The 57,671-nt window shown below is 72.8% G+C and carries 37 protein-coding genes and 1 pseudogene (2 of these 38 only partly in view); 12 read left to right on the top strand and 26 right to left on the bottom strand.

What is annotated here, in order from left to right:
- From OG349_RS03080 to OG349_RS03055, 6 genes are all read right to left on the bottom strand, one after another.
- Nucleotides 1-1,189: the 5' portion of a non-ribosomal peptide synthetase gene (locus OG349_RS03080; protein ID WP_327233094.1), read on the bottom strand. Its footprint begins 5,912 nt before the window's first position; the window shows 1,189 of its 7,101 coding nt (coding positions 1-1,189); the start codon lies at nt 1,187-1,189; its stop codon lies off the left edge, out of view.
- Nucleotides 1,186-12,540 carry a non-ribosomal peptide synthetase gene (locus tag OG349_RS03075; RefSeq protein ID WP_327233093.1) on the bottom strand — a complete coding sequence of 3,785 codons (11,355 nt, stop codon included), beginning with the start codon at nt 12,538-12,540 and terminating at the stop codon, nt 1,186-1,188. The genes OG349_RS03080 and OG349_RS03075 overlap by 4 nt, the downstream gene beginning before the upstream one ends.
- 137 nt (nt 12,541-12,677) lie before the next feature.
- Entirely contained in the window at nt 12,678-13,946 is a 1,269-nt protein-coding gene (locus OG349_RS03070; protein WP_327233092.1) for a glutamate synthase-related protein, read from the bottom strand.
- A complete protein-coding gene (locus tag OG349_RS03065) occupies nt 13,943-14,959 on the bottom strand; it encodes an asparagine synthetase A (RefSeq protein WP_327233091.1) in 1,017 nt (338 codons plus the stop codon). The genes OG349_RS03070 and OG349_RS03065 overlap by 4 nt, the downstream gene beginning before the upstream one ends.
- Nucleotides 14,956-16,455 carry a methylaspartate mutase gene (locus OG349_RS03060; protein WP_327233090.1) on the bottom strand — a complete coding sequence of 500 codons (1,500 nt, stop codon included), beginning with the start codon at nt 16,453-16,455 and terminating at the stop codon, nt 14,956-14,958. The genes OG349_RS03065 and OG349_RS03060 overlap by 4 nt, the downstream gene beginning before the upstream one ends.
- Entirely contained in the window at nt 16,452-16,799 is a 348-nt protein-coding gene (locus OG349_RS03055) for a cobalamin B12-binding domain-containing protein (RefSeq protein WP_442806188.1), read from the bottom strand. Before OG349_RS03055 ends, OG349_RS03060 begins: the two co-directional genes overlap by 4 nt.
- A 365-nt stretch (nt 16,800-17,164) precedes the next feature.
- On the opposite strand from OG349_RS03055, the gene OG349_RS03050 reads away from it, so the two are divergent.
- Both OG349_RS03050 and OG349_RS03045 read left to right on the top strand, forming a co-directional pair.
- Nucleotides 17,165-17,446, top strand: coding sequence for a hypothetical protein (locus tag OG349_RS03050; RefSeq protein WP_327233088.1), 282 nt, complete (start codon nt 17,165-17,167; stop codon nt 17,444-17,446).
- 140 nt (nt 17,447-17,586) lie between these two features.
- Nucleotides 17,587-17,799, top strand: coding sequence for an MbtH family protein (locus tag OG349_RS03045; protein ID WP_161311378.1), 213 nt, complete (start codon nt 17,587-17,589; stop codon nt 17,797-17,799).
- A 168-nt stretch (nt 17,800-17,967) separates the two neighbouring features.
- On the opposite strand, the gene OG349_RS03040 is transcribed toward OG349_RS03045, so the two are convergent.
- Entirely contained in the window at nt 17,968-18,894 is a 927-nt protein-coding gene (locus tag OG349_RS03040; RefSeq protein ID WP_327233087.1) for an ornithine carbamoyltransferase, read from the bottom strand.
- A gap of 105 nt (nt 18,895-18,999) precedes the next feature.
- The gene (locus OG349_RS03035; RefSeq protein WP_327233086.1) at nt 19,000-20,355 is read right to left on the bottom strand and encodes a helix-turn-helix domain-containing protein; all 1,356 of its coding nucleotides are present in this window, start codon (nt 20,353-20,355) and stop codon (nt 19,000-19,002) included.
- A gap of 274 nt (nt 20,356-20,629) precedes the next feature.
- Between OG349_RS03035 and OG349_RS03030 the strand changes: the two genes are divergently transcribed.
- The gene (locus tag OG349_RS03030; protein WP_327233085.1) at nt 20,630-23,641 is read left to right on the top strand and encodes an AfsR/SARP family transcriptional regulator; all 3,012 of its coding nucleotides are present in this window, start codon (nt 20,630-20,632) and stop codon (nt 23,639-23,641) included.
- Between the two features lie 89 nt (nt 23,642-23,730).
- On the opposite strand, the gene OG349_RS03025 is transcribed toward OG349_RS03030, so the two are convergent.
- Nucleotides 23,731-24,021: a hypothetical protein gene (locus tag OG349_RS03025; RefSeq protein ID WP_327233084.1), complete on the bottom strand. Its 291-nt coding sequence runs from the start codon at nt 24,019-24,021 to the stop codon at nt 23,731-23,733.
- A 99-nt stretch (nt 24,022-24,120) separates the two neighbouring features.
- Complete coding sequence (locus tag OG349_RS03020; RefSeq protein ID WP_327233083.1) at nt 24,121-24,549, bottom strand: hypothetical protein; 429 nt, start codon at nt 24,547-24,549, stop codon at nt 24,121-24,123.
- Nucleotides 24,550-24,885: 336 nt separating this feature from the next.
- On the opposite strand from OG349_RS03020, the gene OG349_RS03015 reads away from it, so the two are divergent.
- The 7 genes from OG349_RS03015 to OG349_RS02985 are packed head-to-tail and all read left to right on the top strand — an operon-like array spanning nt 24,886 to nt 45,031.
- Entirely contained in the window at nt 24,886-26,289 is a 1,404-nt protein-coding gene (locus OG349_RS03015; protein WP_327233082.1) for an MFS transporter, read from the top strand.
- Nucleotides 26,273-29,851 (top strand): amino acid adenylation domain-containing protein, encoded by a 3,579-nt coding sequence (locus tag OG349_RS03010; RefSeq protein ID WP_327233081.1) that lies wholly within the window; start codon nt 26,273-26,275, stop codon nt 29,849-29,851. Before OG349_RS03015 ends, OG349_RS03010 begins: the two co-directional genes overlap by 17 nt.
- On the top strand, nt 29,836-30,888 hold the full coding sequence (locus tag OG349_RS03005) for a MupA/Atu3671 family FMN-dependent luciferase-like monooxygenase (RefSeq protein WP_327233080.1): 1,053 nt from the start codon (nt 29,836-29,838) through the stop codon (nt 30,886-30,888). The genes OG349_RS03010 and OG349_RS03005 overlap by 16 nt, the downstream gene beginning before the upstream one ends.
- Nucleotides 30,888-35,684, top strand: coding sequence for a non-ribosomal peptide synthetase (locus OG349_RS03000; protein ID WP_327233079.1), 4,797 nt, complete (start codon nt 30,888-30,890; stop codon nt 35,682-35,684). Before OG349_RS03005 ends, OG349_RS03000 begins: the two co-directional genes overlap by 1 nt.
- Entirely contained in the window at nt 35,681-39,688 is a 4,008-nt protein-coding gene (locus OG349_RS02995; protein ID WP_327233078.1) for a non-ribosomal peptide synthetase, read from the top strand. The genes OG349_RS03000 and OG349_RS02995 overlap by 4 nt, the downstream gene beginning before the upstream one ends.
- A 4-nt stretch (nt 39,689-39,692) precedes the next feature.
- Nucleotides 39,693-42,986: a non-ribosomal peptide synthetase gene (locus OG349_RS02990; RefSeq protein WP_327233077.1), complete on the top strand. Its 3,294-nt coding sequence runs from the start codon at nt 39,693-39,695 to the stop codon at nt 42,984-42,986.
- Nucleotides 42,983-45,031 (top strand): beta-ketoacyl synthase N-terminal-like domain-containing protein, encoded by a 2,049-nt coding sequence (locus OG349_RS02985; protein WP_327233076.1) that lies wholly within the window; start codon nt 42,983-42,985, stop codon nt 45,029-45,031. Before OG349_RS02990 ends, OG349_RS02985 begins: the two co-directional genes overlap by 4 nt.
- A gap of 76 nt (nt 45,032-45,107) precedes the next feature.
- Here OG349_RS02985 and OG349_RS02980 read toward each other — a convergent pair whose 3' ends face one another.
- The 5 genes from OG349_RS02980 to OG349_RS02960 form a co-directional block, all read right to left on the bottom strand.
- Nucleotides 45,108-45,899 (bottom strand): thioesterase II family protein, encoded by a 792-nt coding sequence (locus OG349_RS02980; protein WP_327233075.1) that lies wholly within the window; start codon nt 45,897-45,899, stop codon nt 45,108-45,110.
- A gap of 56 nt (nt 45,900-45,955) precedes the next feature.
- The gene (locus tag OG349_RS02975; RefSeq protein WP_237530623.1) at nt 45,956-46,444 is read right to left on the bottom strand and encodes a hypothetical protein; all 489 of its coding nucleotides are present in this window, start codon (nt 46,442-46,444) and stop codon (nt 45,956-45,958) included.
- 19 nt (nt 46,445-46,463) lie between these two features.
- Entirely contained in the window at nt 46,464-46,706 is a 243-nt protein-coding gene (locus tag OG349_RS02970; protein ID WP_327233074.1) for a hypothetical protein, read from the bottom strand.
- Nucleotides 46,707-46,826: 120 nt separating this feature from the next.
- Nucleotides 46,827-47,162 (bottom strand): hypothetical protein, encoded by a 336-nt coding sequence (locus tag OG349_RS02965; RefSeq protein WP_327233073.1) that lies wholly within the window; start codon nt 47,160-47,162, stop codon nt 46,827-46,829.
- Nucleotides 47,153-47,434: a hypothetical protein gene (locus OG349_RS02960; RefSeq protein ID WP_327233072.1), complete on the bottom strand. Its 282-nt coding sequence runs from the start codon at nt 47,432-47,434 to the stop codon at nt 47,153-47,155. Before OG349_RS02960 ends, OG349_RS02965 begins: the two co-directional genes overlap by 10 nt.
- 209 nt (nt 47,435-47,643) lie before the next feature.
- On the opposite strand from OG349_RS02960, the gene OG349_RS02955 reads away from it, so the two are divergent.
- Nucleotides 47,644-48,132 (top strand): beta-class carbonic anhydrase, encoded by a 489-nt coding sequence (locus OG349_RS02955; protein ID WP_327233071.1) that lies wholly within the window; start codon nt 47,644-47,646, stop codon nt 48,130-48,132.
- On the opposite strand, the pseudogene OG349_RS02950 reads toward OG349_RS02955, so the two are convergent.
- From OG349_RS02950 to OG349_RS02940, 3 genes and pseudogenes are all read right to left on the bottom strand, one after another.
- Nucleotides 48,116-48,999 (bottom strand): annotated as a pseudogene (locus tag OG349_RS02950) (HoxN/HupN/NixA family nickel/cobalt transporter). The gene OG349_RS02955 and the pseudogene OG349_RS02950 overlap by 17 nt on opposite strands.
- Before the next feature lie 101 nt (nt 49,000-49,100).
- A complete protein-coding gene (locus OG349_RS02945) occupies nt 49,101-49,310 on the bottom strand; it encodes a CDGSH iron-sulfur domain-containing protein (protein ID WP_327233070.1) in 210 nt (69 codons plus the stop codon).
- 2 nt (nt 49,311-49,312) lie between these two features.
- Nucleotides 49,313-50,320, bottom strand: a complete 1,008-nt coding sequence (locus OG349_RS02940; RefSeq protein WP_327233069.1) for an iron-containing redox enzyme family protein — start codon at nt 50,318-50,320, stop codon at nt 49,313-49,315.
- Between the two features lie 174 nt (nt 50,321-50,494).
- Between OG349_RS02940 and nhaA the strand changes: the two genes are divergently transcribed.
- Entirely contained in the window at nt 50,495-52,384 is a 1,890-nt protein-coding gene (gene nhaA / locus OG349_RS02935) for a Na+/H+ antiporter NhaA (protein ID WP_442806187.1), read from the top strand.
- 27 nt (nt 52,385-52,411) lie between these two features.
- On the opposite strand, the gene OG349_RS02930 is transcribed toward nhaA, so the two are convergent.
- The 8 genes from OG349_RS02930 to OG349_RS02895 form a co-directional block, all read right to left on the bottom strand.
- The gene (locus OG349_RS02930) at nt 52,412-52,918 is read right to left on the bottom strand and encodes a hypothetical protein (RefSeq protein WP_327233068.1); all 507 of its coding nucleotides are present in this window, start codon (nt 52,916-52,918) and stop codon (nt 52,412-52,414) included.
- A 67-nt stretch (nt 52,919-52,985) separates the two neighbouring features.
- The gene (locus tag OG349_RS02925) at nt 52,986-53,447 is read right to left on the bottom strand and encodes a cupredoxin domain-containing protein (RefSeq protein ID WP_327233067.1); all 462 of its coding nucleotides are present in this window, start codon (nt 53,445-53,447) and stop codon (nt 52,986-52,988) included.
- 53 nt (nt 53,448-53,500) lie between these two features.
- Nucleotides 53,501-54,082, bottom strand: coding sequence for a COG4315 family predicted lipoprotein (locus OG349_RS02920; RefSeq protein ID WP_327233066.1), 582 nt, complete (start codon nt 54,080-54,082; stop codon nt 53,501-53,503).
- 149 nt (nt 54,083-54,231) lie between these two features.
- A complete protein-coding gene (locus OG349_RS02915) occupies nt 54,232-55,410 on the bottom strand; it encodes a serine hydrolase domain-containing protein (protein WP_327233065.1) in 1,179 nt (392 codons plus the stop codon).
- Nucleotides 55,407-56,327: a DUF6895 family protein gene (locus OG349_RS02910; protein WP_327233064.1), complete on the bottom strand. Its 921-nt coding sequence runs from the start codon at nt 56,325-56,327 to the stop codon at nt 55,407-55,409. The genes OG349_RS02915 and OG349_RS02910 overlap by 4 nt, the downstream gene beginning before the upstream one ends.
- Nucleotides 56,328-56,378: 51 nt before the next feature.
- Nucleotides 56,379-57,041 carry a hypothetical protein gene (locus OG349_RS02905; RefSeq protein ID WP_327233063.1) on the bottom strand — a complete coding sequence of 221 codons (663 nt, stop codon included), beginning with the start codon at nt 57,039-57,041 and terminating at the stop codon, nt 56,379-56,381.
- Nucleotides 57,042-57,133: 92 nt separating this feature from the next.
- Complete coding sequence (locus tag OG349_RS02900) at nt 57,134-57,316, bottom strand: hypothetical protein (RefSeq protein ID WP_202534746.1); 183 nt, start codon at nt 57,314-57,316, stop codon at nt 57,134-57,136.
- Between the two features lie 165 nt (nt 57,317-57,481).
- On the bottom strand, nt 57,482-57,671 hold the end of the coding sequence (locus OG349_RS02895) for an APC family permease (RefSeq protein WP_327238419.1). It continues 2,066 nt past the right edge of the window; the window shows 190 of its 2,256 coding nt (coding positions 2,067-2,256); its start codon lies beyond the right edge, outside the window; it ends in the stop codon at nt 57,482-57,484.

The following is a 57,671-nucleotide window of genomic DNA, read 5'->3' as shown; positions in this document are numbered from 1 at the left end:
GCCGGCCGTCGCGCGTCCGGTGCTCGGCGAAGCCGAAGGTCAGGTCGAACTTGGCGATCTGGAGGGCGCTGTACTCGGTCCTCGCGTCGAGCCCGGGGAACCCGACGGCGTCGGAACCGGCCTCGCCCATCGTCAGCATGACCTGGAAGAGCGGGTGCCGGGAGGCGGAGCGCTCCGGGTTGAGCACCTCGACCAGCCGGTCGAAGGGCAGATCCTGGTTGTCCCAGGCCGCCAGGTCCGTTCTGCGGACCCGCTTGAGCAGCTCACGGAAGCTCGGGTCGCCCGACAGATCCGTACGCAGGATCAGGGTGTTGACGAAGAATCCGACCAGATCGTCCAGGGCCTCGTCGACGCGCCCGGAGACCGGGGAGCCGACCGGGATGTCGAGACCCGCGCCCGAGCGGGACAGGGCCGTCGCGACCGCGGCCTGGGCCGCCATGAACACCGTGGCCCCCGACTCCCGCGCCAGGTGCGTCAGTCCGGTGTGGAGGTCGGCGGACAGGTGGGCGTCGCAGGTGGCGCCCACGTACGAGGCGGCGGCCGGGCGCGGCCGGTCGGCCGGCAAGGTGGCCTCCTCCGGCAGATCCGCCAACGCCTCCCGCCAGAAGTCCAGTTGGCGCGCACCGGTGCTCGCCGGGTCGTCGCCCTCACCGAGCAACTCCTGCTGCCACAGCGTGTAGTCGGCGTACTGCACCGGCAGCGGCTCCCAGTCCGGCGCCCGCCCCTCGGCGGCGCGGGCGCCGTAGGCGGCGGCCAGGTCCCTGAGCAGCGGCCCGGTCGAGCCGCCGTCCGAGACGATGTGGTGCATCACGACGAGCAGCACGTGCTCCCGCTCACCGAGCGCGATCAGCCGCGCCCGGACCGGCAGGTCCACCGCCAGGTGGAACACCTGCGCGGACTCCTCGGCGAGGACCGCCGCCAGACTCAGCTCGTCGGCGGGGACCACCGGCAGCGCGAGGTCCACCTCCTCCTCGGCGAGGATGTGCTGGTACGGCGTGCCGTCCTGGTCGGGGAAGAGCGTGCGCAGGCTCTCGTGCCTGCCGACCACGTCCAGGAGTGCCGACCGGAGGGCCTCGCGGTCGAGTTCGCCGTGCAGGCGCACGGTCAGGGGGATGTTGTAGGTGCTCGAAGGCCCTTCCATCTGGGCGATGAACCACAGCCGCTGCTGGGCGAAGGACAACGGAATCACTTGGTCGCTCCCATCCGGCGCATCGGCCGCAGTGTGGGCCTTGCGGCCTCGGCGCTGTCGAGCTTCTCGACGAGCGTTGCCACGATCGGGTGTTCGAAGAGCGTCGCCACGGAGAGCCCGACCCCCAGGACGGAGCGGATCCGGCCGACGAGGCGGGTGGCGAGGAGGGAGTGGCCGCCCAGGTGGAAGAAGTGGTCGTCGATGGTGACCGACGGCAGCCCGAGGACCTCCGCGAACAGGCCGCACAGGACTTCTTCCTTGACCGTGCGCGGGGCGCGCCCGGTGGTGGGGGCGATCTCCGGTACGGGCAGGGCGCGCCGGTCCACCTTGCCGTTGACGGTCAGGGGGATCTCGTCCAGGACCATGAAGGCGGACGGGATCATGTACTCGGGCAGCAGCCCGGACATCCGCCGCCGCACGTCCTCGGTGTCGATCCGCGCGCCGTCCTCCGCCGTGAGGTAGGCGACCAGGCGCTTGTCGCCGGGCTGGTCCTCGCGGACGGCCACGACGGCCTGCGCGACCCCGGGCCGGCCGGTGAGCACGGTCTCGACCTCGCCGAGTTCGATGCGGAAGCCGCGGAGTTTGACTTGCTGGTCCGCGCGGCCGAGGTATTCGAGGGCTCCTTCGTGGTTCCAGCGGGTGAGGTCGCCGGTGCGGTACATCCGGGTGCCCGGAGCGCCGTACGGGTCGGCGACGAAGCGGTCGGCGGTGAGCGCGGGCCGGTCGAGGTAGCCCTGGGCGAGGCCCGTGCCCGCGATGTACAACTCGCCGGGCGCGCCCGGCGGGACGAGGCGGAGGCGGTGGTCGAGGACGTAGAGGCGGTGGTTGTCGAGGGGCCCGCCGATGGGCAGAGCGCCGGCGGCGGGGCCGAGGGGGCGGTGGATGCGGTGGGTGGTGGCGAAGGTGGTGGTCTCGGTGGGGCCGTAGCCGTTGACGACGGTGATGCCCGGGCAGCGGTCCATGACCCGGCGTACGGCTTCCGGCGGGACGACGTCGCCGCCGGCCCACACCTCCCGTACCCCCGCGAAGGCTTCGGGTGCTTCTTCGGCGATGAGGCGGAAGAGGCCCGCGGTGAGCCAGAGGGCGGTGATGGAGTGCTGGGTGAGGAGGCGCTGGTAGGCGGCGGTGTCGAGGTGGCCGGCCGGTGCGACGACGAGAGTGCCGCCGTTGAGCCAGGGGACCCACATCTCGTACGTGGAGGCGTCGAAGGCCATCGCAGAGTGGAAGAGGACACGTTGGTGGTTGCCGTTGGCGTACATGCTCTGGGCGGCAAGGTCGGCGACGTTGCGGTGGGTCACCGCCACGCCCTTCGGTACGCCCGTCGAGCCCGAGGTGAACATGGCGTAGACGGGCTGGTCGGGGTGGACCGGTACGGCCGGGTCGGTGGTGTCGGCGGAGTGGGTCCCGGTGGTGAGGGGGGTGACGCCCGGCGGAAGGGTGAGCCGGCCGGGGTCGCGGTCGGTGAGGAGGTGGGTGATCGCGGACTGTTCGGTGATGAGCTGGATGCGGTCGGCGGGGTAGCGGGTGTCGAGCGGGATGTAGGTGGCGCCCGCCTTGACGACGGCGAGGGTGGTGACCACGGCGGTGAGGGAGCGCTCCTGGAGGAGGGCCACGCGGCTGCCGGGGCGTACCCCTTCCGCGATGAGGTGGTGGGCGGTCCGGTTGGCGAGTGAGTCGAGTTCCCGGTAGGTCAGTTCACGGTCGTCGGCGACGACGGCGAGCGCGTCCGGGGTGCGGTGGGTCTGTGCGGCGAACAGCTCCGCGAGGTTCCTGTCGGGTGTGCCGGTGGCGGGACCGTTCCACTCCTCCAGGAGAAGCCCGCGCTCGCTTGCTGAGAGCAACTCCAGCTCGCCGACGGGCAGATCGGGGGTGGCGACGGCTCCGGTGAGGAGCCGGACCAGGCGGTCCGCGGTGGCTTCGACGGTACGGGGGTCGTAGAGGTCGGTGGCGTACTCGACGGTGATGTCCAGACCGGCGGGCAGGCCGTCGTCCGTACGGTGCTCCTCGAAGCCGAACGTCAGGTCGAACTTGGCGATCTGCACGGCCGAGTACTCGTACGCCGTGTCCAGCCCGGGGAGCCCGGGGACCTCGGTGGTGGTGTCGCCGACGGTGAGCATGACCTGGAAGAGCGGGTGCCGTGCGGTGGTGCGCTCGGGGTTGAGGGCTTCGACCAGCCGGTCGAAGGGGAGGTCCTGGTGCGCCCAGGCGGCGAGGTCGGTCTCCCGGACGCGGGACAGCAGGTCGCGGAAGCTCGGCTCACCCGTCAGATCCGTACGCAGGACAAGGGTGTTGACGAAGAACCCGATCAGACGGTCGAGCTTCTGGTCGGTGCGGCCCGCGACGGGGGAGCCGAGCGGGATGTCGTGTCCGGCCCCCGAACGGGAGAGGAGGGTGGCGACGGCGGCCTGGGCCACCATGAACAGGGTGCTGCCCGTGTCCTGCGCCAGGGAGATGAGCGAGTCGTGCAGTCCGGCGGGGCAGTGCACGGTGTGTGTGGTGCCCCGGTTGGACGCGGTGGCGGGCCGGGCGTGGTCGGTGGGAAGGGTCACCTCTTCCGGGAGGTCGGCCAACGTCTGCCGCCAGTAGTCGAGTTGGCGCTCCTCGTCGCTCTCCAGCAGCCGCTGCTGCCAGAGGCTGTAGTCGGCGTACTGGACGGGGAGCGGTTCCCACTCCGGTGCCAGGCCCTCGACGCGGGCCGCGTAGGACGTGGCCAGATCCTGGAAGAGCGGTCCGTTGGACCAACCGTCGGACGCGATGTGGTGGATCACGACGAGCAGGACGTGTTCGCGCTCGCCGAGGGCGAGGAGGTGGGAGCGGACAGGAGGCTGGGTGGCGAGGTCGAAGGTGAGGGCGGACAGCTCGGCGAGAAGCGCGGGCAACGCCTCTTCCGTGGTGGCGGTCAGAGGGAGGCCGACCGGGGCCGGCGGAAGGATGTGCTGGTGGGTGCGGCCCTCATGGGTGGGGAAGACCGTGCGCAGCGACTCGTGGCGGGTGGTGAGGTCGGTGAGGGCGAGTCGCAGGGCCTCGGGGTCGAGCCGGCCGGTGAGGCGCAGCGCGAGCGGGATGTTGTAGGTGGGGGAGGGGCCCTCCATCTGGTCCAGGAACCACAGCCGTTGCTGGGCGGAGGAGAGCGGGATCAGCTCCGGGCGCTCCTCGCCGGTCAGCGCCGGACGCGGCAGCTCGCCGTTGCCCGCCGTGACCCGCTCCGAGAGGGCGGACACCGTGGGGTGCTGGAAGAGGTCCTTGACGCCGAGCTGGACGCCGAACGCCTGCCGGATGCGGCTGATGAGCCGGGTGCCCAGCAGGGAGTGGCCGCCGCTGCGGAAGAAGTGGTCGTCGATGGTGACCGACGGCAGTCCGAGGACGGCCGCGAACAGACCGCACAGCACCTCTTCCTGCGGAGAACGGGGCGCTCTTCCCTGGGTGACGTGGGAGACCTGGGGGGCGGGCAGGGCGCGCCGGTCCACCTTGCCGTTGGTGTTGAGAGGGATCCTGTCCAGGACCATGAAGGCGGACGGGACCATGTACTCGGGTACGGCGTCCGCGATATCGCGGCGCAGTGCGGCGAGATCGACGGTGGCGTTCTCGGCGGGGACGAGATAGGCGACGAGGCGCTTGTCGCCGGGGCGGTCCTCACGGACACTGACGTGGGCCTGGCCCACGGTCCGATGGCTGATCAGGGCACTCTCGATCTCACCGAGTTCGATGCGGAAGCCGCGCAGTTTGACCTGCTGGTCGGTGCGGCCGAGATATTCGATCTCCCCGTGCCGGTTCCAGCGGACCAGGTCGCCCGTGCGGTACATGCGGGTGCCGGCGGGACCGTACGGGTCGGCCGTGAAGCGCTCCGCCGTCAGGCCGGGCCGGCCGAGATAGCCGCGCGCGACGCCGGTGCCCGCGATGTACAGCTCACCGGGGGTGCCCGGCGGGACGAGGCGCAGCCCGGGGTCGAGGACGTAGAGGCGGTGGTTGTCGAAGGGCCCGCCGATGGGGAGCGCGCCGGGACGGAGGGGACGCCGGACGGGGTGAGTGGTGGCGAAGGTGGTGGTCTCGGTGGGTCCGTACACGTTGAAGACGGTGGTGCCCGGGCAGCGGTCCATGACCCGCCGTACGGCCTCCGGCGGGACGACTTCCCCGCCGGTCCAGACCTCCCGCAGTCCCGCGAACGCCTCGGGTGCCTCGTCGGCCACGACCCGGAACAGGCCCACCGTCAGCCACAGTCCGGTCAGACCGGCGTCCTTGAGCAGCGCGCCCAGCGTCGCCGGATCCAGGTGGCCCGGGGGTGCGACCACGATGGTGCCGCCGTTCAGCCACGGCACCCACATCTCGTACGTCGACGCGTCGAAGGTGTGGGGCGAGTGGAACAGCACCCGCCGGTGATTCTCGTTGGCGAACACCCTCTGGCCGGCGAGGTCGGCGACGTTGCGGTGGGTCACGGCGACGCCCTTCGGCACCCCGGTCGAGCCCGAGGTGTACATGACGTACAGCCACTGGTCGGGATGGGCCGGGTACGCCGGCGGGGTCGCCGGTAGGTGGTCGAACGCGGCGGTCCCGTCGAGCACGACGACGTGCGCGGTGGTCCTGGCCACGATCGGGTGGTCGGACAGGGCCGTGTCGGTGATCAGGACCGGGGCCCTGGTCTCCGCGACGATCTGGTCGAGCCGCCCGTCGGGGTCGGCGTGGTTGAGCGGGGCGTAGACCCCGCCGGCCTTGACCACGGAGAGCAGAGCGGTGAGCAGGTCGCCCGTGCGCTCCATCAGGACGGCGACGACGCTCTCCTGGCGGACCCCGAGGCTGATGAGGTGATGGGCCAGCCGGTTGGTGACCGCGTCCAGCTCCGCGTACGTCAGGTCCCGGTCGCCGTCGGTGAGGGCGACCGCGTCGGGGGTACGGGCGGCCTGTGCGGCGAACAGCTCGGCGAGGTTCGTCCCGGAGGAACCGGTGACCGTGCCGTGCCACTCCTCCAGGAGCCGGTGGCGATCGTCGGGGCTCATGAACGCCAGCTCGCCGACGGGCAGTTCGGGGTTCTCGACGGCGGCGCCGAGCAGCCGGACCAGCCGGTCGGTGACCGCCTCGACGGTTCCGGCGTCGTACAGGTCGGTGGCGTACTCGACCCTGATGTCCAGTCCGCCGGGCCGGCCGTCCGCCGTGCGGTGCTCGTGGAAGGAGAACGTCAGGTCGAACTTGGAGATCTCCAGCGGCGCGAAGCCCGACTCGCCGGTGAGGCCCGGCAGTCCGAGCGTCGGGGTGACCGCTTCCTGGAGGGTGAGGACCACCTGGAAGAGCGGGTGCCGGGCGGTGCTGCGCTCGGGGTTCAGGGCCTCGACCAACTGGTCGAAGGGGAGGTCCTGATGGGCCCAGGCGGCCAGGTCGGTGTCCCGGACGCGGGACAGCAGCTCACGGAAGCTCGGGTCGCCCGACAGGTCCGTACGCAGCACGAGGGTGTTGACGAAGAAGCCGACCAGGTCGTCTAGGGACTGCTCGGAACGGCCCGCGATCGGGGCGCCGAGGGGGATGTCCTCGCCCGCGCCGGAGCGGGACAGGGCGGTGGCGACGGCGGCCTGGGCCACCATGAACAGCGTGCTCCCGGTCTCCCCGGCCAGCCGGGTCAGCGCCCGGTGCAACTCCGCCGGGACGTGCGCGCTGTGGGTCGTGCCCCGGCAGCTGGCGACCGCCGGGCGGGGCCGGTCGGTCGGCAGGGTGGCCTCGTCCGGCAGTCCGCCCAGCGTGTGGCGCCAGAACTCCGCCTGGCGCTCGCCGTCCGCCGCCAGCACCTCCCGCTGCCACAGCGTGTAGTCGGCGTACTGCACCGGCAGCGGCTCCCAGCCGGGCGCCTGTCCCTGTGTACGGGCCGTGTAGGCGGCGGTCAGGTCACGCAGGAGCGGGGTGGTGGACCAGCCGTCCGAGGCGATGTGGTGCATCACGATCAGCAGCGCCGCGTCGTCGCCGCCCAGGTCGAACAGGCAGGCACGGAAGGGCAGTTCGGTTGAGAGGTCGAAGCTCCTGGCGGCCTGCGCGCCGAGGGCCGCCTCCAGGGTCTCCTCGCTCACGGCGGTGACGGGCAGCTCCACCCGGATCTCGTCCGCCGGCAGCTGCCACTGGTAGGCGGTGTCGTCCGCCGTCCCGAACAGCGTGCGCAGGCTCTCGTGCCGTACCACCACGTCCGTCAGGGCGAGTTGCAGCGCCTCCCGGTCGAGCGCGCCCTTGAGGCGCAGGGCGAGCGGGATGTTGTACGTCGCCGAAGGACCCTCCAAGTGGTGCAGGAACCAGAGGCGTTGCTGGGCGGAGGAGAGCGGGACCCGCCGCGGACGGACCGACTCCCGCAGGGCGGGGCGCCGCACCGCGTCACCGCCCGCCTCGACGAACGCGGCGAGTCCGGCGACGGTCGGGCCCTGGAAGAGGTCCTTGACGGTGATCTGGACCCCGAAGGTCTCCCGGATGCGGCTGATGAGGCGGGTGGCGAGGAGCGAGTGGCCGCCCAGGTGGAAGAAGTGGTCGTCGATGGTGACGGACGGCAGTCCGAGGACGGCCGCGAAGTGACCGCAGAGGACTTCCTCGGCGGGGGTACGGGGCGCGCGCCCGTCGGTGTCGCCCTGGTGCTGGGGGGCGGGCAGGGCGCGGCGGTCGATCTTGCCGTTGGTGGTGAGGGGGATCTCGTCCAGGATCAGGAAGGCGGAGGGGACCATGTAGTCCGGCAGGGCGCCGGAGATCTCGCGGCGGACTTCGGTGAGGTCGACGGTGGTGCCGTCGGCGGCGACGAGGTAGGCGACGAGGCGCTTGTCGCCGGGGCGGTCCTCACGGACGCTGACGGTCGCCTGGCCCACTGCCTGAAGAGTCGTCAGGGCGCCCTCGATCTCACCCAGTTCGATGCGGAAGCCCCGCAGCTTGACCTGCTGGTCGGCGCGGCCCAGGTATTCGAGGGAGCCCCCGTCGTTCCAGCGGGTGAGGTCCCCCGTGCGGTACATCCGGGTGCCCGCCGGACCGTACGGGTCGGCGACGAAGCGGTCCGCGGTGAGGGCCGGGCGGTCGAGGTAGCCCTGCGCCAGGCCCGCGCCGGCGATGTACAGCTCACCGGGGGTGCCGGGCGGGACGAGCCGCAGACGATCGTCCAGGACGTAGAGGCGGTGGTTGTCGAGAGGTTCGCCGACGGGAAGGGCGCCGGGGTAGTCGAGGGGCCGGTGGATACGGTGGGTGGCGGCGAACGTGGTGGTCTCCGTCGGCCCGTAGCCGTTGACGACGGTGGTGGCGGGGCAGTGCTCGTGGATCCGGCGTACGGCCTCCGGCGGCACGACGTCGCCGCCCGCCCAGACCTCCCGTACTCCGGCGAAGGCCTCGGGAGCCTCCTCCGCCATGACCCGGAACAAACCCGCCGTCATCCAGAGGGCGGTGATGGAGTGCTCGGTGAGGAGGCGCTGGTACGTGGCGGTGTCGAGGTGTCCCGCCGGCGCGACGACGAGGGTCCCGCCGTTGAGCCAGGGGACCCACATCTCGTACGTCGAGGCGTCGAAGGCCATCGCTGAGTGGAACAACACCCGAGTGTGGTCGCCGTTGGCGTACATGGTCTGGGCGGCGAGGTCCGCGACGTTGCGGTGGGTGACCGCCACGCCCTTCGGCACACCGGTCGAGCCCGAGGTGAACATGGCGTAGACCGGCTGATCCGGGTGGACCGGCACGGCGGGGTCGGTGGTGTCGGCGCTGTGGGCCCCGGTGGTCAGTGTGGTGAGGCCGGACGGCAGGGTGAGATGCCCCGGGTCGCGGTCGGTGAGGAGGTGGGTGAGAGCGGACTGCTCGGTGATCAGCTGGATGCGGTCGCTCGGGTAGCGCGTGTCGAGGGGGACGTACGTGGCACCCGCCTTGACGACGGCGAGCGTGGCGACCATGGCGGTCAGCGAGCGCTCTTGCAGGAGCGCGACCCGGCTGCCGGGCCGTACCCCTTCCGCGATCAGATGGTGGGCGGTCCGGTTGGCGAGAGCGTCGAGTTCGCGGTACGTCAGCTCGCGGTCGTCGGCGACGACGGCGAGCGCGTCCGGGGTGCGGGCGGCCTGCGCGGCGAAGAGTTCCGCGAGGCTCTGGTCCGGGACACCGGTCGCCGCGCCGCTCCACTCCTCCAGGAGGAGCCCGCGCTCGCTCGCGGACAGCAACTCCACCTCGCCGACCGGCAGATCGGGCGCGGCCACCGCTCCGGCCAGCAGCCGGACCAGCCGGTCGCCGGTGGCCTCGATGGTGGGCGCGTCGTAGAGGTCGGTGGCGTACTCGATGGTGATGTCGAGCCCGCCGGGCCGGCCGTCCTCCGAGCGGTGCTCGGCGAACGAGAACGTCAGGTCGAACTTGGCGAACCGCAGCCAGGCGAACTCCGACTCCGTGTCCAGGCCGTCCGCGACGAGCGTCGGTGTGGCCGCGTCCGTCAGCGTCAGCATCACCTGGAACAGCGGGTGCCTGGCCGCCGACCGGTCCGGGTTCAGGGCCTCGACCAGCCGGTCGAAGGGAAGGTCCTGGTGCGCCCAGGCCGCGAGGTCGGTCTCCCTGACCCGCGTGAGCAGTTCCCGGAAGCTCGGGTCGCCCGACAGGTCCGTACGCAGCACGAGGGTGTTGACGAAGAAGCCGACGAGGTCGTCGAGCGCCTGGTCGGTGCGGCCGGCGATCGGGGAGCCGAGCGGGATGTCGTGCCCGGCGCCGGACCGCGACAGCAGGGTCGACACCGCCGCTTGGGCCACCATGAACACCGAGGCACCCGACTCGCGCGCCAGGTCGGCCAGCGCGGAGTGGACGTCCGGGGGGCAGTGCACGGTGTGGGTGGCGCCCCGGTACGAGGCGGCGGCCGGCCGCTGCCGTACGGCGGGCAGGGTGACCTCCTCCGGGAGGTCCGCCAACGTCCGCTTCCAGAAGTCCAGTTGACGGACGCCGGCACTCTCGTCGTCCGCCGGGTCGCCGAGCAGGCCCCGGTGCCACAGCGCGTAGTCCGCGTACTGGGCGGTCAGCGGCTCCCAACTCGGGCGCTCGCCGCGCGAGCGGGTGGTGTAGGCGGTGCTCAGGTCGCGCATGAGCGGCTGGTACGACCAGCCGTCGGAGACGATGTGGTGCATCACCACCAGCAGGACGTGCTCCCGCTCGCCGAGGGCGAACAGCCGGGCCCGGAACGGCAGATCGGACGTCAGGTCGAAGATCCGCTCGGACTCGGCGGTGAGCAGCGCGCCCACGGTCTCCTCGGTCGCCCGGGTGAGCGACAGCCCGGCCCGGACCCCGTCGGCCGGCAGCACCCGCTGGTAGGCCTGCCCCCCGTCCTGCCCGCCGGCCTGCCCGAACACCGTACGCAGGCTCTCGTGCCGGCCCACCACATCGGTGAACGCCGACTCCAGGGCGGCCAGGTCCAGTTCACCCCGTACGCGCACGGCGAGCGGGATGTTGTACGTCGCCGACGGGCCCTCCAGCTGGTCGAGGAACCACAGCCGCTGCTGCGCCGCCGAGAGCGGGAGCGGCTCGGGACGCTCCTGGGCCGTCAGGGCGGGGCGGGCCGGCTCGCCACCGTTCGTGGCCGCGTACTCCGCGAGGAGTGCCACGGTCGGGTAGAGGAAGAACTCCCGCAGGGTCAGCTGTACTCCGAGGGCCGCGCGCACCCGGCTCACCAGCCGCGTCGCCAGCAGCGAGTGGCCGCCGACCCCGAAGAAGTCGTCGTCGATGCCGATCGACGGCAGACCGAGGGTGTGCGCGAACAGACCGCACAGCACCTCCTCGACGGGGTTGCGCGGCGCCCGGCCGTTGGGGGCCGCGCCGACCCGGGGGGCGGGCAGGGCGCGCCGGTCCAGCTTGCCGTTGGCCGTCAGCGGCAGCGCCCCCATGGGCACGACCGCCGAGGGCACCATGTACTCGACCAGTTCCCCGCCCACGTGCCGCAGCAGCTCGGCGGCGTCCAGGACGCCCTCCACCGCGGGCACGGCGTACGCCACCAGGCGCTTGTCGCCCGGGCGGTCCTCGCGGACGATGACCGCGGCCTGCGCGACGGACGGGTGGCGGGTCAACACGGTCTCGATCTCGCCGAGTTCGATGCGGTTGCCGCGCAGTTTGACCTGCTGGTCGGCGCGGCCCAGGAAGACGATCTCGCCGTGCTCGTTCCAGGCGGCCAGGTCGCCGGTGCGGTACATCCGGGTGCCCGCCGGGCCGTACGGGTCGGCGGTGAACCGCTCGGCGGTCATGGCCGGCAGCCGGCCGTACCCCTGCGCCAGGTGCGGCCCGGCGACGTAGAGTTCACCGGTCTCGCCGGGGGCGGTGTGGCGCAGCCCGGCGTCCAGCACGTACATGGAGGTGTTGGCCATCGGGATGCCCAGGTGCAGCCGGTCGAGGGTGCGGACCTCGGGCGTGAAGGACTGATAGCTGCAAAAGACCGTCGCCTCGGTGGGTCCGTACACATGCACGACCGTGGTGTCGGGGCAGTGGTCCAGGACCCGCTGGAGGGCGGTGGCGGACAGGACGTCGCCGCCGGTCCAGATCTCCCGCAGCAGCGCGAGGCCGTCGATCGCCTCGCCCGCCATGGCGTCGAACAGCGCGGTCGTGAAGTAGGCGGCGGTCACCCCGTGGCGGGCGATGGCCTCGCCCAGCTCACCGATGTCGATCTTCGGCGCCGACAGGACGACGGCCAGCCCGCCGCGCAGCAGCGGGACCCACAGCTCGTACGTCGAGGAGTCGAAGGGCAGCGGCGAGTAGGCGAGGACCCGCTCGTGCGCCGTGGCCCCGAAGCCCGGGTCGAGGGCCAACTCCACCACGTTGCGGTGGGTGTTGACGACTCCCTTGGGGGTGCCGCTGGAGCCGGAGGTGAACATCACGTACAGCGGGTGGTCGGGGTGGACCGTGAGCGCGGGCGCGGTGGCAGTGGTGTCGGCGGTGGCGCTCGCGCCGGTGAGCCGCAGGGCGGTCAGGTCGCCCGCGAAGCCCGTCTCCTCCTCGGGGCGGTCCGTCACCAGCAGGACGGCCCCGGTGTCGCCGAGGATCCAGGAGAGCCGTTCCGCGGGCTGGCGGGGGTCGAGCGGGACGTACACACCGCCGCTCTTCATCACGGCGAGGACGGTGATCACATAGGCGAAGGAGCGGTCGAAGAGGAGGCCGACCGCGTCACCCGGCCGCACACCGGCGCCGATGAGCCGGTGCGCGAGGGCGTTGGCCGCGTGGTCCAGCTCCCGGTAGGTGAGCCGGTGGTCCTCCTGGACGAGGGCGACGGCATCCGGGGTGCGGGCGGCCTGCGCGGCGAAAAGATCGTGCAGCGTGCCCTCGGGGAGTGCCAGCGCCGTGGTGTTGTACGCGGCGACGCGCGCGGGCACGCCGGCGCCGGGGGAGAGAGCGGGATCTTCTTGCGGTCGGGACATCTCGACACCTTCTTGGTAGCTCGGATCTCGTGGTCTCGCGGCGTGCCGGGAGACCGACGGAGCCACGGTGGATGACGTGCGGATGGTGCGAAGTCGTGTGCGGAGTCGCCTGCGAGGTCGGTGAAGAGCGCGGGGAGTCAGCCGGTACGGGACACCGACACGGCCTCGGGAGGCAGCAGTACGTCGTCCGCTTCCAGGGCGTTCACGCGGTACTTGCCCAAGGAGCTGATCAGCAGGCGGAGTTCCAGGGCGATGCTCTCGGCCAGCCGTACGAGACCGGCGTCGGCGTCCTCGTCCACCGCGAGCAGCGCGGCCCGGCCGAGTCCGACGGCGCGCGCGCCGAGCGCCAGCGCCTTGGTGGCCCTGCCGCCCTCCCAGATCCGCCCGCTGGCGAGCAGGCAGTGGCTGGTGGGTCCGATACGGGCCAGGCACTCGCCGAGGGGCAGGCCCACCTGGCCGAGGAAGGCGTTCGGCGCCCAGCCGGTGCCGCCCTCCGCGCCGTCCACCGTGACGGAGTCCGCGCCGGCCGCCCAGGCGGTGGCCGCCGCGAGCGCCACGTCACGGCCGGGGTGCAGCTTCACCCACACCTTCACGCGGGGGAAGTTGTTGCGCATCAGCCGGATCTGCTGGCGCAGGATCTCCTCGGTGAAGGTGCCGGGGCTGCTGATCCGCAGGACCGCGTCGGTGTCCGCGCCGAACACCGCGTCCGTGGCGTACTGTCCGGCCACCCGGCCCGCCGCCTCGCGGCCCAGGACCGTGAGACCGCCGAGACCCGGCTTGGCGCCCTGGCCGACCTTCAGCTCGAAGGCCAGCCTGCCGGTGGCGAGCAGCGGCTCGGTGACCGGGTCGCTGTAGACCAGGTTCCACACCTCGGCGTCCGCGTCCTCGGTGGACTGCTGGACCACCACCCCGCCGTACTCCTCGTCCGCGGCGGCCGTGTAGGCGGCGATCCGGCCGAGCAGCGGGGAGGCGTCCGCGTCGGACGAGGCGCGGTAGCCGTTGACCGGCACCACGTTCTCGCCGATGACCATCGGGATGCCGAGCCGCCCGGCCTGCCGGCCCGCCGCCTCGCCCAGGTCGTGGCTGGCGACCTGCGTCGAGCCGAACGCCGATACGTACAGCGGCAGCCGCGAGGTGAACCCGCCGATCACCGTGTCGAGTTCGACATCCGTGTACAGCGGCTCCCTCGCCAGGTCGATGAGCTTCTTCAGCCGCTCCGGCATGAACACCGGGGGCACGATCCTGGCCCTCTCCAGCAGGTCGTACGGATCGTGGCCGGCCGGAGGCGCGCCCAGCAGGCCGGAGCCGTACGACTCCGGCGCGGGGAACACGGCCGCCGCCCCGTTCCTGGCCCGGTGCCGCACCTGTTCCTCGGGGAAACCGGCGGCGCTCAGTACGGTGCTCATGCCGACACCACTCCGGGGAGCTTCGGGTAGGCGCTGGCCTCCCAGGCGGCCGTGCGGCCGGTGACGTACCGGGTGAACCGCTCCAGGCCGATGCCGAACCCGGAGCTGGCGGGGATGCCGCGGCGGGCCAGGTCCAGGTACCAGCCGTACTTCGCCGGGTTCTCGCCGGTCTCCCGCATCCGCGTGACCAGCGCCGCGTAGACGTGCTCGCGCTCGCTGCCGCTGGCCAGCTCGCCGTACCCCTCGGGCGCGATCAGGTCGAAGTTCCGCAGCACGCCCGGGCGTTCGGCGTCCTCCTGGTCGTAGAAGCCGCGCGACCCCTTGGGGTAGTCCACGACGAAGAACGGACGGCTGGACTTGGCGGAGAGGATCTCCTCGCCCTCCCAGTCGATCTCGGCGCCCGGGTCCTGCGGATGGCCCAGCGCGACCAGGTCGGCGGTCGCCGCCGCGTGGGTGGTCCTGCCGAACGCGCCCTGGACGACCTCCCGGAACGCGTCCTTGTCCCGGCCGAGGAGTTCCAGCTCGCCCGGCATCTCCCGGACGACCTCGCCGACGACGTACGCCACCAGCCGCTCCGCCAGCTCCATCGCGTCCTCGCGGCGGGCGTCCCTGATCTCCACGTCGATCTGGTGGAACTCCGCGAGATGGCGGTGCGTGACCGCCGTCTCCAGCGGCTCCAGGCGCACGTTGGGCGCGATGTAGAAGATCTTGTCGAAGGCCATCAGCGACGCCTGCTTGTAGAGGATCGCGCTGGTCATCAGCTTGTACTTGTGGCCGTAGAAATCGATGTCGACCTGTTTGGAGCCCCGGATGCCCGGATCGGTGACCGGCCCGATCACCGGCGGTAGCAGCTCCTGGAAGCCCTGGCCGGTCAGGAAGGCCCGGGTCGCCGCGAGCATGCGGCTCTGCACCCGCAGCGTGGCACGCGTCGGCTCCGCCATCAGGTGCTGGTCGGGAGAGGTCGGGAACGAGGGCGTGGTGCGGCCGTCGCGCTCAGCGATCGAGCTGGTCATGGTGCTACCTCCTGGGTGTGCTGACGGTGGGCTGCCGGGCGACGGGCCGCCGCGGGAAGCGGGGGCCGGGAAGAGGACGGGAGCGGGGGCCTGGAAGACGAAGGCGAAGGCGTATACGCGTACGAAGACACCGGCGAAGACGGAGAGGAAGGGGCCGGGCGAACGACCCGGTCGTGCCGGCGCTGGACGAACGACAGCGCCTCGAACAGCCCGGCGGCCGTGAGCCGCCGGCCCCGGTCGGTGACATGCCCGATGGGCATCGCCCCGATCTCGGACCAGGTCAGCCGCCCCGACGCGTCGATGTGGCTCCGGCTGCGGCCCGCGTTGTCCGGGTGCAGGCAGAACGGCACGTCCAGATAGCCGCGGGCGAAGGCCCTCAACAGGGCCTGGCCCAGGTCACCGTCGAGGTCGAGCACGGCGTCCACCAGGGCGCGGGCCTCCGCGTACACGGCGTTGTCCGCCGCCTCCGGGGGCGGGACCGGCGCGGACCCGTCACGGGCGCCGGGCCGGTTCCGGTGCCGGGCCGCGGCCCGCGCGGCGACCCGCAGGGCCTCCACGTTCTCCGTGACCTTCGGGATGCGGTGCGCCTCGGCGGTCGTCTTCACGATCAGCCGGGCCGCCCCCGTCTCGACGGCCAGCTCGGCCGACCGCTCCAGGAGGTCCAGGGAACCGCTCCGGGTCTGCGGGTACAGCCCCATGTACGTGTAGAGGACGATGTGCCAGTCGGTGTCCGGCAGCAGTTCGGCGGCCAGCCGCCGCAGCGCGTGCACCGCGTCCCGGTCCTGCTCCTGGCTGGTCTGCTGGGCGTAGCTGAGCGAGATGCTGCGCAGCCCCGCCCGGTGGAAGAACAGCGCCTCCAGGGCGCTGATCGCCACGAGCAGCCCCGGCGGGCACAGCTGGCCGAGCATGCAGCCGCCGAAGGTCTCCAGGTGCGGTTCCGCCCCGGTGCCGCGCAGACCGGCCAGGAAGTCGCAGGTCTCCTGCCAGTTCCGTACGGAGTCCAGGAGCGGGGTACGTCCGTACGGCAGGCAGTACGAGACGGGCCCGCCCTCCGTCGCGTCCAGGCCGAGCCGCGCCAGGGCGGCGACGATGCGCTGGGGGCGTGCGGAGCCGTGCCGGATCTGTACGGGGAAGTCCGCGTCGCGGACGCCGTCCAGGACCCAGTGCGAGGTGTGCGGACTGTACGAGGTGAGGGGGAAGCCGTTGAGGGGGACTCCGCCGTTCAGGGCCTTCACCGCTGACGGTTCGTCATTGACCCGCGTGTAGCTGTCGATCGTCATCGTGCCGACGACGCCGTCCGCCGCGGCCTTGGTGGCCAGCAGGCCGGCCCGCATCAGCGCGGGGTCGGAGAACCCCATGCGGGGCTGGACCACGAGGGTGCCGCGGGCCTGCGACTCGGCGACGAAGCGGCCGAAGGAGCGCGGGCGCCGGTGAGTGGCGATCCGGCCGGCCGGGGCGGCGGGGGGCGGGACGTCCGTACGGACCGGTGCGGTCATCGTTCCACCTCTCGGGACAGTGAGCCGACGTACGACTCGAAGGCGGCGATGTTCACGCCGTCCTGGAAGACCGCGTCGAAACCGGCGCTCATCAGCTCGTCGGTCTGGTCCTGCTGACCACCGGAGACCCCGAGCTTCCCGCCGATGACGGCGGGCAGCCCGGCCAGTTCCCAGCGGGACCGGATCGCGCCGATCAGCGGCCTGGCGTCGTTGAAGCCGTGCCCGTTGACGCTGCTGACCACCAGCAGGTCGGGCTGGAACTTGCAGCAGGACTCGACGATCTCGTCCTCGGGCACACAGGAACCGAGATTGACCACCGTGTGCCCGAGGTCTTCGAGCAGCAATTGGATGTAAATGAGATTCCAGGTGTGCGCATCGGAGGGGAGTCCGGTGACAACAACATCCAGCGGCCCGGATCGATGACGAGCCGCCCATTCCGCAGGCTTCATTGTTCGCTTCGTCCACATCATTGGATGACAAGGGGAAAAGGAGGCCCTGGTGTGCCGGAACTTCCTTTCGGAGACCACCGTAGATTCGCCGGGGACCGGATTCCGGCGCCCCGTGCGGCAACCGCCCGGCAGGAAAGGAGCAGTTGCGTGACAGGACCGTGCCGGACGGCCCCGGGGGCGCGAGACTGATCGCACTGCGCTCGCAGAATTCAGCCTCCGGCTCCGTACCGACCGCCGGCGAACGACCGAGGAGTGATGACATGGCAGAGACCGGCCACAGTGTCCTGGTGGCGGACGTACTCGCGGACGTCCTGGAGGAGGTGCGGGAGCGGGTCGACCGGCGGGAGGCGCTGGGAGAGGCCCAGATCGCCGTGCTCGAAGCCGCGCTGAACATCGTCCGTGCCGGTCAGGCCGGGTTCGAGGGCCTGCCGCTGGAGCGCTCCGAGCTGGTGCGCGAGGCGCTCGGGGCGGTGCGCGCGGCGACCGTGGCGACCGGGGTCGCGTTCACGTACGCGCACCAGCGGGCCCGGATGCTCGCCTGACGGGGCGGCCGTGGTGCCGCCGATCTGCCTGGGCTTCTGCCCGGTGGAGCGGCGCCCGGCTCCTAGTCTTTGACTCAGCCGAACAACTCAGGCGCACCCCACGACCGAACGCTTACCTTCGTCCAACCGAGGTGGAGAACATGGCAACCAATCCGTTCGAGGACTCCAACGGCCGCTATGTGGTGCTGGCCAACGAAGAAGGCCAGTACTCGCTGTGGCCGGCCCGGATCCAGCAGCCCGCCGGCTGGGAGCTGATGAGGGACGAGGGCAGCAAGGAGGAGTGCGGGGAATTCATCGAGGCGAACTGGACCGATATGCGGCCGCGTTCGGTGGTCGCGGCGATGGGTGGCTGATCCCACCGGTTCCTCCCGTTTCCGAAGGGGCGGGTACGAGGCGCTAAAAGCCTCGTACCCGCCCTTTCCGCTACGGCGGGCTTTTCCCCGGCGGGGAGTCGCGGGAGCGGCACGCGCGGCGCCCCCGGCCTCAACGGCCGGGGGCGGAAGGCGCGGGAAGAGGCGCGGTCAGTCCTGGGCGCCCACCACACACCACTCCAGGACCGAGGCCGCCGCCGTCATCTTGTGGTGCGCCTGCCGCCACGCCAGGCTCGAAGGGCCGTCAAGGACCTCGTCGGTGACCTCCTCGCCCCGGACCGCGGGCAGGTCGTGCAGGAAGACGGTCCGCGGGCCGCCGAAGCGGTCCAGGAACGCGCGGTTGATCTGGAAGCCGTCGAAGTCGCTCAGCCAGTCGGGGTTCTCCTTCGTCACGCCCATGGTCTGCCACCGGCTGGTGTACACCGCGTCCACCGGGCCCTCGACCTCGTCGGCCGTCACGACCTGGCTCACCAGGGCCTGGCCGTCGCTGAGTTCGGCCACCAGGTCCAGGGTGTCCTTGGGCACCTCGTACCCGCGCGGGCACAGCAGGGTGAGGCGCAGGCCGGGGGTGAGCGCGGCGGCCAGCGCGAGGGCGGCCCCGGAGCTGTTGCCCTCGCCGACGGCCAGCAGGTGAACGCCGTCGAGAGAGCCGAACTCCTCGGTGAGCGTGGCGAGATCGGCGATCGCCTGGGTCGGGTGCTCGTCCAGGCTCAGGGCGTTGACGACGGCCAGGTCCGGGCTGCTGCCGAGCCGGCGGATCTCCTCCACGTCCCCGTTGGTGCGGACGACGAGGGCGTCGAGGTACTGCCCGAGGACCCGGGCGGTGTCCTCCACCGTCTCCCCGGTGCTGAGCTGGAGTTCGTTCGGGCCGAACGTGATCACGTCGGCGCCGAGGCGGGTCGCGCCGCTCCAGAAGGACGTACGGGTACGGGTCGAGGATTTGCGGAAGTAGACGCCGACCTGGCGCCCGGCGAGCGACGTCGCGTGGATGCCGTCACGGCCGAACTCGACGGCCCGGCCGACGAGGTGGTGCAGCTCGGCGGGTGTGAGGTCGGCGAGGGAGATCAGGTTGCGCATGGGGGCGAGGCCTTTCACGAGAGGGGGGAGGCGAGGGAAGGAGAGGAGGGAAGCAGAGGAGGGAAGGAGGGGAAGAGGAACGGGGAGTGGGCGGGCGGGCCTGACCTAGTCCACGAGCGCCTCGACCAGGGAGCCGCGCTCCCTCTCCTGCTCTGCCACGAGCGCCGCGCGGACCAGGTTGAGCACCGTGAAGCCCACCGGACCGCCGGGAGTTGTGGGGAGCTGGCGGATCAGCCCCCGTACCAGCAGGGCGTGCGCGTCGCGGGCGGTCTCCGCCAGCGACGTGCCGTTCGCGCGTGCCGCGTCGTCCACCGTCCACGGGTCGACCGGGGTACGGAGCAGGGCCGTGGCGCGCGGGCCGAGCCCGGTCACCGCCGCGGCGAGACGGTCGCTGAGGGTGGGACCGGCGGCGGGATCGGTGGGGGTGACCCCGTCCACCAGGACCAGCGGCACGGTGCGGGCGATGTCGAGGAGTTGCTCGGGGGAGTACAGCAGCAGCCAGGAGGCCGCGGCCTCCAGCGCCTGCGGAATGCCGTCCAGTGCCCGGCAGATGTGGGCCGCGGTGGTGGTGACGGTGTCCGTGGGGAGGAAGTCGGGCCGCATGTGGCTGACATGCGACAGCATCAGTTCCACGGCGGGCCGGTCCGTGACGAGGGAGTCGCCCGGCAGGGAAACGGCCAGGTCGGAGGGGGCGGGCACGGGCAGCGGAGCCAGCGGCAGCAGCCGGCCGCCGGGCAGCTGGACCGGCCGGCAGGTGGTCGTGAGGATTTTCACGCGCTCGCAGACGCGCAGCAGGTTGAGCAGCGGCCTGATCGCGGAGGGTGACGAATCGTAACCGTCCAGTATGATCAGGGTGGGCTTGTGCCCTATGACCGTGGCAAGTTCGTCCAGTTTCTCGCCGTCACGGACCAGCGACCGCACCCACCCCGTCATGGTCGACAGCGGGCTGTTCGCCGCCGCGCCGGTGGTCTCGGCCGCGCCGTCCATGGCGACCCAGAGCACCGGGACGCGGTCGCGGGAGTGGAGCACCGAAGCGGCCTCCTGGGCCAGCCGGGTCTTGCCCACCCCCGGCAGCCCCACCAGTGTCAGCAGACGCTCGTGTTCCGTGGACAACCGGGCTGTCAGCGCCTCCAGTTCGGGGCGCCGCCCCACCAGGGGGCGCAGGGGCGTGGGCGGCACGGCGAGGTCTGCTCCGTATATGTCCTGGAATACCCGCCCCACCGCCTGGGCGTCGACGGCGAGTTCGAGCTCGATCCGCCGTGCGTCGGTCAGGCGCATGGCGTTGGCGAGGAGTCTCAGAGTTTCTTTACGGGGATGTTGCACGCGGCCCAGCTCCAGGTCCCGAATGGCCCGTACGCTCACGGTGGAAAGCCCCGCGAGCTGTTCCTGAGTGAGCCCCGCCCGCCTGCGCGCATTCTGGAGCAGTATGTCAAGACCGGGCGCCGTCTGGGAATTCATCATTCTCTCCTTGGTCCCCAAAATCTCGGTAATGCGATGGCCGGTGACGCGATCTCCCAGGACGGTCCGAACGCGCCGGCCCGGACCGGTCTTTCCCCGGTCTGCTCACGCTCTGTATCCTCCGCGGCGGCGAAGGCCCGCCGTCGATGAACAGCTTGCAACGCGCCATTCCCGAACTCTTCCCGGCGCAGTACCGCGCTTTTCCTGGTAGGGGCTACGATCGCTTCGCGCTGGGGAGGGTCGGCGTGTGTGCAGAGCTGAGGGGGAGGGAGGCCGCATGACAACAGCGGCAGGTGATCGGCTGCGATTCAACATTCTTGGCCCGATCGAGGGCTGGTCGAACGGGACGCGACTGCGGCTCGGAGGAGTGATTCAGGAGCGAGTTCTGGCCACTCTGCTCCTGGACCCGGGAAAGGTGCTTCCCGTTTCCCGACTGGTCGAGGCGGCCTGGGACGAGGAGCCGCCGACCACGGCCTCCCACCAAGTACGCAAGGCCATAGCCGATCTGAGACGGCGGATACCGGGCGGTGCCGACGTCCTTCTCACCGACGGCCCCGGTTATCGCGTCGCCCTCGAACAGTGTGAAATCGACCTGGCCGAATTTGGACTGCTCACGCGCAAAGCGAAGATCGCGGCCGCCGAGAGCCGGCCCGCCGAAGCGGCCGAGATTCTGCGCGGAGCGCTCGCCCTCTGGCGCGGCCCTGTCCTGTCGGGCAGCGGCGGACCGGTGATCCAGGCGGCCTCCACCTCCATCGAGGAACGCCGGCTGACCGCCGCGGAACAGCTCTTCGAGCTCCATCTCGCGCTCGGAGAGGCCGCCGAACTGGTCGTGGACTTAAAAGATTTGGTCAATCAACATCCCCTGCGGGAGACCCTGCGCGGCCAGTTGATGGTCGCGCTCTACCGCTCCGGCCGCCAGGCGGAAGCGCTGGAGGAGTACGGCAAGGTCCGCGAGCTGCTCGTCGAGGAACTGGGCATCGACCCGGGGCCCCAGCTCACCAAGCTGTACGAGGGAATCCTGCGGGAGAGCCCCGAACTGGCAGGGCCGGGACCCGCGCCCGCGCCCGCCGCCCCCGTACCGCTGCCGGCGGAACCGCCCAGCACCCTCCCGTACGACCTGTCGGACTTCACGGGGCGTGAACGGGAACTGGCGGAGATCCTGCGCTGCGCCGGCGAAGGCAGTGACCAGGGCCCGCAGATCGTCGCCATCGACGGCATGGGCGGCTGCGGCAAGACCTCCCTCGCCGTACGCGCCGCGCACCGCCTCGCCCCCGACTACCCCGACGGCCGGCTCCACATCGACCTGCGCGGCTACACCCCCGGCGACCAGCCGGTGACCGCCGGCACCGCGCTCGACAGCCTGCTGCGGGCCCTCGGCATCCCGGGCGACCGCATCCCCGACGACGTACCGGCCCGTACCGCCCTCTGGCGCGCGACCCTGATCGGCAGACGGCTGCTGATCCTCCTCGACAACGCGGGCGACGCGGCCGGCATCCGCCCGCTGCTGCCCGCCTCCTCGGGCTGCCTCGTCCTGGTCACCAGCCGCGCCCGCCTGGTCGACCTGGACGGCGCGCAGTGGATCTCCATCGGCGTGATGCCGCCCGAGGAGAGCGCCACCCTGGTGGCCGAGACCCTCGGCGCCCAGCGCGTGGCGGCCGAACCGGAAGCCGCCGCCGAACTGGCCCGGCTCTGCGGCCACCTCCCGCTCGCCCTGCGGATCGCCACCGCCCGCCTGCGCAACCGCCCGCGCTGGACGCTCCAGTACCTGGCGGAACGCCTGCGCGACGAGACCCGCAGACTCGACGAGCTCAGCTCCGGCGCCCGCAGCGTCTCCGCCACTCTCCGTCTGTCCTACCAGGCCCTGGACGACGAGTGCCGTACCGCGTTCCGGACGCTGGCCCTCCACCCGGGCGGCGACATGGACGTCCACGCGGCGGGCGCGCTGCTCGGCTCGGGCACCCGCGAGGCGGAGGACCTGCTCGAAATGCTGCTCGACGTGCACCTCGTACAGCAGCCGGAGATCGGCCTCTACACCTTCCACGATTTGGTCCGCAGCTTCGCGCAGAGCCAGCTCGGCGAGTCCGCCGAGGGCGAGGACGCGGTCGCGGTGGAACGTTTGCTCCGCTACTACCTGACCGCCACAGAAGGGGCCTGCGACCTCCTGTACTCCGGGCGGCGCCACCGCCCCACCGGGCTGCTCCCCTCCACGGCCGAACTGCCCGACCTGAGCACCGCCGACCGGGCCCAGGAGTGGTTCCTGCGCGAGCAGACGGCGCTCCTCGCGGCCGTCAAGCTCGCGGAAAGACGGGGCTACGACCGGTACGTCGTGTGCCTCGCCCGCAACCTTGTCTTCCAGCTCAACGCGCGTGGACACCTGGAGGAGTTCGGCGAACTGGGCCGGATCGCGGTCGCCGCCGCCGAGCGGTTGCAGGACCTGGCGCTGCTGGGAGTGAGCCTGTCCAACCTCGGCGTCGCCTGCTGGAAACTCGGCCGTTTCTCCGAAGGCCTCGACGCGGCCCGGGAGAGCCGGGACGTCGCGATCCGCCTCGGCGACCGGCACACCCAGGCCCACAGCGAGAGCATCCTCGGCCAGTTCAACAGCCTCCTCGGCAACTTCGCCGAGGCGCTGGGCCACATGGAGACGGCGATCGCCCACGAACGCTCGCTCGGCATCCCGCGCGCGGAGGCGGAGAGCCTGACGATCCTCAGCACCCTGTACGAACAGTGGGGCCGGTACGAGGAGGCACGGGAAGCGGCCCAGCGGTCGGCCGAACTGAGCCTCCAGCTCGGACAGCATGAAGGACTGCCCGGCGCCATCACGGATCTGGCCCTGGCCCACATCGGCCTGGGGGAGTACGACGAGGCGGACCGCTGCCTGACCGAGGCGCGCGCGCTGTACGGCGACACCGGGAACCAGGTGAACCTGGCGCTGACCCTGGCGCTCTCGGCGGATGTGGAGGACCGGCTCGGAAGGCCGCCCCGGACCCCGGACCACGCGGAGTACGCCCTCCAGCTGATGCGGACCAACTCCTCGCCGCTGCGGCGCGCCAAGGTGGAGAACACGGTGGGCCGGCTGCGGCTGCGCCAGGGGGACGCGGCGGCGGCGCTGGCCCTGCACCAGCACGCCTTCGACCTCTCCGCGGCCATCAGTTACCGCATCGAGGAGGCCTACGCGTTAGCGGGGATGGCCGAGGCCCTGGGCGACACGGCGGAAGCCGGCGTGCACCGGGCCGCCGCCGAGAAGCTCTTCGCCGGGATGGGAGTGCCGGCGGACCGCCGCCGTACCTGACGGCACGCGCCGGACAGCACCGAGCCCCGTACCGGAACTCCGGTACGGGGCTCAGCTGTTCGGGGTGAGCGGGTGGGACGGGGAGCGGTTCAGAGAGCGGCGGACGTGGGTCCCTTGTCGTCGTTGGTGACGGCGATCACGGTCGGGCCCTTGTCGTCGGCGAGCACCACGGTCGGGCCCTTGTCGTCCGCCGGGACGAGGGTGGGTCCCTTGTCGTCGGCGGGGACGCCGGGGCCGGTGATCGTGGGGCCCTTGTCGTCGGCGACAACCTGCTGGGAACTCTGGGGGCCCTGCGTGTGTCCCGCCTCGGCCACCGTGCCGAAGCCGAAGGCCAGCGTTGCCGCGATGATCCCGAAGAGTCCAGCAAGCTTACGTCCCATGGTCCCGCCCCTAAGTTGGTGTTTGCGGGTGTTCGCGGTGTTCCGCTTCCCGACACCACTGATGTTGCTGGCGGGCGTTCCCTGACCGTTCCCGCCCCGTTACCTGCCGGGGGAACCGTCGCGGGAACGGTCCAACACCAGGTAGTGCGGCCCCAGTTGGCAGGCGGCCACCCGGGGTCCGCCGGGGGTGAGCACCACATGGGTACGGGCAGGGCCCGACTCATGGCCGGCGAGGTCGAGCAGCGATCTCACGAGCGAGCGGAGCACGGCGCGCTCCGTCTCGTCCAAGCCCGCGGTACCGGTGTCCGGCGCGGGCGGCAGCGCCAGGATCCCGGCCACGGTGTGCATGCCGTTCTCGGTCTCGGTCTCGACACTGAACTGGGGGCCGTCCAGGGACTCCTGCGCGGCGTACGGCTCGGGACGGCCACCCGACGCCACGCGCTCGGCCCACCGTTCCACGGTGGACAGGTCCTGTAGGGCGTGGCGCAGATTCGCCCTGTCCGGCGAATGATCCCTGGGGTTCTTCACGGGAGTACTCCTTCTGTGCAGACAACTACGTGACAACCCTCGCCCGTCCGGGTCCCGTCGGCGTCCCGTTCCGTTCCCGCGCCCTTCCCGTTCCGGTGTTCGCGAAGGGAACGCGGAGGTAATCCCCCGACGCATGCTGACCCCGTTCGATTCAGGCAGGGATCCGTGGTGATCCGCGTGGAAAGCGAAAACCCTGGGGGATTGAGGCGTGGTTACCAACCCGTTCGAAAGCCGCGGTACGGCGTACCGGGCCCCGGTGGACAGGGGACCCGGATCGTGAAGGACGCCCGGAAAACAGCTGACATTCCCGGTGGTTTCGCCGGGATGGGGCCGCTCATGCTCGTCTGGTCCGGTCAGGCGGTGTCCCTGGTGGGCAGCGCCGCGGTCCGGTTCGCCTTCATCATCGAAGTGTGGTCGGCCGGCGAACAGGCGACCGCCGTCACGATCCTCTCCCTGTGCGCGATGCTCCCCCAGGCGGTGCTCAGTCCCATTGCGGGTGCGATCGTCGACCGGATCTCCAAGCGGGCCGCGCTCCAGCTCGCGGACGCCGGCGGCCTGGTCGTCGTGGGCTCCCTCGCCCTCCTCCACTACCTCGGCGCCCTCCAGTCCTGGCAGATATATCCGGCCACCGTGCTGCTCGGGGTGTGCGCCGCGTTCCAGTTCCCGGCCCTGTCCTCGGCCGTTCCCCTCCTCGTCCGCAAGGACCAGCTCGGCCGCGCCAACGGCCTGCTCGCCGGCGCCAAGAGCGCGGCCGGGATCGGCGGCCCCGCCCTGGGCGGCCTCCTCGTCGCGGTCTTCGGGATCGGCCCCACGCTCCTGGTGGACGTCGCGAGTTACGCGTTCGCGCTCATCGGGATCCGGGTCGTACGGCTCAAGGGCGACGTGGTCGTCAAGGACACCACCGGCGCGCCGCGGCGGCGGATCACGGCCGACGCGGTCGAGGGGCTGCGCTACCTGTTCCGGGTGCCCAGCCTGCGCGACCTGATCGTCAACTTCTGCCTGGTCAACCTGGTCATGGTCTTCGGCTTCGCCCTCATCTCGCCGATGGTGCTGCTGCGCGCCGACACCGGCGCGCTCGCCGCCGTGAACAGCGCGATCGGGATCGGCGGAGTGGCCGGCGCCCTGCTGATGGCGGCCTGGGGCGGCCCCAGGAACCGCGGCCGGGGCATGATGCTCGGCGTGGTCGGCATGTGCCTGTCCGGCCTGGTCGCGATGGGTCTGGCCGGCGGAGTGGCCGGCTGGTGCGTGGCGATCCTCATCGGCGCCCTGCTCATGACGACGGTCAACGCGTCCATGCAGGCGATCGTGCAGACCAAGGTCCCCCACGCGTGGCAGGGCCGGGTCTTCGGCGCGGTGATGTTCCTGTCGCAGATCTCCGTACCCCTGGCCATGGCGGTCTCGGGACCGCTCGCCGACCACGTCTTCGAACCGGCGGCGGCCGACGGCTCCGGGATCTTCACCGTGCTCGGGCCACTCGTCGGCGACGGTCCTGGCAGCGGTATGGCGGCCATGTTGTTCCTCGCCGGCGTCGGCGGGACCGCGATCGCCCTGTGGGGCCTCGCCAGCCGCTCCATCAGAGACATCGACGTCCTGCTGATCGACTTCGACGCACCCGAAGAGTTCGACGCACCCGAACAGCCGGAAGCGCGGAAGGAGCACGACGTGCCGGAGGCGCACGACGCGCCCCGCGAGGAGAGCAGCAGCCATCCAGGAGGTGAGCGCGATGAAGTGCACGCATGAGCGGTTCGAGGACCAGGCGGTACGGACGCCCGGCGCGACGGCCCTGATCCACGGTGAAGAACGCCTCGACTACGCGGGGCTCGACACCCGCGCCGACCGGCTGGCGGGCCTGCTCGTGGCGAGCGGCGTCCGGCACGGCGACACGGTCGGGGTGTTCCTGGAGCGCTCCACCGCACTGGTCGTGACCGTGCTCGGCATCCTCAAGGCCGGCGCCGGATACGTGATGCTCGACCCCGCCTTCCCCGCGGAACGGCTCCGGGCGATGGCGGCGGACGCGGAGATCGCCGCCGTGGTGTCGACCCGCGACGCCGGACCTGACGCGCTCGGCGTCCCCGAGGTCCACGTCGAGGACGCCCCGTCCGCGCCACCGCTGGCGCGCGGCACGGTCCCGGTCCGCCCCGGCGACATCGCCTGCGTGATGTTCACCTCCGGCTCGACCGGACGGCCCAAGGGCATCGCCGCCTCGCACCACGCCGTCACCGCCACCCTCACCGGACAGGACTTCGCCTCCTTCGGCCCCGGGTCCGTGTGGCTCCAGTGCGCGCCCCTGTCCTGGGACGCGTTCGCCCTGGAGCTGTGGGGCCCGCTCCTCAACGGCGGGACCTGCGTCCTGCACCCCGGACGGCGCCCCGAACCCTTCGTGATGGCACGGCTCGTCGCCGAGCACGGCATCACCTCCCTCTATCTCTCGTCCTCCCTCTTCAGCGTCATCGTCGACGAGTACCCGCAGGCGCTCGACGGACTGCGGGAACTGATCGTGGGCGGCGAGGCCCTCTCCGCCCCGCACGCGGCCCGCGCCCTGGAGCGCCACCCCGGCCTGCGGCTGAGCAACGGCTACGGGCCCGTCGAGTGCATGATCTTCCTCACCGTTCACCCGGTGACCCCGGAGGATGTGCGCGACGGCGGTCCCGTACCCATCGGCCGCCCGCTCGCCGGCAAGCGGCTGCACATCCTCGACGAGGAACTGAGCCCGGTACCCGACGGTGTGACCGGTGAGCTGTACGCCGCCGGGGCCGGGGTCGCCCGCGACTACCGGGGCCGGCCCGCGCTGACCGCCGAACGTTTTGTCGCGGCCCCCACGGGCGAGCGCCTCTACCGCACCGGCGATCTCGTACGCCGGGGCGCCGACGGCGTCCTCGCCTACCTCGGCCGGGCCGACAGCCAGGTGAAGATCCGGGGCTTCCGGGTCGAGCCGGGCGAGGTCGAGAGCGTCCTGGCCCGCCACCCGGCCATCGACCGGGCGGCCGTCGTCGCCCGCGAACACCCGGCCGGCGACCGGCAGCTGACCGCGTACGTCGTCCCGCGCGGCGGACGCCGGCAGGCGCCCCCGGCCGACGAGCTGCGCGCCTACGCCCGTACCGTCCTGGCCGACTACCTCGTCCCGGCCGCCTTCGTCCCGCTCGACGCCCTGCCCCTGACCCCCAGCGGCAAACTCGACCGGGCCGCCCTGCCGGAGCCCGGCCGCGCGGCGGCCGGCGCGGGACGCCCGGAGGCGGGCGGGACCGTGGCCGCCCTCTGCGGCCTCTTCGCCCAGGTCCTGCGCACCGGCCCGGTCGGCCCCGACGCCGACTTCTTCTCGCTGGGCGGCCATTCGCTGCTCGCGGCCCGGCTGCTGGGCCGGATCCACGCGACCCTCGGCGCCGAACTCGACCTCCGTACGCTCTTCGAGTCCCCCACCCCGGCGCTCCTCGCCCCGTACGTCGACACCGCGCCCCGGTCGTCCCCCGTACCGTCCGCCACCGCGCCCCGGTCCGGCACCCTCCCGGTCTCGCACGCCCAGCGCCGCCTGTGGTTCCTGGACCGGATCGGCGCGGGCGCCGCGTACAACCTGCCGATGCTGGTCCGCCTGCGGGGCGACGTCGACCCGGACGCGCTGAGCGACGCCCTGGCGCAGGTCGCCGACCGGCACGAGGTGCTCCGTACCGTCTTCGACGAGACCGACGGTTCCCCTGTACGGAGCGTACGGACCGGCGCGGAGGCGCGGCCTCCCTTCCAGCACGTCCGGCTGCCCGCCGCCGACGTGGCCGGGGAGTTCGAGCGCGAGGCCGCCCACCTGTTCGACCTGCGCACCGAACTCCCGCTGCGCGCCACCCTGTTCACCACCCGGGAGCGGCCGGACGAGCACGCGCTCCTGGTGCTGGTCCACCACATCGCCGGGGACGGCTGGTCGCTGCGCCCGCTGTTCCGCGACCTGTCCCGCGCCTACCGCGCCCGGGTCGAGGACGGCCGGGACACGTCCGTACTGCCCCCGCTCCCCGTCCCGTACGCGGAACACGCCCGCCACCAGCTCGACCGGCTCGGCTCACCGGCCGACCCGCACGCGCTGGCGGCCCGTCAGCTCACCTACTGGCGCAAAGAGTTGGACGGACTGGCCGCCGACGGGCCGCTGCTGCCCCGCCGTACCGGCCGCCCCGCCGTCCCCGGCCCCGCCGCCCGCGTGGTGGTACGCCACCTCGGCGCGGCGGCCCACGCCCGCCTGGTCGACGCCGCCCGCGCCCAGGGCGCCACCCTCTTCATGGCCCTGCACGCCGCCCTGGCCACGGTCCTGGTACGGGCCGGCGCCGGCGAGGACACCGCGATCGGCGCCCCGGTCGCCGGCCGGTCCGGCGACGGCAGTGTCGAGGACGTCGTCGGGTTCTTCGTCAACATGCTGGTCCTGCGCACCGACCTGTCCGGCGACCCCACGGCGGGGGAGCTGCTCGCCCGCGTCAGGGAGACCGACCTCACCGCCTTCGCCCACCAGGACGTGCCGTTCGAGGACGTGGTCGGCGCCCTCAACCCGCCGCGCACCCCGGGCCGTCAGCCGTTCACCGACGTGGTCCTCGCCCTCCAGAACAACGCGCGCGCCGAGGTCGCGCTGCCCGGCGCCGACCAGGGCGTCGAGGTCGTCCGTACCGGCGCCGCCCGGTTCGAACTGCTGGTGGACGTCACCGACTCGACCGCGCCCGACGGCACCCCGGACGGACTGACACTCACCTTCGAGTACCGCGAGGACACCTTGGACGCGGGCTTCGTCCACTGGCTCGCCGACACCCTCCCGCACGCCCTGGAAGCGGCCGCCGCCGACCCCGCCACCCCGCTCTCCCGCCTCGGCCTCGCCGCACCGCCCCGGCGCGCCGGCGTGGGCGACACCGTCGCCGTACCCACGCGGCCCTCTCCGCCCTCCGGAAGCGACCCGCGCCCCCTGACCGACCTGGAGCGCCGGACCGCCGCCGTGTGGTGCGAAGTCCTGGGCGTGCCGGGGGCCGGACTGCACGACGACTTCTTCACCCTCGGCGGCAACTCGCTGCGCGCGGTCCGGGTCGCGGCCCGCCTCAGCACCGACGAACGGCCCGTCACCGCAGCCCAGCTCTTCGCCGCACCCACCATCGCCGCGCTCGCCGCCGAGCTGGAGCGGCCCGCCGCCAGGACCGGACCCGTGGCGGCCCCCATCACACGCCGCCCCCGGGTGCCGCGCCGGCACGACGCCCCGACCCGGCAGCGCGAGACACCGGCGCGCCCGCACGAGAACCCGAACCGGCCCGGCACCCAACAGGAGGAGTGGCAGTGGACCTCAGTGTGATGTTCTTCGGTGCGGACAGCACCACCGCCGGGGAGACCCGGCACGCCGAGACGTACGAGGACATCCTCACCGTGGCCAGAACCGCGGACCGGCTCGGATTCCACGCCATCTGGACCCCCGAACGCCACTTCCAGCAGGTGGGACAGGTGTTCCCCAGCCCGCCGGTGCTCGGCGCGGCGCTCGCCGTCGCCACCGAGCGGATCGGTATCCGTGCCGGCAGTGTGGTCCTCCCGCTGCACCACCCGCTGAAGGTGGCGGAGGACTGGGCCGTCGTCGACAACCTCTCGCACGGCAGGGTGGGCCTGTCCGTCGCCACCGGCTGGCATTCAAAGGACTTCACCCTCGCCCCCGAGCAGTACGCGGACCGCAGGCGGACCGCCCTGGAGACGGTCCCCCGGCTGCGGGCCCTCTGGGCGGGCGAGCCCGCCGAGTACCCCGACGGCACCGGCACCCCGGTCTCCGTCGTGCCCCAGCCCCGGCCCGTCCAGGACACCCTGCCGCTGTGGATCACCACGTCCGGCAACCCGGAGACCTGGGAGGCCGCCGGACGGCTGCGCGCCGGAGTGCTCGGCGCGACCGTCGGACAGAGCAGGGACGAACTCGCCGACCGGATCGCCCGCTACCGCGCCGCCTGCGCCGAGGCCCCCGACCAGCGGGGCACCGACGCGCACGGCCGGGTCACGCTGATGGCCCACACCTATGTCGGCACGGACGACGCGGAGGTCCGGCGCCAGGCCGGCGCGCCCCTGCGGGCCTACCTCGCCTCGTACGTCCGCCAGACCGCCGCCAACCGGTCCGCGGACGCCGCGACCGCACGGCTCACCGACGAACAGGCGGCGATGCTCGCCGAGTTCGCGTTCGAGCGCTACCTGAGCTGGGGCAGTCTCCTCGGCTCACCCGGCCACTGCGCCAAGATGCTCGCCGATCTGGCCGAGCTGGGCGTCGACGAGGTCGCCTGCTTCATCGACTTCGGAATCGGACGGGACGACGTACTGGCCGGACTGCACCGGCTGGCCGAACTGAAAGAGACCCTGTGATGACTGCCCCCACCCTGTTCCGCGCGGCTCCCGGCGCGGCGACCCCCTCCATGGCCGACCGGTTCGGCGCCCTCGGCAGGGAGCAGCGCGTGCGCCTGATGCGCCGCCTCCTGGAAGCCGGCCGCGCCCGCGAGATACCCGCCGTCATACCCCCGCGCGACCCCGGCAGGCCGGTCCCCCTCAGCCCCGCCCAGCACGACCTGTGGGTGTACGACTCGCTCTATCCCGGCACGGCCGCGCTCAACCTGTGCTCCGCCTACCACTTCGACAGCCCCGCCGACCCGGCGCACCTGGAGGCGGCCCTGACGCTGATCCAGCGGAACCACGACATCCTGCGCACCCGGATCAGGACGGACGAGTCGGGCGGGCTGCACGTCGAGTTCCCCGACGAGGGCGCCTTCGACCTGGAGCGCGAGGACCTGCGGGGCACGGACACGAGCATCGACGAGGCCTTCGAGACCTTCCGCGCCCGCCCCTTCGACCTGGGCGGGGACAAGCTGATCCGGGCCCGGTTCGTCCGGGTCGACGAGCGGCGCTCCACCCTGATGCTCAGCCTGCACCACACCATCAGTGACTGGTGGTCGTTCGACGTGCTCCAGAACGAGTTCGCCCAGGCGTACGGAGCGCTGCGCGACGGCAAGGAGCCGCCCCTGACCCGGCCCGCCGTCCAGTACGCCGACTTCTCCTCCTGGCAGGACGAGTTGGCGGAGTCCGGGGTCTTCGGGGCCCGCCTCGACTTCTGGCGCCGCTACCTCGCGGACCCGCCCGGGCCGCTCACCGTGCCGGGCGGCGGCGGCACCCCCGTCACCTCGGGCGACGGCATCGCCCAGGTCCCCTTCCACATCGACGCGCCGACCGCCGCCGCCGTGCGCGCCCTGGCCCGCGAGCGCGGCGCCTCCGTGTACGTCGTCCTGATGGCGGCCTTCGCCGTCCTCGCGCACCGGGTCAGCGGCGCCGACGACCTGATCCTCGGCACCCCCATCGCCAACCGCGCGGCCAAGGGACTCGACCAGGTCATCGGGTACGTCATGAACGCCGTCCCGACCCGCTGGCGGGTACGGTCCGACCGCTCCTTCGCCGACGTGCTCGCCGGATTCGCCGTCGACTTCCCCGAGTTGATGGCCAACGCGGACGTCCCGGTCGGCCGGATCGTGTCGGCCGCCGCCCCGGAGCGCAGCGCGGGCCGGGCCCCGCTGTACCAGTGGGTGTTCATGCACCTGACGCAGCAGCCGAGCGTCTCCGTGATGAAGGAGTTCGCGGAGCCCGAGCGCATCCACACCGGCGGCGAGCACGACCTCGTCGGTGTCGTGAAGGACTGCGACGACGGCATGGAGGGCAGCTTCGGGCTCCGTACCGACGTCTTCGACCCCCAGGTCGTGGCCCGCTGGACCGAGTGCTACGTCGAACTCCTGCGGCGGATCACCACCGATCCGACCGCGCTCGTCGGCGACATCGACCTGGTGCCCGGCGCCATGCGAGGCCACCTGCTCGCCGACGCGGCGGGGCCCGCCGCGCCCGCCCCCGCCTCGCTGCCCGAGCTGGTGGCCCGTCAGGCGGCCCGCACCCCGGACGCGCCGGCCCTCGAATCCGGCGGAGAGACCCTCAGCTACGCCCAACTGACCTACCGTGTCGACCGGTTGGCACACCGGATGGTGCGGTACGGAGCAGGGCCCGGCCGGATCGTCGCCCTCGCCCTCGACCGGGGCACCGACTGGCCGGTGGCCGCACTGGCCGCCCAGCGCGCCGGCGCCGCGTACCTGCCCGTCGACCCGGCGCACCCCGTCGAGCGCGTGCGCCGCGTCCTCGCCGAGGCCGCACCCGTACTCCTGGTCACCGCACCGGGCGCCGAGCCGCTCGGCACGGACCTCCCGGCCCTGGTCCTGGACGAGAACGCCTGGGCGGTCCCGGACGAGGACACCCGGGCCGGTGAACCCCTGCTGCCGCCCGGCCACCCGGAAACCACCGGCGCCGCCCACGTCATCCACACCTCCGGCTCCACCGGCACCCCCAAGGGCGTGATCGTCACCCACGCCGGGGTGGCCGCCCTGACGGCAGGTCTCGTGGACGGCACCGCCCTCGGCGCCGGCAGCCGGGTCCTCCAGCTCGGACCGCCGACGTTCGACATCTCCGTCGGCGAGATGTGCCTGGCCTTCGGCTCGGGCGGCACCCTCGTCCTGCCGCCCCGGGGACCGCTCGTGGGCGACGCCCTTGCGGACGTACTGACCGAGCGGCGCATCTCGTGCGCCTTCGTCCCGCCGTCCGTGCTCGCCACCGTGCCGGCGGGACCCCACCCGGAGCTGCGCACCCTCCTCGTCGGCGCGGAGTCGTGCCCGCCGGACCTGATCGCCCGCTGGACCGCCGGAGGCCGGCGCCTCCACAACGCGTACGGGCCCACCGAGGCCACCGTCGTCTCCACCCTCTCCGCGCCCCTCGCCGCCGACGGCACCACCCCGCCCATCGGCAGCCCGCTGCCAGGCACCGGCGCCTACGTCCTCGACGAGCGGCTGCGCCCGGTACCCGCCGGGGTCAGCGGCGAGCTGTACCTGGCGGGACCCGCGCTCGCCCGTGGCTACCTGGGGCGCGCCGCGCTCACCGCCGAGCGGTTCGTCGCCGATCCGTACGGGCCGCCGGGCAGCCGCATGTACCGCACCGGCGACCTCGCCCACCGCGACCCCACCGGCATCACGCACTACCTCGGTCGCGGCGACGAGCAGGTGAAGCTGCGCGGACTGCGCATCGAACCGGGGGAGATCGCGGCCGCGCTGACCGAACACCCCACCGTGGACCGCGCGGTGGCCGTCGTACGGAACAGCAGGGCAGGAGTCGCACAGCTCGTCGCGTACGTCGTCCCCGCCCCCGGGAGCGAGATCGACCCGGACACACTGCTGCTCCACGCCGCCGGGCGGCTGCCCGCGGCCATGGTCCCCGCCGCTGTGGTGGCGCTCGACGCCCTGCCCCTGACGTCCGGCGGCAAGCTCGACCGGGGCGCCCTGCCGGCGCCCGCGCAGCGCTCCGACGAGACCGTACGGGCCCCCGGGTCGGCCCGCGAGGAGATCCTGTGCGGTCTTTTCGCCGGCCTCCTCGGCCTCGAACAGGCGGGCCCCGACGACGACTTCTTCCGTCTGGGCGGCGACAGCATCATGGCCATCCAGCTCGCGGTACGGGCCAGGGCGGCCGGTCTGGTGCTCTCCCCGCACGACGTGTTCACCGTCCGCACACCTGCCCGGCTCGCCGTGCTCGCCCGTACCCCGGACACCGGCCTCCCCCAGGAGGAGGACACCGGGTACGGGCGGCTGCCGCTCACCCCCGTGATGCGCTGGTGGCGCGAACAGGGCCCGGACACCTCGGCGTTCACCCAGTCCATGGTCTTCCCGGTGGCATCCGGTACCGGCCTCGGAACGCTCACGGAGGCCGTCACCGGCCTGGCCGCGCGCCACGCCGCGCTGCGGATGCGCCTGGTCGGCCACGCCCCCGCCGACTGGGAGCTGGAGGTGCCCGTCGAGGAGATCCCGGGCAACGCGCGCACCCTGCGCGTTCCCGTCGCCCCCGACGCCGATCTCCTCGACCGGGCACGCGCGTTGGCGGTCTCCACCGCCCTCCGTCCCGAGGACGGCGAGATGCTGCGGGCCGTCTGGCTCGACGCGGGACCCGGCCGCCCCGGCGCCCTGCTCGTCACCGTGCACCACCTGGCCGTCGACGGACTGTCCTGGCGGGTGATCGGCCAGGAACTCGCGGCGGCGCTCGGCCACCGGGACGAGGGCGACCCGGCCCCCGCGAAGACCACCTCGTTCACCCGCTGGTCCCGGCTGCTGTCCCAGGAGGCCGACCGGCGGCTCGGCGAACTCCCCTGGTGGGAAAGACAGCTGGCGGACGGGACGGCCCGGATCGCCGACGGCCGGGGAGCCGGCGAACGCCGGGAGACCCTCACCGTCGAGCTGGGCCCCGACCTCACCAGGAGCGCGCTCGTCACCCTGCCGGGTGCCTTCAACTGCCGCCCGGACGCGGTCCTGCTCACCGCGCTGACGGCGGCGGCCGTCCAGTGGCGGGGCACCGGGTCCGCCCTGCTGGTCCACCTGGAGGGCCACGGCCGCGAAGTGATCTCCGCGCCGGTGGACGTGTCCGGCACGGTCGGCTGGTTCACCTCGCAGTACCCGGTCCGCCTGGACCTCGGCGCCGCCGCGGTGCGGCCCGGCGGCCGGCCGGGGGAGGCGCTCAAGAGCGTCAAGGAACAGCTGCGGGGCGTGCCCGCGGGCGGCCTCGGCTGGGGCCTGCTGCGCTACCTCCACCCCACGACGGGGCCCGCCCTCGCCGCGCTCCCCGTCCCCGACGTCCGTTTCAACTACCTCGGCAGGTTCGCCGAGTCCGACGCGGCGGGCGGACGGCTGCTCGACGTCGGTCCCGAGGCCGTGCCCCTCGGCCACGCGCTGGAGGTGGACGTGCTGTCCCGCGAGGAGAACGGCGACCTCCTGCTGGAGGCGAGCTTCTCGTACGCGGCCGGGGTGTTCACCGAGGACGAGGTACACGCCCTGGCGGCGGCCTGGTCCGAGGCGCTCGGCGTCCTCGCGGACCACCGCGGTCCCGACGGCGGGGCGGGCCACACCCCGTCCGACTTCCCGCTGGTCGACCTCACCGGGGACCAGCTGGAACTGCTCGGCCAGGAAATGGACTTCGGCGACTTCGGAGACTTCGACGCGGAGTTCGGCACAGACACCGACACCGATCCCGACGGCGGCATCCACGACATGGACGGCACGGACGGCTCCGGAGCCTCCGCCCACCAAGGGGGACGACGATGAACGCGCGCATCGCGGACGTACTGCCACTCTCCCCGGTCCAGGAAGGACTGCTCTTCCACGCCGCCCGGGACACCGGCGGCCCCGACCCCTACCTGGTGCAGGCCCGCTTCCTGATCGGCCGCGCCGTCGCCACGGACGCGGTACGGGCCGGCGTCGGCGCCCTCCTCGCCCGCCACCCCAACCTGCGCGCCTGCTTCCGGCACGAGCGCCTCGACCGGCCCGTCCAGGTCGTCCCGAAGGCCGTCCGCCTGCCCTGGACCGAGGTGGACCTGACAGGACTGAGCCTGGACGACGTCACCGTAAGGACCGAGGAGGTGCTGCGCGAGGACGCGGCGCTCCGCTTCGACCTCGCCCGGCCGCCCCTGGTCCGCGCCACCTTCCTGCGGCACGACACCGGCGCCGAACTGATCGTGTCCTTCCACCACATCCTGCTCGACGGCTGGTCGCTGCCGATCCTCGAACGGGACCTCGTGGCCCTCGTCGCGGGCCGCCCGCTGCCGCCCCCCGTGCCCTACCGCGACTATCTGGTGTGGCTGAGCGGGCAGGACCAGCACAAGGCCGACACCGCGTGGGCCGAGGCGCTCGACGGCCTGGACCGGCCCGCGCTGCTGGCACCGGACGGCCCCGACACCGCGCCCGACCGGACGCGGACACGGCTGCCGGCCGCGCTCACCGGGACCCTGACCGCACGGGCCGCCGAGGCGGGCGTCACCCTCAACACCGTGGTACAGGTCGCCTGGGCGCTGGTCCTGGCCCGGCTGACCGGAGCCCGTGACCTGGTCTTCGGAGCGGTCGTCTCCGGACGCCCGCACGACCTGCCGGGCGTCGAGTCCATGGTGGGCCTGTTCATCAACACCCTGCCGGTACGGGTACAACTCCGGGACGGCGAGAGCGCGGGCGACCTGCTCCACCGGATCCAGGACGAGCAGTCCCGGCTGCTGGCCCATCACCACGCCCGCGTCGCCGAGGTGCAGCGGAACGTCGGGGCCGGTGAACTCTTCGACTCCATCCTCGCCTTCGAGAACTTCCCGCAGGACCCGGCGAGCCAGGACGGGCCCGACACGGTACGCCTGGTGACGGTGACGGACGCGACCCACTACCCGGTCACCATCGCCGCCGTCGCCGAGGAACGGATGCTGCTGTCGGTGAGCTGCCGCCGGGGAATCTCCGCCACCGCGATCACCCGCGGCGTCGTGCGCGTACTGGAACAACTCGCCGAGAATCCGCAGCGGTTGGCGCAGGACATCGACGCCCTCCCGCAGGCGGAACACGACCGGCTGCTCGCCCTCGCGGCAGGCCCGGCCCGCGCCGTCGCCGAACCCGCCACCATGACGGGGCGGTTCGCCGCGCAGGTGGCCCGTACGCCGGACGCGCCCGCCGTCGACACGGACGGCGAGATCCTCAGCTACGCGCGGCTCGACGCCGCGTCGGACCGGCTGGCCGGCCGGCTCGTCCTGGCCGGTGTGGCGCCGGGGGACACGGTGGCCCTCCTGCTGCCCCGGTCGGCGTCCGTGGTCGTGGCCCAGCTCGCGGTCCTCAAGGCCGGGGCCTGCTGGCTGCCGCTCGACCCGGCCCAGCCGTCGGAGCGGCTGGCCCGCCTGGTGAAGGCCGCGGCGCCCGTCCTCGCCCTCACCCTGGGCGCCTTCCCGGTCCGGCTCCCCCCGGATCTGCCGGTGGTGGACATGGAGGAGGAGCGCGCGGGACCCGGGGACTTCGACGGGGTCCCGGCCCATCCGGAGTCCGCCGCCTGCGTGATCTACACCTCCGGCTCCACCGGAGAGCCCAAGGGCGTGGTCGTCCCGCAACGGGCGATCACCGAACTGGCCGCCGACGGACGCTTCGCGGGCGGCGCGCACCGGCGGGTGCTGTTCCACAACCCGTACACGTTCGACGCCTCCACCTACGAGGTGTGGATCCCGCTCCTGAACGGCGGGACCGTGGTGGTCGCCCCCGCCGAGGCCGTCACCCCCGACCTCCTCAAGCGGGTGGTGCCCGATCGCGGGGTCACCGCGCTGATGCTCACGCCCGAACTGCTGCGTACCGTCGCGGAGATCGCGCCGGACGCGCTCTCGGGGCTCAGCGAGGTGTGGGCCGGCGGCGACGTCCTGGCGCGGGACACCGTGCGCCGGATCCAGGAACACTGCCCCGGCGCCGTGGTGGTCAACGGCTACGGACCCACCGAGACAACGGTGTTCGCCACCGCGCACACCGCCCCCACCACACACGTCACTCCCGCGCACACCGCTCACACCGACAGCGACCCGGGCGCCGTCCCCATCGGCCGCCCCCTGGACAACACCCGCGCCTACGTCCTGGACGCCGCGCTGCGCCCGATGCCCGCCGGCGCCACCGGCGAGCTGTACCTCGCCGGCACCGGCCTCGCCCACGGCTACCTCGGGCGCCCGGTGGCCACCGCCGAGCGCTTCGTCGCCGATCCCTACGGACCGCCGGGCAGCCGCATGTACCGCACCGGCGACCTCGCCCGGCATACGAGCGGCGGAGTCCTGGAGTTCGCCGGCCGCGCCGACGACCAGGTCAAGGTCCGGGGCTTCCGCGTCGAACCCGCCGAGGTCGAGGCCGCGCTGACCGGCTGCCCCGGCGTGGCGCGGGCCGTCGTCGGCGCCCGGCGCGACGCGACCGGCGGCAAACTCCTCGCCGCCTGGCTGCTCCTGGACGAAGGCGCCTGCGACGCGACGGACACGAACGCCACCCGCGACGAGCAGTGGCACCGCACCCTCGCCCGGGTCCGCGAACACGCCGCCCGGCACCTGCCCGCGCACCTCGTCCCAACCGTCTGGGCCCGCATCGACCACGTGCCGCTCACCCGCCACCACAAGGTCGACCGCGCCGCCCTGCCCGCCCCCGGACCCACCGGGGAGCAGGCGGTCTCCCGGGCCCCGCGCTCCGACCGAGAGAGGGAGCTGTGCGCCCTGTTCGGTACGGTGCTCGGCCTCCCCGCCGTCGGCCCGGACACCGACTTCTTCACCGCCGGCGGCCATTCCCTGACCGCGCTGCGCCTGAAGTCGAAGATCGAGACGGTCCTCGACGTACGGATCCCCGTCTCGGTCCTGTTCGACGCGCCGACCCCGGCCGCCCTCGCCGCCCGCCTCGACGCACCGGCCGCCGCCGGCGGCCGCGCCCCGCGCATCCCCCTGCGGTCCGCCCGGCAGCGCACCGGTCCGGCCGCGGGCTCCGGCGATCCGTCCGGGAACAGCCTGGAGCCGGTGCTCACCCTGCGCGCCGGGGGCGACCGTACCCCGCTCGTCTGCGTCCACCCGGGGCTCGGCCTCGGCTGGTCGTTCGCCAACCTGCTCCCGTACCTCGACCCCGCCCGCCCCGTGCACACCCTCCAGAGCCCGGCCCTGCTGACCGGGGTGGACCACCTCCCGCCCTCCATGGGCGGGATGGCCGACCTGTACGTGGCACGCCTCCGCGCACTCCTGCCGCACGGGCCGTACCTGCTCCTCGGCCGGTCCTTCGGCGGCGGCCTCGCCCACGAGATGGCGGTCCGGCTGCGCCGGGCGGGGGAGGAGGTCAGGATGCTCGCCGTGGTGGACGCCATGCCGATGCCGGACACCATCCTCGGCACCCCGCTGGACCCGGTGGCCGTCGAGGACGAACTGCTGCGCATCCTGCTCCAGAGCCACGCCCCCGACCTGCCCGTGCCGCCCGGACCGCTGGACCGCGCACGGGTGTTCGCCACGGTCCGCCGCAGCGGCTTCGACGCGCTGACCGACCCTCAGCTCCACGCCCTCGTCGACGTGGGGACCCACCACACCCGGGTCGTCCGGCACTGGAGCCCGACGCCCTACGAGGGGCGCGTGACGCTCTTCTCCGCCACCCGGGACACCTGGCCCACCCCGGCCGAGAAGACCGCTGCCTGGCGGCGGGTGGCCGCCGCGCTCGACGTGCACGACCTGGCCTGCGGCCACAGCGACGTCCTGACCCCGGGCCCGGCGGCCGAGATCGCCGCGGTCCTCGAAACCGCCCTCCGAGGGGACTGAACCGATGACCACCGACACCGTAGATCTCATCGACCTCCACGCCTGGGCGGGCGAGGAGTACGAGTTCCCCGCCTCCGACGCCCAGAGCCGCCTGCTCGTCCTCGACCAGATGGACCCCGGCACCGCCCAGTACAACGTGCCCGCCGCGTTCGCCGTGCGCGGTCCCTTCGACACCGCCGCGCTCCACCGCGCGCTGGACGCGCTCGTCGCCCGCCACGAGTCGCTGCGGACCGTCTTCCGTACCGCCGCCGACGGCACCCAGGCGCAGATCGTCTCCACCACCGGACGGGCGGGATTCGCGATCGAGCGGGACGTGCCGGCCGGCCGGGTGGACGCGCTGATCCGTACGGAGGCCGCCCGCCCCTTCGACACGGGTACAGGACCCCTCTTGCGCTGCACCGTGTACGCCGTGGACGACGGCACCCACCGGGTGCTGCTCGTCGCCCACCACCTGGTCTGCGACGGCTGGTCGCTCGGCCTCATGCTGGACGAGCTGTCCGCCGCGTACGGGCACGGGACCGGCGGCCCGCCGCACCGCCCGGCCCACCTCCCGCTCCAGTTCGCGGACTACGCCGCCTGGCAGCGCGAGCGCCAGGCCGACGGCGCGTTCAAGGACGCGGTGGCGCACTGGGCCGAGCGCCTGCGCGGCGCGCCCGCCGTCATCGAACTGCCGCTGGACCGGCCGCGCCCGCCGGTCCGTACCTCCGCCGGCGGTGTCGAGCGCTTCCTGCTCGACTCCGGGGTCAGAGAACGCCTGGCGGAGGTCGCCGCGGGCCAGGGCGCCACCCCGTTCATGACGATGTTCGCCGTGTACACCGCGTTCCTCGCCCGCATCTCGGGCCGCGACGACCTGGTCGTCGGCTTCCCGGTGTCGGGCCGCGACCGGCCCGAACTGGGCTCCATGATCGGCATGCTGACCAACACCCTGGCCCTGCGCGTCGACGTGTCGGGCGACCCGTCCCTCGACCGGCTCACCGGCCGCATCCGGGCCGCGCTGCTGGCGGCCAGGCCCCATCAGGACGCGCCGTTCGAGGCGGTGGTCGACGCCCTCGCCCCGGTCCGCGAGACCAGCCACGACCCCGTCGTGCAGGTGGCGCTCACCTACGACGACGAGGCGGAGGTCGCGCTGGACCTGTCCGGCGCCGACACCGAGCGGCTCGCCCTCACCCTGGACACCGCCAAGTTCGACTTCCTCCTCTTCGTGGAGCGGTGGGGCGCCGACCTGGCCGCCCAGTTCATCTACCGCGGCGACCTCTTCGACGCCGAGACGGTACGCCGCTGGACGGTCAACTTCCGGACCCTGCTGGACGGCCTTCTCGCCGACCCGGCCGCCCCGCTGTCCTCCGTCGACCTGGTGCCGGCCGACGAACGCCGCCGTACGATCGCAGGCGCCGACCGCGTCGCGGAGGCCGCGCCCCCGGACCGCCTGGTGCCCGACCTGATCGCCGACATCGCGGCGGCGCGCCCCGACGCCACGGCCCTGGTCAGCGGCGACCTGCGGCTCAGCTACCGCGACCTGCTCACGAGGGCCGACGCCCTGGCGGCCCGGCTGCGCGCGGCCGGCGTACGGCCCGGATTCCGCGTCGGCCTGCTCCTGCCCCGCTCGGCCGACCAGGGTATCGCGGCCCTCGCGGTCCTGCGCGCGGGCGGCGCGTACGTCCCGCTGGACCAGGCCCACCCGCCCGCCCGGCTCCGCCACATGGTGGAGAGCTCCGGCACCGGACTGCTCCTGACGGCCCGTGGGACCGCGGAGAAGGGGGAGCGTCTGGAGGTGCCGTGCGTCCGCCTCGACCGGCCGGCCGTCACCGACCCTGTCCTGCCGGGGACGGCCCCCGCCGGTACCGTCCGGGCGCCGGGCCCCAAGGATCTCGCCTACGTCCTGTTCACGTCAGGCTCCACCGGCGTGCCCAAGGGCGTCGCCGTCGAACACCGGGCCCTGGTCAACCTCACCCGCGCGGTACGGCACTCCTTCCCGGTCGACGCGGACGACCGGGTGCTGCAATTCGTGTCGTTCGGCTTCGACGTCGCCGTCTCCGACCTCTTCTTCCCCTGGGTCGCGGGCGCGGAGCTGCACATCCCCAGCGAGGACGAACGGATCGGCGAGGCCCTCCTGGACAAGCTCAGGGAGTCCCGCATCACCTATGTCTTCCTGCCGCCGTCCGCCGCGATGCTGCTGCCCGACCTCACCGGACAGCTGCCGGACCTGCGGACCGTCGGGGTCGGCGGCGAGGCCTGCCCGCCCGAGCTGGTCGAGCGGCTCAGCGCGCCGGGACGCCGGATCGTCAACGCGTACGGCCCCAGCGAGGTCACCGTCTACGCCACCACCGCCGACCTGGTGCCCGGCGAGCCCGTGGTGCTCGGCGGCGCGGTCGCCGGGGCCCGGGTCTACGTCCTGGACGGGCTGCTCAGGCCCGTCCCCACCGGGGTCGCCGGCGAGATCTACATCGCGGGCGCCTCCCTGGGCCGCGGCTACATCGGACAGCCCGGCATGACCGCGGAACGGTTCGTCGCCGATCCGCACGGCGCGCCGGGCACCCGGATGTACCGCAGCGGCGACCTCGGCCGGATCGACGCGGGCGGCCTCATCCACTACCTCGGACGCAGCGACCTCCAGGTCAAACTGCGCGGCGTACGCATCGAACTCGGCGAGATCGAGACCCTGTTGGCCGCCACCCCGGGCGTCGCCCTCGCGGCGGCCACCGTCCGGGGCACCGGCACCGAACAGCGCCTCGTCGCCTACGTCGTGGGCCGGGACGGGGCCGCGCCCCCGGACGCCGCGCTGCGCGCCCATCTCGTCACGAAGCTGCCCGGCTTCATGGTGCCCGAGGTGTTCGTACGCCTCGACGAGATGCCGCTCAGCCGCAACGGGAAGATCGACCGGGCCCGGCTCCCCGCACCCGCCGTCCTCCCGGCCCCGCAGGACGGCCCCACCGCCGTCGCGGGCACGCCCACCGAGCGGCTGGTGGCCGGGGTGTGGGCGCGCGTCCTGACCCTCGACCGGGTCGCCGTCCACGACAACTTCTTCGACCTGGGCGGCAATTCGGTACGGATGCTCAGCGTCCTGTCCGCCCTGCGCGAGCGGCCCGAGCTGGGCGACATCAGCCTGGTCGACCTGTTCCGCCACCCCACCGTCGTCACCCTCGCCGCCCACCTCGACCGCGCGAACGCCGCGCCCGCCGGACGGGCCGCCGCCCCCGCACACCCCGCCGAGACGGCCGCCGCGCGCGGCGTCGACCGGCACGCACGCCGCACCGCCGCCGCCCACCGACTCAGCTCCCGGAAAGGCTCCACACGATGACCGAGAAGGCAGCAGCCACCGACACCACCCCGGCCGAGTCCGCGATCGCGGTCGTCGGCATGAGCGGGCGCTTCCCCGGCGCCCCCGACCTGGACGCCTACTGGAGCAACCTGCTCGGCGGGGTCTGCTCGGTCACCGACTTCACCGAGGACGAACTCCTCGCCGACGGCGCCGACGCCCAGGAGGTGAGAAGCCGCGACTACATCCCGTCCAAGGGCTTCCTGCCGGACGCGGACCGCTTCGACGCCGAGTTGTTCGGCTTCAACCGGACCGAGGCCACGGCCCTCGACCCCCAGCACAGGCTGCTCCTCCAGACGGCCTGGGCCGCCCTGGAGGACGCGGGACGCAACCCGCAGGGGGGATCCGCGCGTACCGGCGTGTACGTCGGCGGCGGCTCCACCGAGCACATGCTGGCCGCCGCGACCGACCCCCGGCTCGCCGCGTCGATCGGGGCGCTGCAGGTCCGTATCCTCACCGACCGCGAGTTCCTCGCCCCGTGGATCTCCTACCGCCTCGGTCTGGAGGGCCCGAGCCTGACCGTGCAGACGGCATGCTCGACCTCGCTGACCGCCGTCCACCTCGCGGTGCAGTCGCTGCTGCTCGGCGAGTGCGACACCGCGCTGGCCGGCGGCGTCGCCGTGGACACGGTACGCAAGCGCGGCTACGTCCACACCCAGGGCGGGATCTTCTCGCCCGACGGCCGCTGCCGCCCCTTCGACGAGCGGGCCGGCGGCACCGTACCCGGCAACGGGGTCGGGGTGGTGGTGCTGCGGCGGCTGTCCGACGCGCTCGCCGACAACGACCCGATCAGGGCGGTCATCCGGGGCAGCGCCGTCACCAACGACGGCGCCACCAAGGTCGGGTTCACCGCGCCCGGCGTCGACCAGCAGACCGCCGCGATCGTGGAGGCCTGGGCCGCCGCCGGGCTCGACCCCGCCGACGCCCAGTACCTGGAGGCGCACGGTACGGCCACGGCGCTCGGCGACCGTGTCGAGGCGGCGGCGGCGACGTCCGCGTTCAAGGGGGCGCTGGGCACCGGCCGGATCGGCATCGGCTCGGTGAAGTCCAACCTCGGACACCTGGACGCCGCCGCGGGTGTGGCCGCGCTGATCAAGTCGGTTCTCATGCTGGAGCACGCGACCCTGGTGCCGAACGCCAACGCCGGCCGCCCGCACCCGGGCATGGCCTTCGAGGACTCGCCGTTCCACGTGGTCGACCGGGCCGCCGCCTGGGAGGAACCCGAACTCGGCCCGCGCCGGGCGGGTGTCAGCTCGGTCGGCATCGGCGGCACCAACGTGCACGTCGTCCTGGAGCAGGCGCCGGGGCGCGCCGCCGCCGGGGAGCCGGACGCCGGGTCCGTACCGGAGGTCCTGCTGCTGTCCGCCCGTACGAGAGAGGATCTCGCCGCCCTCGCCGGGCGGCTGGCGGCGGCGCTGCGGGCGCCCGGCGCCCCGTCCCTCGCGGACACCGCCCACACGCTGCGGGTGGGGCGCGCGCCGATGGACGTCCGCGGCTACGTACGGGCGGCCGACCTGGCGGGCGCGGCGGCCGGGCTGGCCGAACTGGCCGGGGGCGCCCTGGCCGCCGGTGGGCTCGATCCGCTGGGCGAGACCTGGCTCAGCGGCGGTCCCGCGCCCGAGGAGGGCGGCGGCCGGCGGGTCGCCCTGCCGGCATACCCCATCGCGGGCGAGAGCTTCGGCGCCTTCGACCTCGCCTCCCGCGCGGTCCGCGAGGAGCGGCCGGAACAGCCGGAGGAAGCGGGCGAGTCCGGCGCCGGCCTGGAGCAGGCCGTCCGCGCGCTGCTCGCCGAGGCCCTGGGCCTGGAGGACGCGGACGACCCGGAGATGACGTACTTCGCGGCCGGCGGCGACTCCCTGACCGCCGTCCACCTGGTGGGCTGCCTGCGGGACGACTTCGACATCGACGTCCCCATCACGCTGTTCCTGGAGCAGCTGACCCTGCACGAGATGGCGCGCCGGATCGCGGCGGCCCGCGACGGGGACGACTCGCTCGACGCGCTGCTGTCGGAGTTCGAAGCGGAGTGATTCCCGCTCACGTAAAGGGCCTGGGGCCGAATCCCGGAAGGGATTCGGCCCCAGGCCCTTTACGGCGGCGTAAGCCTCAGACGGACGTGCTGCCGGAGCCGGTACGTGTGGCGGTACGGCCCGGACCCCCGGCCCCCGCCCCCGCCACGGACGCGGCGACAAGATCCGCCACGTACGGCAGGTGGTCGCCCAGGAAGAAGTGCCCGCCGGGCAGCACGTGCCGCTCGAACGGGCCCTCGGTCTCGCGCTCCCAGGCCAGTACGCGCTCGGCGTCCACCCGTGGGTCGTCGTCCCCGGTCAGCGCGGTGACCGGGCAGCCCAGCGCGGGCCCCGGGCGGTGCGTGTGGGCGAAGAGCATGGCGTAGTCGGCGCGCAGCGGCGGCAGGGCCAGTTCGAGGATGTCCGGGTTGCTGAGCAACTCGTCCTCCGTGCCGGACAGCAGCCGCATCTCCCCGATCAGGTCCTCGTCGGTGGGCGGGTTCGGCAGTCGCGGCCGCTGGGCCAGCGCCGGACCCTCACGCCCCGAGACGAACAGCGCCACAGGACCCCGCCCCTCCCGTTCGAGCCGGCGCGCGGTCTCGAACGCCAGGATCGCGCCCATGCTGTGGCCGAACAGCACCAATGGCCGGTCCCCGTCCGCGGGGAGTCCGGCCACGACGGCGTCCACAACGTCGCCGAGCCGTTCGGTGAACGGCTCGGCGAAGCGGTCGTGCCGCCCGGGGTACTGCACGACCAGTGTTTCCGCCGTCCCCCCGACCGCGATCGACAGCGGCAGATAGGCGCCCGCCGAACCACCGGCGTGCGGGAAGCACAGCAACCGCGCCCCGGCTTCGGGAGCCGGGCGGAAACACCGTGTCCAGTTGTCCACAACATCCCTTCTCTCGTTTGGGGTCGGTCCCGGTCCTGATCCGGTACCGGGCCCGCTCACCGTCCCGCTGCGACCCAGCTTTCCAGCTGTTCACGGGTGGTGGCGGGGTCCGCGACGAGAACGGTGAGTTCGTCGTCGCGGGAGTTGAGGGTGGAAATGGCCGGGCAGCGGTGGCAGGCCTCGACTCCGGTCTGGTTCCACCACTTGCAGTGCGGTCGGAGGTGGCACCGTGGCACCGCGCTCGCGCCGGTCCCGGCCGGCACGGTCTTGATGCGCTCGATCAGACCGCAGGCCTCACCGACCCGGTTCGCGCAGTCCGACACGCAGTGCGAGGCGAACCGGAGCACCCGGCTGGGTGCGATTCCCTCGGGGATGCTGCCGAGTACGTCGGCCGCCGGTACGGGTTCCGCCAGGTAGACGACCTGATCGCCGTCCCCCGACCGGACGCCGAGGACAACGCTCTCCGGGCGGCTCGCATCGCCGCTCGGACACCAGGCGACAGGGGTCTCCCGCACGTCCTGAGCACGGTCCGCTGAGCTGTCCACGGTGCTCACCTCCATTTCGTCAGCAGGAAAGGGCGCGGGTGCTCGCCGTGACTTCGGAGATCATCCCGACGACGATGACGCCACCGGTGTCCCCCTTCTCCTCCGCTGTGGCGACCGCCTGCGCGATGCTCGCCGCGAGCTGCTCCTGCGACGTGATGCGCTCGGGACGCGGGGCCGCGGCGGCGGAGGCGGTGCCGCCCGCCGTCACGAGCCCGGTCACGAGCGCCACGGCCGCCGCTGCCGTACGAAGGTTGTTGTTCATTCGTCTCCTCCATGAAGTCGTGTGACGGGTACAGGAGTTGACGCTAGAACCCGGGAACGCCCCGGATCGGCAGTTGCGGCGGCACCTTCGCACGGGCGTGGCTGCCTGCCCGGCGCACGCTCAGCGGGCGGGGCCGCCCGCGCACCCGGGGTCGGCCACGATCACCTGGTGGGCCGGGATGATCTCGACCTCCTTCTCGTCGTCGTCCCGGTTCTGGAAGGACCGGGTGGTCGTGTAGGCGCGCTGTCCCTCGCCGGCACACTTGGTGGCGAGGTTCCCGAACCGGTCCGGGAAGTTGAAGACCTCCGCCGCGGTGTCGTCGCCCGCGCGCCCGCTCACCGGCGCGTCCGCCTTGCCGCGCTCCTCGTAATGTTCCCGCGAGCAGCCCGCCGTCAGCGCCAGGAGCGCGCAGACGGCGACGGCGGCCGAGGCCCGTCCCGCCGGCCTCACCCGCATGAACTGTCCTTGACTATCTGGACGTTGGACGGGCCGGTGGCGTTGGTGGTGACGTACGCGCGGTTCCCGTGGCCGACACACTTGGTGGCGAGGTTCCCGAACCCGTCGGGGAAGTTGAACACCTCCGCAGCGGTGCTGTCGCCCTTGTTCCCCTGCACGGGCGCGTCCCCCTTGCCGCGCTTGTCGTCGTACTCCTGCGAGCACGCGGACAGGGCGAGAAGCGCCGTCGTGGCCAGGACCAGACCCGTGATCGTTCTGACGTTCCGTCGCATGCGTTCTCCCCGTTCTCGAACCGTGGACCATGATGGCGACCGGAGCCGGGGCACGGTCAAGGGAGTTGAGCGACCTCAGAGGTTCGGTGTCGGACATGTCCCGATTGTTGACATCGTGTTGCATTCCTGTGGCCGGGCAGAACGTCGCTTCTGTGGGCGAATCGCGGCGCCGTATCGTGACGGTTCCGCCAAGAGGAAGCAGGACCGACGTGACCGTCACCGACGAGTACCTGGCCAACAACGAGTCCTACGCGGCCGCCTTCGCCGGACCGCTCGCCCTCCCCCCGTCCCGCCGTCTCGCGGTGGTCGCCTGCATGGACGCCCGTATCGACGTGTACCGCGTCCTCGGCCTGAAGGAGGGCGAGGCCCACGTCATCCGCAACGCCGGCGGTGTGGTCACCGACGACGTCATCCGCTCTCTGACGATCAGTCAGCGACTGCTGGGCACCACGGACATCCTCCTCATCCACCACACCGACTGCGGCATGGTCACCTTCACGGACGACGCCTTCAAGCGGCAGATCGAGGAGGACACCCACATCCGTCCGTCCTGGGCCCCGGAGGCGTTCCCGGACGAGGAGAACGACGTACAGCAGTCGGTGCGCCGCATCAGGGCCAGCCCGTTCGTGCCCCACAAGAGGAACGTCCGCGGGTTTGTCCTCGACGTGGCCGGCGGAAAGCTCAGGGAAGTGGTGTGACGTCCTTCTCCCCGCTGCCGCCGTGCAGTCCGGCCGTCCACTTCTCCTCGATGCGGCCGAACTTCCACACCGCCATCGCGACGAGCCAGGTGGCGAAGAAAAGCCCGGCGATCACACATCCGACGATGGTGAGATCCAGTCCGCCCACCCAGTCCCAGAAGACCCCGTGCAGCCCCAGCTTCTCGGTGAGCAGGCCGAGCAGTTCCACGGTCCCGATGATGAGCGCGACGGCGACCGACAGCCGGTGATGGTGAGGTTGTAGTAGACCTTGCGGACCGGCTTGGAGAAGGCCCAGCCGTACGCGAAATTCATGAACGAGCCGTCGATGGTGTCCAGCAGGGACATCCCGGCGGCGAAGAGCACCGGCAGGCACAGGATCGCGTACCACGGCAGCCCGGAGGCGGCGCCGGACCCGGCCAGCACCAGCAGCGCGATCTCCGTGGCGGTGTCGAACCCCAGCCCGAACAGCAGCCCGAGGGGATACATCTGCCACGGCTTGGTGATCGACTTCATCAGCCGCCCAATGACCGAGGGAGAACCAGAAACCCACCGACAGCGGACGCTTGTCCTCGTTCATCAGCTTGCGGGTCGTGTGTCGATGGCCGCGATGTGATCGGCGTCGAAGGCGTGCCGCAGGCCCAGCGTGTACGCGGTCACGCCGATGCCGACGCCGAACGACTTCGTCCCGGCGCTGTGGGGTTCGGGGGCCACGATCGCCACCAGCGTGAACCAGCCGATCACATGCAGCGCCAGGACGAACGCGCCCATCCCGCCGAGCCGCGTCCACTCCTCACGGGTCATCAAGGCGCGCAGCCGCCGCCACCGCGATCCGGGGGCCGGCCGCGGCGGGGCGGAGGCGATCGTCATGGGGCTGCTTTCCTCGGTCCGTGTACGCTCCATCCACCCGATGGCCCAGGAACCGCAACTGCAACAAAGTCGCAGTAAAGCCGGGAAGCCGCCGGGCGGGATCAGCCGCGGGTACGTCTCCGGTGACTGGTGTCGCACCACGGGAAACGCCGGCTGCGCCGGCAGGTGCACAGCGCGACCCGGAACCGGTCCGAGGTGGCGGTCGTGCCGTCGTCCAGCTCCACCGTCACCGGTCCGTCGACCAGCGTGGGCCCTTCGCGCTGCACGCGGAGCCGGACGGGCTCCGGCTCGTCGGCGGGTTCGCGCGCCACGCTCACCGTCCCCCGCCCGGGCCGGTACGCAACGACGTGCCGCCCGCCCGCCAGCACCCCAGCAGGCGCTCGCCGAGCCGGCTCTCCAGGTACGTCGTCGCGTCGACCCCGAAGGCGACGTCCGGCGCGAGATGCGGCTCCTCCTCCAGCAGCCCCCCGACCACCTCGTGCCGCATGACCTGCTCGTGCACGGCGTCCGCCTCCACGTGCTCGGTGTGGAAGAACTCCGCCGCCGGGCCCGCCCCCGTCCGCTTCATCGCCAGCGCCAGCCGCCGGGAACCGGGCGACGACGTGATCTCGACGCTCGCGTAGTGCCCCACCAGCGCGCCCCGCAACTCCCGGTGCAGCCCCAGCAGGGACATCAGATTGACGGTGGCCAGCATCTCCGCGCACGCCGCGTCGAGATAGCGGCCGTACGCCGGATCCAGGTCCAGGTCGGTCATCAGCTCCGCGAACAGCCGCGCGTGCACCCGCTCCGCCCGGCCCGCGCCGAACTCGTCGAACTCCACCGCCGCCATGCCGGCCTTGGCCCGGCCCCACAGCCTCGGCAGCACCCAGGCGTGCGGATCGGCCTCCTTGAGGTGGTAGAGCGAGCGGTGGACCGCGTACTCCCGCACCTGCCACAGCTCGCCGTCGTCCTGGAGGAACAGGGACACGTCCGTCCCCCCGTCCCGTACCGGCTCGACCAGCAGCTCGGCCATCGCCGCCGCGGGGTCGTCGTGCCGGGAGGCGTCCCGGCGCAGGGCGTCCAGGAACCGTTCCTCCAGACCGGCCCGCGCCGCCAGCAGGGCGGGGTCCCATTCGAGGGAGGCGTCCACCCCCGCGAAGCCCCGGTAGTGCAGTTCGTAGCAGACGTACAGCGCCAGCTGGAGGTCGTCCCCGTACGGATCCGCCGTGCGCGCCGCCGCACGCCCGGGCGGTGCGCCCCCGTCGCGCAGGAAGCCGGTCACCGCCGCGGACAGCTCACCGCGCGCGGCCGGCAGCGCGGGGCCGTGTGTGTCGATTGCCATGACACACCTCTACCCGCTGATCTCCACAGACTGACCGGTAAAACGGTATTTGATGCGTTTTGGTCCAGCTGACCGAAGGCCGGACGGGAATGAGCCACCACCCGCATGAGTTTCACGCCGTGCGGTCCGTGGCGCAGCCGGGCCCTGACCGCACCGGGAGGAGAGAATCGCGACGTGACGGAAGCTACACCGGAGTCCGGCTACGCGGGGCGGACGGAGTGCGCCGAGGTGCGCACCCCCTGGAGGACGTTCCTGCGCACCGAGACGGGCAGCGCCGCCGTCCTGCTGGTGGCCGTGATCGCCGCTCTGACCTGGGCGAACATCAACCTCTCGTCGTACGAGACGTTCTGGCACAACGGCCTGTCCGTGCGGATCGGGTCCTACGGCCTGTCGATGGACCTGCGGGAGTGGATCAACAGCGGGCTGATGACGATCTTCTTCTTCGTCGTCGGCCTGGAGGCGCGCCGCGAGTTCGACACGGGCGAACTGCGGGAGCGACGGCGCGTCGCGCTGCCCCTGGTCGCCGGGATCAGCGGCATGGCGCTCCCCGTCGCGATCTATCTCGCCATCAACGCCGGAGACGGCAGCGTGCACGGCTGGGGCGCCGCGATGTCCACGGACACCGCCTTCGCCCTCGGCATGCTCGCGCTGCTCGGCAAACGCCTGCCCGGCGGCCTGCGCGCCTTCATCCTCTCCGTCGCGGTCGTCGACGACTTCGTGGCCCTGGCCGTCATCGCGGTCGCCTACAGCGAGAACGTCGACATGGCCGCCGTCCTCGCCGCAGTCGGCCTGCTGATCGTCATCGTGGTCGTGCGCGGGGCCGGCCTGCGGCGTGGTGCGGTGTACGCGGTCCTCGCCGTGGGTGTCTGGATCGCCCTCCTCGAATCAGGGGTCGACCCCGTGGTCACCGGCCTCGCGATGGGGCTGCTCACCTTCGCCTACCCGGCGTCGCGCTCCGACCTGGAGCGCGCGAGCGGTCTCTTCCGCCGCTTCCGCGAACAGCCGACCCCGGAGCTGGAGCGGTCGGCGCGGATCGGCCTGGCCTCGGCGGTCTCGCCGAACGAGCGGCTCCAGCGGATGTACCACCCGTGGAGCAGCTATGTGATCGTGCCGCTGTTCGCGCTGGCCAACGCCGGCATCAGGATCACCCCCCACGAGCTGTCCCAGGCCTTCACCTCACCGATCACCCTCGGGATCCTGGTCGGCTTCGTGGTCGGCAAACCGGTCGCCATCCTGACCGCCTCCTACCTGGCCACCCGCCTCAGCGGCGGGAAACTGCGGCCCCCGGTGGGCTGGGGCGCGACGGCGGCGGGCGGCACGATCGCCGGGGCCGGCTTCACCGTGTCGCTCCTCATCGCGACCCTGGCGTTCCACGGCGACCAGCTGGAAGAGGCGAAGATCGGCACCCTCTCCGCCCTGATCTGCGCCTTCCTCGTCACCTGGGCGGTGACCGCCGTCATCGGCCTGCTGCCCCGGCAGCGGCGCAACCGCGCCCTCCTCGGCACGTCCGAACAGATCGTCGACCTCGCCGTCCCCGTCGATCCCGACCGTGACAAGGTGCGCGGCCCGAGGCACGCGCCGGTCACGGTGGTCGAGTACGGCGACTTCGAGTGCCCGTACTGCGGCCGGGCCGAGCCGGTGATCCGCGACCTGCTCGCGGACTTCGGGGACGTACGGTACGTCTGGCGGCACCTGCCCCTGACGGACGTCCACCCGCAGGCCCAACTCGCCTCCGAGGCGTCCGAGGCGGCGGCCGAGCAGGGCGCCTTCTGGGAGATGCACGACGTGCTGCTCGCCCACCAGGAGGCGCTGCGCCCCCAGGACCTGCACCGGTACGCGGAAGAGCTGGGCCTGGACGTCGAGCGCTTCCGCAAGCACCTGCGCAAGCACATGGGCGCCGCGCGGGTCGGCGAGGACGTGGACTCGGCGGACCTCAGCGGGGTGTCGGGGACGCCCACGTTCTTCATCAACGGGCGGCGCCACCGGGGCGCGTACGACATCGGGCATCTCTCGGCGGCGGTACGGGCGGCCCGGCAGCGCGCCGCGCTGGCGCCGGGGGACTGAGCCCGCGCCCCGGCGCCCGGCCCGGGGTCAGACCCGCCGGCCCCCGGCCGCGTGGGCGCGCCGGCGTCCGCGCCTGCGCGGCCGGCCGCGCTTGGACCACATCAGGAAGCTGGTCACCAGCAGATACGACGTGGCCACGACGGCCACCGCCTCGACGACGACGGTGAAGACCTTGTCGCCGTACCAGATCGGTTCGTACATGTCGGGGAACGGCCCCCACGCCCCGATGTCGGCGTACCGGTAGATGAGCAGGAGCGTCAGCCCGCCGGCGGCGACCGACCAGGCGAACAGCTCGGCCGGCCACCGCCGCCACAGCAGGATCAGCACCGCCGCCGCCGCGGCGAAACCGGCCTCGATCCGGAAGAGCGTCCCCTGGCTGATGTCGGCACTGACGAGGTCGTACCGGTCGGCCAGGTGGGCATGCAGATAGGAGTCCAGCGCCAGACCGACGGCGGCGATCAGCCGTGCGGCCTCCCTGACGAGCCGCCGGACCAGGCGGGTCCGGCGGGGTACGGCGGTGGGGTCTGTTGCCATGACGTCTCCAGGTGCACCGTGGCCGGGGAAACCGTGGCCGGGGAAACCGTGCCGGGAAAGCAGTCGGTCAGCGGACGGTGAGCGTCCCCTTCATGAAGGGGTGGATGGTGCACATGTACTTGTACGCGCCCGGCTTGGTCGGCGCCGTGAAGGTGGCCGACTTGCCGGGCGCGATGTCACCCGTGTTCCACGCCTTGTCCGTGATGGCGGTCAGCGTGTGGGTGGTGGAGTCGTTGTTGGTCACGGTGATCTTCGTGCCGGGCGCCACGGTGAGCTTGTCCGGCATGAACTTGAAGTTCTTGATGCTGATCTTCGCCTTGGCGTTGCTCGACGGTGAGGCCGACGACGGCGGGGACGACGAAGCGGGCGCCGTGGAGGCGGGGGCCGACGACGCGGGTGCCGAGGACGCGGGTGCGGAGGAGGAGTCCGAGGAGCCGCTGTTGTTGTCGCTGTCGGAACAGCCCGCGACAGCGGTGAGACAGGCGAAGGCGAGTGCCAGGGCGAGGCGGGCGGGGCGACGGGACGGCATGAAGGTCTCCGGGGATCGGACGGGAGGTGGTGCGGGAGGGCGGGAGCCGGGGGTCAGTAACCGGTGCCCGGGTTCTGCGACTTCTTGGTGATCTGCTTGCCGTCGGTGCCCATGACGTACCACTTGGCGCCGAAGGCGTTGACACCCTGTCCGTTGGTGTTGCCGGGCTGCGGATCGCCGGAGAAGCGGTAGAGGGGGTGGCCGTGGTAGGTGACCTGCTTCTTGCCGTCGCTCCGGGTGCTGGTGGAGAGCAGGTCGGACTTCACGCCCTTGCCCGCGGTCGGCTTCGCGGTGACGGTGAACGGCGGCCACGCCGTGGCGCACCCTCCTTCGCAGGTGGACTTGGACGTCTTGTCCTTGTCGAACACGTACAGCGTCCGGCCCTTGTGGTCGAAGAGGATCGTGCCGAGCGGCCCCTTGGACGAGGTCACTTCCGCCGGGCTGGACGCCGACGGGGAGGCCGCCACCTCGGCGGCCGGCGGTACCGAGGTGGCGGCGGACGCCGCGGAAGCGGTCTCGGCGGTGCTCGGGGCCGAGCCGCCGCCGCTGTCGCCGCCGGAACAGGCGGTGACCGCCCCGGCGAGCAGCACGGTGGCGGAGACTGCGGTGAACACTCTGGTGCGGTACGGCGTCATGGTGGGCTCCTCAGGAGAGGGGGGCCGCCCGGTCCGGGCAGCACACGACCCGCTCGATCGGGGTCGCACACTCCCAGTGGAGGACGGCCCGCGCGACCCGGCCACCGCGCTTCGGCCGTCCGGCCGTACCACACCGCTCTTACGGGTCGTCAGCCCCGCGCGCCCAAGGCCAACAGGGCTTCGTACGCGCTCTGGAGGAAGCCGTGACGGGCGTCGGGGGTCGTGTTGGCGAGCGCGACGAGCGCGGTGCCCCGGCGCGGGCAGAACCCCGCGAACGCGGTGAAGCCGCTCGTACCGCCGGAGTGGTGGTACACGTCACCGCCTGGCCGCACCCGGATGTTCCAGACGAGAGCCAGCCGCCTGGCACCGCCCCGTACCGCGAGCCGTGGACGGGTGACGTCCGCGAGGGCCGCGCGCAGGGGGAGCGGCGCGGCGGCCTCACGGGTTCCTGGCGGGGCGCCGGGATGGGCCTCCAGGTGCGCGTCGAGGAGAGTCAGCAGGTCACGGGCGGTGGAGCGGACGGCTCCCGCGCCCGGCAGACCCGGGATCTCCCACGGGGGGCGGGCGCCGCCGTGCCCGTGGCCGGTGGCCGTGGTTCCCGGAGGGCCGGGCACGCAGGAGGTGCCGTGCAGACCGAGGGGGTCCAGGACCCGGGCCGCGAGGAGGTCCCCGTACCGCGCCGTGCCGTCCGCCGTGCGCGCCTCGCCCGTACCGGTGAGGAGGTGGCCGAGGAGCGCCACCCCGAAGTTCGAGTACCGCATCCGCTCGCCGGGCCGGGCGCGGAGCCGGGTCCTGGCGAGGGCGTCCAGCAGGTCGTCCGTGTCGAACCGGGCGTACGGATTGCTCAGCCAGCGCCCCGTCGCGCTGGCGAACAGACCCGGCGGCAGCCGGGGCAGACCGGAGGTGTGGGTGGCCAGATGGAGCAGGGTGACGGGCCCGCCGCGCGGCTCCGGTACGGCTTCCGGGGGCAGGAAGCGGGTCAGCGGATCGCCGTGGGCCACCTCGCCGCGCGCCGCGCGCTCGGCGAAGAGCAGCGCCGTCAGACACTTCGTCAGGGAGCCGATCTCGAAGCGCGTGTCGGCGGTCACCGGCGCCCCGCCCTCCCGGGCGGTCCTGCCGTGCGTGACGACGGCCCGCCGGTGGCCGCGCCGCAGCGCCACCGCGACGGCGCTCGCGCCCCGGGCCGCGGCGACGACCGGACTCGCGGGACCGAGGGCCCACGCGCCGGGCGGCGCGCCGGTGTGGCTGTCGGTTCCCGTGCCGGTATCGGAGGCGTACGGACGGTCCGTGCCCGGCGTGGCGCGGATCCCGGCCCGCCCCTGCGTCACGGCCGGGAGCCGAGGGTACGGGAGAGCGCGAGGGTGCCCGCGACCGCCGCGACCACCGTCGGATGGTGCTGGTCGGAGAAGCGCTCACCGGGATCGTCGCCCACGGGCTGCGCGTCGCGGGGGAACAGCCCGTCCTCGTGCTGGAGGGACGCCAGCCGTTCCCAGTCCCCGGCGTCGCAGCGCGGCTCCGGGAGGCAGCTGCCGACGATCATCAGCTCTGCCATCAGGTCCCACTCACCGATCTCGGCCCAGATGTCCGTCCACACCGGCAGCCAGTCGCCGACGTACGCGGTGAGATCGGCGCCGAGACCGGCGGGCAGGCGCCCCCAGTCGGTGCTGTGGAAGACGGTGTGCGTCATGTTGTACGCGTTCGTCCAGTCGACGAGCCACGGCTCCGGGAACGAGCCGAGCCAGGTCTCCCGGGTCAGCGCGTCCCAGTCGAAGGGAATCGGCCCCCGGTCGAGCCCGGCGACCCGCGCGGCGTTGGCGACGGCGAGGCGCCGGTTCGGCAGGACCTCCGCCGCCCGCGCCGACCGCAGCGAGGTGGTGTGCGCGACGAGCCGTTCCAGCGCCCGGTGGCGGTAACCGCTCCGGGCGAAGTGGGTGTACGTCTCCAGCGGGTCGCTCATCATCGGGTACCGCAGCAGCCGCTCGTGGAGCATGGCGCCCTCGCCGAGCTGCTCCCAGCAGAAGTCGAGCAGTTCGCGGGCGATCCGCAGCTCCTGGGTGCCCGCCACCGCCTCGCGGACGACGAGCGAGGCGGCGAGCGCGGTCTCGCCGAGCGGCTTGTAGACGCTGTCGGGCTCGGCCAGCTGGGCCGTGCTGTCCGCCGGCAGCGCGCCGTGCTCGCGGTGGGTGTGGAGCCAGCTCAGGGCCTTGGAGGTGACCTGGTGGGCCAGGGGGGTGACGGTGTCCATCGGGGTCTCGGTCCGATCCGGTCGTGGTCGGGTGTCGCTCGTGAGGGGCCGTCAGCTCGTCATCAGGCGGCGGGCGATCGCCGTGTCGAGCGCGAGCCGGTCCCCGCCCGCCATCACCTCGATGTGCTCGACCAGCGGCGCGGGATCGAGCGCCGGCGGCACCCCGTCCGCGTGCAGCCACGCCAGCCAGCGCGTGATCCGCGCGGCGGTGGGGTAGTCGCGCCGCAGCACCGCCCGGGTGGCGCCGCGCGCCAGCGCGAGGGGGGCGGCGCGGGCCGCGTCGTGGATCGGTCCGTCCAGTCCGGGCAGCGCCAGCGTGGACAACTGGCCCATCCGGACCGACCAGCCGGGCCAGCCCACCGCGCCCGTGTCGCTCCCGGCGGGCGCCCCCCGCGGGGGACCCGGGGGCGGCAGTGGCGCCGGGGCCGTCGGCGGGACGTCCGTACCGCCGTCCGTGAGCACGGCCAGCAGCGTCGCCGTGCCCCAGTCCCGCCACGCCATCAGCCAGGGCCCCTCGGGGCCGGCGGGCGGCGCGGGCGCCACGTCCCGCGAGGGCGGGAGGGCAGTCAGCGAGAGGGCGATCGCCTCCGCGTCCTGGGGAGGGAGCGCCTCGCCCGTCAGCAGCACGGGGGCGAAGGTGTCGGCGCCCAGGATCCGGATGGCGGCCAGCGCCGCGCCCGGATCCTCCGCCTGTTCGACGTGTTCCGCGACCATGGCCGTGCCCCCGGTGCCCCGGAGGGCATCGAGGGCACGTCGTGCCAGGCCGGCCGCCGATTCCTGGTATGTGGTCCGCGACCGGTCCGGAATCACCGGCCCTTCGGTTCCTTCGGCTCCTTGGGCGAGAGGAGCAGCGCGAGCAGCAACAGTCCCGCGGCCTCGGGCGAGTACACAGGCGCGTCGCTCTGCGGGGCTTCGGGCTCGGTCATGGCCACCCCCAACGCGTGCCCGTCAAGGGTGATTTCTCCGGCCCTCATGGTCTGAGAAAGCATGTCAGCTCCTCGTGTAGACGCGATTGCCCGTACGGCAATGACACCGTCAACTCTAGACATAGATGGGCAAATCGGCCAATTGTGTGGATAGTTGATGTTTCAATACGGAAGTTCAATGCGGAACCAGCGAGGACCGGGCGTACGCCACCTGCCTCTGAGCAGCGGCTAGACGTGGAACGGGACCGTCGTCACGACGATCTTCGGCAGGGGCCGGAGCGACCGCCGCAGCCGCCCGCCGAGATAGCTGTGCAGGATCCGGTGGTACCAGTGGCGTACGACGATCTCCGGCAGGATCACCGTGATCGTCAGATCGGGCCGCTGCCGGTGCAGGGACTCGATGTACCCGATCATCGGG

This window comes from Streptomyces sp. NBC_01317 (assembly GCF_035961655.1).
Lineage (GTDB): Bacteria > Actinomycetota > Actinomycetes > Streptomycetales > Streptomycetaceae > Streptomyces.
Note: the sequence above shows the minus strand (reverse complement) of the source record. Positions and strands in the feature narration are given on the sequence as shown.

Coding starts and splice junctions, on each gene's coding strand:
- OG349_RS03070 (WP_327233092.1), bottom strand. CDS start 13,946: ATGAGCACCGTACTGAGCGCCGCCGGTTTCCCCGAGGAACAGGTGCGG.
- OG349_RS03035 (WP_327233086.1), bottom strand. CDS start 20,355: ATGATGAATTCCCAGACGGCGCCCGGTCTTGACATACTGCTCCAGAAT.
- OG349_RS02900 (WP_202534746.1), bottom strand. CDS start 57,316: ATGCTTTCTCAGACCATGAGGGCCGGAGAAATCACCCTTGACGGGCAC.
- OG349_RS03045 (WP_161311378.1), top strand. CDS start 17,587: ATGGCAACCAATCCGTTCGAGGACTCCAACGGCCGCTATGTGGTGCTG.
- OG349_RS02965 (WP_327233073.1), bottom strand. CDS start 47,162: ATGCGGGTGAGGCCGGCGGGACGGGCCTCGGCCGCCGTCGCCGTCTGC.
- OG349_RS02970 (WP_327233074.1), bottom strand. CDS start 46,706: ATGAACAACAACCTTCGTACGGCAGCGGCGGCCGTGGCGCTCGTGACC.
- OG349_RS03000 (WP_327233079.1), top strand. CDS start 30,888: ATGACTGCCCCCACCCTGTTCCGCGCGGCTCCCGGCGCGGCGACCCCC.
- OG349_RS03025 (WP_327233084.1), bottom strand. CDS start 24,021: ATGGGACGTAAGCTTGCTGGACTCTTCGGGATCATCGCGGCAACGCTG.
- OG349_RS02910 (WP_327233064.1), bottom strand. CDS start 56,327: ATGGACACCGTCACCCCCCTGGCCCACCAGGTCACCTCCAAGGCCCTG.
- OG349_RS02940 (WP_327233069.1), bottom strand. CDS start 50,320: ATGGCAATCGACACACACGGCCCCGCGCTGCCGGCCGCGCGCGGTGAG.
- OG349_RS03075 (WP_327233093.1), bottom strand. CDS start 12,540: ATGTCCCGACCGCAAGAAGATCCCGCTCTCTCCCCCGGCGCCGGCGTG.
- OG349_RS02930 (WP_327233068.1), bottom strand. CDS start 52,918: ATGGCAACAGACCCCACCGCCGTACCCCGCCGGACCCGCCTGGTCCGG.
- OG349_RS03065 (WP_327233091.1), bottom strand. CDS start 14,959: ATGACCAGCTCGATCGCTGAGCGCGACGGCCGCACCACGCCCTCGTTC.
- OG349_RS03010 (WP_327233081.1), top strand. CDS start 26,273: ATGAAGTGCACGCATGAGCGGTTCGAGGACCAGGCGGTACGGACGCCC.
- OG349_RS02920 (WP_327233066.1), bottom strand. CDS start 54,082: ATGACGCCGTACCGCACCAGAGTGTTCACCGCAGTCTCCGCCACCGTG.
- OG349_RS03030 (WP_327233085.1), top strand. CDS start 20,630: ATGACAACAGCGGCAGGTGATCGGCTGCGATTCAACATTCTTGGCCCG.
- OG349_RS02925 (WP_327233067.1), bottom strand. CDS start 53,447: ATGCCGTCCCGTCGCCCCGCCCGCCTCGCCCTGGCACTCGCCTTCGCC.
- OG349_RS03040 (WP_327233087.1), bottom strand. CDS start 18,894: ATGCGCAACCTGATCTCCCTCGCCGACCTCACACCCGCCGAGCTGCAC.
- OG349_RS03015 (WP_327233082.1), top strand. CDS start 24,886: ATGCTCGTCTGGTCCGGTCAGGCGGTGTCCCTGGTGGGCAGCGCCGCG.
- OG349_RS03060 (WP_327233090.1), bottom strand. CDS start 16,455: ATGACCGCACCGGTCCGTACGGACGTCCCGCCCCCCGCCGCCCCGGCC.
- OG349_RS02960 (WP_327233072.1), bottom strand. CDS start 47,434: ATGCGACGGAACGTCAGAACGATCACGGGTCTGGTCCTGGCCACGACG.
- OG349_RS02905 (WP_327233063.1), bottom strand. CDS start 57,041: ATGGTCGCGGAACACGTCGAACAGGCGGAGGATCCGGGCGCGGCGCTG.
- OG349_RS02985 (WP_327233076.1), top strand. CDS start 42,983: ATGACCGAGAAGGCAGCAGCCACCGACACCACCCCGGCCGAGTCCGCG.
- OG349_RS03050 (WP_327233088.1), top strand. CDS start 17,165: ATGGCAGAGACCGGCCACAGTGTCCTGGTGGCGGACGTACTCGCGGAC.
- OG349_RS02990 (WP_327233077.1), top strand. CDS start 39,693: ATGACCACCGACACCGTAGATCTCATCGACCTCCACGCCTGGGCGGGC.
- OG349_RS02995 (WP_327233078.1), top strand. CDS start 35,681: ATGAACGCGCGCATCGCGGACGTACTGCCACTCTCCCCGGTCCAGGAA.